Consider the following 57,671-nt stretch of genomic DNA (forward strand, 5'->3'; position numbering starts at 1 on the left):
AAGCACTCACCAACACCCGCATAGGGAACCACTGGCTAAAACCCGACGCAGACGCATTCCGGGTCGCAACGCCACTCCCAGACAACCAGGTCACACCGGCCCGGTTCTATCTGCCGCTCTCATGGCGGCTCAACACCAACTAGGAGGCCAACCCTTGGCAACCCCCAAACAGGTCACTGAGCCAGCCACTGCGCCGGCCAACACCGTGACCGAACCAGAACTACCTAAATACCGGATCCCCAACCCGGCAGACCGAGGAGAACTGGTCCGCGTCCGCGACGCAAAAACCGGGGACATCCTCCCGAACCGGGTTCCGCGGACTTGGCTTGACGGCCGATTCCCGCAACTCAAAGAAATTCCATCCAACAAGAAAGGTAAGTGATCATGGCCGGTCCAAAGCTACTCACTGATGCCAGCCGAAAGCTGGTCTTTGTCCCTACCATCGCGAACATCGCCGCACCAACCGTTACGGAATTGACTGGCGTTGGCGTCTTGGATGTTTCCTGCCTTGTTACGGCAGCGAACTTCACTCTCGGCGCTACTGGCGATGACGCAATCTCCGACCCAGCGTTGTGCGCAACCTCGAACGCTTCCGTTCCTGGCCGTACCAACTTCGAGGGTGCCATGGACTTCTTCCGTTGGCGTGAAACCGCTGACGACACTGCATGGGAAACCTTCACTTCGAAGGGTCTCCACGGCTACCTCGTTCAGCGTATCGGTCAGGTTCCTGAGGGTACCAAGGCCCACACTGTTGCGTTCACTGCAGCGGATGAGGTGCAGGTTTACGAGGTGTTGACTAACACTCCGCAGATCCTGTCGCCAGCTGATGCGGGTTACGAGAAGTTCCGTCAGGTGTTCTCGATCCAAGAAGGCGTGGACGAACGCGCCGTTGTCGCTACCGCGTAACTAAGACCAGTCCGGGTAGGGGTGCTTGACTCCCGCTCTTACCCGGACTCTAAACCTTTTTAGGGAGTCTCCCAAACCTTTAGGAGTCAATCGTGTCTGAAAACATTGCACCAAACGCTGAACTAGACCTCGACCAGTGGCTAGCCACCGGCGAACGAAACACCCACAACGTCAACCTCTACGCACGCATGGACCTCATCGCCGAGGTCGAAGCACTCGAAGCCCAGAAACAGCCTGTAGAACAAGTAGCTGAAGGCGATGAAGCACTAGGCGGTACCAACAACCCCAACGCCGAACTCGAAGCGCAGATCGACGACCTGTGGAACCGTATCGATCAGTCCAAGCGTGTCTTCCGCGTCACCGCACTCACCAAGCAAGAAACAGACGCGATCCGCGAAAAAGTCTTGGACGAATGCTCCGACAAGATCGACAAAGCAGCCGCCATGGGCCGGACCGAAGCGAAGAAAACCTGCAAGCGCATGGAAATCTCCGTGCCCGCAGACATCAACGCCTACCTCCGCATCGGTGTAAAGGAATTCACCGACAAGGTCATCAACCACGAAACCACGTTGCGGATGATCGCTGAAGCAACCAAAATGCAGGTCGGTGAAGGGTGGAAGCAACTCACCCTCGACCAGACCCGCACCTTGTACGAGAAGCTCGGCGAATCCCAAATCGGGTTACTCGCAGATGCTGCATACAAGGCGAACAACGAGACCCCAGAGGTTACCGTCCCAAAATCGTAGCGGCCATGGCGACACGGCGATGGGGGCACTTCGTGACCTGGGCTAAGACTGCCCGGTCGTGGAGGATCCCCGTCACCGTGTTGCTCGGCTTCCGTGCAGACACCGGGCGATGGTTAGAACAAGACCGTGTTATGGCGTTGGCGTTGCAACAGTACGAGGACAGCATCCACTCCTGTGGTGTGCCATCCTCGGTCGGTTTCGGCGACGAGAACGTTGGCCGTGTCGAATGGCAAGAAACGATATGCCACGCATGCGAAGCCAAAGAAGCCGCACACAACGACCACAAAAACAACCAATACCCAGGACAACTTTTCTACCCCGTATGGGATACCGAATAGTCATAATGTGACTTTCAACTAAAAGGTCTGAACGTGCTGTTATGGTTCTGTCATGGCAAATTTCATCACTCACCCTTCAAGTCAGTACGTACAAAATGAGGGCTCCGCACTCCAAACAATTGGGGTCATAGTTGCGGTCATCGGACTGCTCATCGGCGGTATCGTCATCATCAATGATGGGTCTCCGGTATTTATTGGTCTTCTCCCTATCGGCTTGTTAGTAGCTATTACCGGGTATTTGAAGCAGATCGCGGCAGCAACGACAGCGTCATACATTCTGGCGTTGGATAAGCATGAAGCGGAGGGTAAAACCTCCACGCAGTAACACTGACGGCAAAGATCTAGCCCGTTAGATTCTCACATTTTTTGTGGGGGTCTGGCGGGTTTTCTTATGCCCAAAAACTCTAATTGAATAGGCGGTGCCAGTGTGGCTGAGCGCGATGTCGTAATCAGAATCAAAGCCGAAATTGGCGCTTTCAAACGCGATATGGCAGCCGCCGCAGACGCCGCCAAGAAGACCGCCAAAGAAACAGAAGCGGCTGGCAAGCAGTCAGAGTCAGCAATCGGTCGCCTATCCCAGACCGCGCAGACACACGATCAAGCGTGGAACAAAGTTTCGAACGGCATGGTTGCCAGTGGCGCCGCAATCGTCGGAGCACTAGCACTATCGACGAAGGCCGCGATTGATTGGGAATCAGCTTGGGCTGGTGTAACCAAAACTGTTGACGGTTCTCCACAGCAGATGGCGCAATTGGAGGGGAGCTTCGCAACCTCGCGAAGACCTTGCCGTCGACTCACACGGAGATTGCCGCGGTCGCTGAAGCAGCCGGCCAGTTGGGTGTCGCACGCAAGGACGTTTCAGGTTTCACCAAGACCATGATCGACTTGGGCGAGTCCACGAACCTGACCGCCGAAGAAGCGGCAACGAACATCGCCCAGATTTCTAACGTCATGGGAACGATGGAGCGCGAGGGCTCCAAGGGTGTCGAACGTTTCGGTTCGGCACTTGTTGCTCTTGGTAACGATGGCGCGTCGACTGAGTCCGACATCCTGTCTATGGCTCAGCGTATCGCCGGTGCTGGTGCAACCGTTGGAGCGTCTGAAGCTGATGTGCTGGCCCTGTCGAACACGCTCGCGTCTATGGGTGTGAAGGCTGAGCTCGGTGGCGGTGTAACGACTCGTGTCCTGTTGAAGATGCGTTCCGCTGTTGATGAAGGTGGAGACAGCCTAGAGTCATTCGCCAAGGTTGCAGGTGTCTCCGCTGACGAGTTCGCTGCCAAATTCAAGTCCTCGCCTGTCGAAGCCTTGGATCTGGTATCCAAGGGCATCAACGGTGTCAACGAATCCGGTGGCAACGTCACCGCGACACTGAAGGAAATGGGTATCAAGGGCACTGAGGAAACTCAGGTCATGCTCGCCCTCGCCAACTCCGGGGACCTACTCACCGACTCCCTAAACCTCGGTGCTCAGGCGTGGAGCGAGAACTCTGCCCTCGTTGACGAAGCAAACAAGCGGTACGAAACCGCTGAATCCAAGATCAAGATTGCTTGGAACAACATCAAGGACGCAGCCATCGAAGCTGGCGCAGTGATCCTCCCAGCAGTTTCTGGCATTGCTGAAGTAATTGCTGACCTTGCTGGCGGGTTCTCTGATCTGCCTGGTCCAGTGAAGACCGCACTAACTGTCCTTGGTGGTGTGGGTGGTGTCGGGTTACTGGCTACCGGCGGAATGATGAAGCTCGTCAGCGCTTTGGGGGACACGATCCCTAAGATGCAGGCCCTTGGTATTGACACACCACGCGCTACCAAAGCCGTTGGTTTGCTCGGCAAGACGCTCGGCGGTATCACCGCAGTCGGTGCTGGCATCCTTATCGGCAAGACAGTCATTGAAGGCATCAACGATGCTGTCCGCTCCGGAAAGCCTGACGTTGAGGCGTACTTCAACCTGATCGCTACCGGCGGTAACGTCAAGGACGCGCTGAACCTTGACGAACTAGATGGGCTGTCAGGGCAAATCTTTGGTGACGCTGCCAAGGATGCTAAGGACTACTACGGCACCGTCAGCATTGAGGCCGCCAACGCTAAGCGTGCCCTTGAAGCACTAGACATGACCGACGGAATGACCGGTATCACCGGATGGTTCTCAAAGAACCTTTCCTTCGGTGACGTTCGCGCCGCTACTGAAGATGCGCTACAGCTCCAAGAAGCCGCGAAGGGTATCGCCCGCGCATTCGACATGGGCGAATCCGATCTAGGCATCGAAGCGTTGAAAGGGTTGCAGTCTGAGCTAGAGCTCACCGATGAAAACGTTGCAACGCTGATCAATAGCTCACCTGAGCTGAAGTCCGCTTTGACTAACCTGGCAACCGAGAACGGTATTCAGATTGACCCTAACAACGAACTTGGTTTGGTTGACTTGGCTCTCGGTCGAATCCAAACATCCGCGCCCGGTGCTTCCGAAGGAATGGCAGGTGTTGAAGGCGCGCTCGGAGACATTGTTCCGGATGCTGAAGCTGCGGCGCAAGCTGTCGACAAATTCTACGATGCGCTGGTCAACGCTGGCATGGTCGTACTCAACGAGCGTGAAGCACTCCGCGGGATGCAAGAGTCATTCGATGCCGCCACAGCTTCTATAGCCGAGAACGGCAAGACCCTCGACATCACCACTGAGAAGGGCCGTGCCAACCAGTCAGCCCTCGACGGTATCGCGTCGTCAACACTGTCAGCTATGGAAGCGCAACGAGAAGCAGGTGCAAGCGCCGGCGAACTCGGGGCAACCATCGCTGCAGGTCGCGAAGCTTTCATAGCTAATGCTGAAGCAATGGGTATGAGTAGCGAAAAGGCCGCCGCGTTGGCTGACTCGCTGAACTTGATCCCCGGCTCCGTTTACATCAGCTTCGATTCGAACACTGACGACATCGGCGCCAAGCTGATCAGTATTCACGAGCTCGTCAAGGCAACACCGGACGGCAAGATCCAGATCGACGAGAACAGCCCGCAAGTTATTGCTGCTCTTGAAGCTATGGGTTACAAGGTCACCACGTTGCCTGACGGTCGCATCGAAGTGACTGACAACGGTACAGCTGAGGTGACAGGTAAGAAAGCTGACGCTGTCGCTAATAAGTACCGTGAAGCTCAGATCAAGGCGCAAGCTACGAACACTGGTACGGCAGACGGGCAACTTGACGCAGCCGCCGCGGCTCGAACTGCAACGATCACCGCTAACCCTATTGTTGGTGGAGCTATTGCGGCGTTGAACGCTGCCGCCGCTGACCGTTGGTCAACCATTCACACCCGCGTAGTCATCAGTGGCGGTCAGACTTCCACTGGTCGCGGTGGTCGTGGCGGGTTGACTGAGAACGCTAACGGCGGTCGGGCAAGTTTGCCTGGCTACACCGAGGGCGGGCAACTTCCCTCCACCGGGCTGGGTACTGACCAAATCCTAGCGATGACCTCCAAGGGAAACCCAATCGCTTGGGTGGATGACCGCGAATGGATCATCAACAACAAGAGCTCCGACAAATACAACGGCATCCTGTCAGCGATCAACCGCGACGACCCTGCAGTACAGCACCTTGCTGGCCTCGCATCAGGTGGTCGTGTTGGTTCGGCTCAGTCGAAGGTTGACCGTTTGCAACGTCAGTTCTCGTTGATGCCTGGCGACAAAAAGAACAAGGCGCGCAAGGCTGAGCTGAAAGCTGACTTGTATGACGCTAAGTACGAGCTCAAACAACTCAAGGCTGAGCAGGCTAAGGCCAATAAGGCTAGTGCGTCCGCCAAGAAAGCTGCTGATAAGGAAGCTCGCGAAGCTAAGAAGCGTGCTGATGATGCTAAGAAAAAGGCTGACGCAGCCAAGAAGAAAGCTGAAGAAGAAGCTAAGGCCGAGCGTGAGAAGCAAGCACGTTTGTCCGAGTCTCGTTTTGATCTACGTCGCGACCTAAAGCGTGGAGACATTACGGACAGCTTTACGTCGGGCTCAGGCATGGGTGTTGTTGACAAGCTATTTGATCAATCGTTCAACAAGGACTTGTCCAAGGGTGTTCGTAAGCGTCTACGTTCGACGGCATACGCTATGGAGGCTCAGCTACTCAATCTCGAGAAGCGGTCAGACTCGTTAGCTAGCTCGCTGGATAAGGCGACTCAAAAGCGTGACGATCTGCTGGCAGTCAAGAACGATGTTGCTAACTCGGTGCGCGGTGGCTTCTCGTTGCAAAGCTCTTTGGATGCCGTGCAGAGTAGTCAGTTCAAGAAGCCAAATGCTAAGGCGCTTTTGGGTGACGTGCGCGGTCGGGCGAGCAAGATGAAAGCGTTTGGTGGCAAGCTTGATAAGTTGCGCAACCGCGGCTATTCGTCAGCGATCATCGAAGAAGTTGCAGGCTACGGCATAGATGACGGAACCGTCATGGCTGACATTCTGCTGTCTGCAACGAACTCGGAGATGAAAGCGTTCAACAGCGCCTACAAGTCCATGGATAAGTATGCAGGCGACGCAGGTGAGAGCGTCACTAAGGCCATGCATAAGGGTGGAATTGACGCGGCCGAGGGTCTAGTTGACGGTCTGGAATCCAAGACTAAGACGGTTGAAGATGCTTTCTACAAGCTCGGCAAGAGCTCGGAGAATGCATTCAAACGTTCACTGGGTATCAAGTCGCCGTCAAAGGTTATGAAAGCTGCTGGCATCAACGTTGGCGAGGGTGCAGAACTTGGCATTCTGTCCAAGGTTGACGATGTTCAATCAGCTGCTGAACAGCTGATGTCGCCGCCAGCGTTCATGATTCCACCGTCAATGGAAGTGGCCCGTTATGCGCAGGCTCAACCGTCTCGCACCACGGAAAACCACTACCACATCGACGCTAAGCCTGGGCTTGCTTATGAGTACGCAAAGGACGTAGCTAATCAGACTTCGACTCGCGTCGGGGACAAGATGGCCGCGTACGGAATCAACTAAATAGAGAGGGGTGGTTGTGTGCTAGGTCTTGCGTATGCCACACCGCCACTACCAGTACCCGCCCCGCCTAATCCGTGGGAGTCAATGATAATCACATGGACCGACTACAAGGGGCGGATCTGGCAGATGTGCGGGCAGTCGGGCGTGAAACTGCGACCGGGCGTTCGTGGCTTTACGTTGCCACCGATCACACACCACTCTCTATCTTCGCCAGCCCTACATGGGGCAACCTATCGTGGCTGGCGTGCGTCTGAGCGTGAAGTGTTCTGGCCGATCACGATATTCAATGACACGTCAGCCGAGGAATGGGTGAAGCACGACCGGGATTTCTGGGATGGGTTGCACCCCGACCGAGAAGGCGTTTGGACGGTAGAAACACCGGACAGTGTACGCACTATGCGTTTGCGTGTTAGTAGTGACGGCGATCATTCGATGGAGTACATGCCAACCCTGTTCGGTTGGCAACAGTACGAAGCGTACTTCACTGCTTACGATCCGTTCTGGTACGGCGAAGCGGTAACTCAATCATGGGGCACAGCGGAGCCGGTCCAGTTCTTCAACGGGCCTAGTAAAGCGCCAGTATTCAATATTATGTCAGCGGCAGCCCTGGACTCGGCAACGCTGACTAACGAGGGTGGTGTGGATGCATGGCCCATCTGGGAGATTGAGGGGCAAGTGTCCTCGTTCGCTGTTGGTGTGGACGGCCGTCAGGTTATCGGAAACTTCATCATCCCTGAGGGGCAACGCCTGTATATCGACAGTGATCCTACAAAGCGTGAAGTTCTCTTAGGTGACCCGTTACCCGAGGGCGGTGTTGCTGATGATGCCGCAGACGTTTATAGGGATCTTGCCTCGTGGGATTTCGCGCCGATTCCACCAGGGGAATCCCGCCCCTTGTCATTGTCTTTGTCTGGCACCGGCACTGTGAAAGTGACTATCAACCCACGATATTTGAGGGCATGGTGAGCATGGACATTCCACGGATATTCGTTTTCGATAAGGACTTCGTTCGCCTTGGTGAAATCGGAGCACCGACCGAACTCACTGCAACACCACGGCATATGCTAGCTGGCACGGGAACTATCACCTTGCCAGCTAGTCACCGACTTGCATCAGCGTTAGTGGACGCTAATAACACGGTAGGGCCAAGGATTCTTGTTGAGCATCGCGGAGAGGAGATCCTATCCGGTTGGGTAGGTTCCGTGAAAGGTTTCGGTCCAGCCCATTCGGCGCAACTCACAGTGCAGGTTGATGGGTACTTCGGGTTACTGTATGACATTCTGGCGTGGCCCAACCCAACAGGAAATATCACCGCGCAGGGTGGCGATGAAGGGTTCTATAGGGCTACTGGGCCAGCAGAGACGGTAGCAAAGAACCTGATCGTCGCCAATTGTGCACGGTTAGGTTTACCGGTTGATGTGGAGCCTACATTAGGACGCGGTGCGACGATCACAATTGAAGCCAGATTCACTTCACTAGCTGACGTGCTACTTGAAAAACTGGAATCAGCAGGCATCGGATTGCGTGTAGTTCAAGCTAGCGCAGGGTACCGGGTCGAGGCTTACGTCTCGACCGTGTGGGGGCGCACGCTCACCGAGACATCCGGCAGCGTCATTGATTGGGCTTGGTCAAAGAACGCAGCTCAAGCATCTCGCGTCATCGTTGGCGGCTCGGGGGCTAGGGAGTTGCGAACATTCCGACAAGTCGTGAGCACCGCAACCGAAGCAGGAACAAGGAGAATCCGCGAACACTACACGGACGGACTTGAGACCACCGACAGCACCGAGCTAGACAAAGCCGGCCAGGAATACTTATCCACCCATGGGCCAGCACTCGGTCTATCAGTCACACTTCAGGAGTCCAAGCACCTCAAATACGGTGGCACAAATGGCCTGCACGTGGGCGACAAAGTGTCTCTCGAAGTCGGGCCCGGGCTAATCATTGCGGACACCCTCAAAGAAGCGCCGCTAACGTGGACCGCCGATCAAGGTGTGGTCATTAGCCAGCAGGTAGGCGAAGAAAATCCTGATCCAACACTAAAAATGGTGAAGCGCATAGCAACCCTAGGCCGCCAACTACGCATTCTGAAAGCAGGCAAGTAAATGGCAATCACATCTGTTGGTTACGACGGAACAGTAGATGAAGTTCAGTGGGCTTCTATGGTTTCCAAGGTAGGCGGTTATGAGTACGGGGTGGATGGCGCAAACCATTTCGCCGTATCACAATCTGCTGGCACTCGAATGGTGAGTGTAGCTTCAGGGCTAGCGTGGGGTCGTGGCGTGATGGATATTTCCGACGCTGCGGCCGTTATCCAGTTGGATTCAGTATCCACCGGCTCTCGTTATGATCTAATCGCCCTACGACGCACATGGGGACCAGCCAACGGTGGTCCTACTGAGATCGTTGTCATCAAAGGCACGTCAAGTAAGGGAATCCCTTCAGGGCGGCAGAAGAACCCGGGGGTGATTGACGATCAGCCATTAGCACTTGTTCGAGTCGCAGCAGGATCGTCGGCTATCCCCGAGGTTATCGACCTCCGCGTTTGGGGGCGTAACGGTGGTCAGTTGTTCGCAAAAGATGACCTTGTGCGCTCATACATAGACGCTATCGGAACTGAAATCAACATCAACGGCACGCTATGGCAACGCACCGTAGGATCTAACAACGTTGCAGTGTGGACCAAGCATGGGCTACGCCGAGATACCGGTTGGATTCGCACAACCAGCGGATTCCTATCCGGCTGGGGTGGCGCGGATTCATACATGCGCTACCGGATCGTTGACAAGGTTTGCTACTTCAGGATTCGCTTCAACCGCACTGGCGGCACGATCACTTACCCAAGCGACGGCAACCTTGCTAACGTCCAAGTCGCAACAGCTCCAACACCACCACGCCCTTCCGATGATTGGATGGCCCTACATGCAGGTGCTCAAGGTGGGCTTGCAGCCGGAACGATCACCCCGGCAGGCAGTGTGAACCTAACCGCCGTTGCACCAAACCTTTCAATCAAAAACGGGACAGAGTTTTCACTCAACGGTATGTACTTCGTTGATTAGAAGCACCGCATCTTATGGAGATCCGCATTCTTGTGGATCTCCTAATTATTTAAGGAGACAGTGTGTCTTACGCATTTCCTGGCTTGTTCGCTATTGACCCGTTGAATCCCGCGAATGTCGCAACTAACGCTGAGATCACTATCTTTAGCGCTGCTGATCCCGCCCTCACTCCAATTGCACTGAGCGATTCGGGCGGCTTGCCCATCCCTAACCCAATGACTACCAACGACAAAGGATTCATCGGCGCTTTTTGGGCTGACGTGGATTACATCGGATGGGAAGCGTCCGGCCTCGTTGGATACGAGCAATCATTCTCAGGCATCAAAGAGCAGGTCGCTAGCGCCGCACAATCCGCTGCCGATTCTATGACTGAGGCCGAGCTGAGCCGACAGGCAGCGGAACTAGCAGCAGCCCTAGTTGGTGCTCCGGCAGATGAAGCGGTCAGTAACCTAGTTTCCAGTGACAGCTTGACTCGCGAAGCGCTCGGTAGTGTTGCATTAGTCAAGGACACCTCTACGCTGATCGCTGGCACTGGTGCTGGCGCGGCCATGCCTGACGGATTCAACATTGGTACAACTGGAACTGTTGTCGCGCTAGGGCATAACGCGATGGCGAACATGGTTGATCCGAAGAAATCAATCGCCATCGGCACTGGCGCACAGTCGGAGGGCCAACATACACGGGATAACGTAGCCATCGGCGAGGACGCACTCAAGTATGTCAACGCTATTACGTCGGACTACTCTACTGACCCTAGCGGGACTCGAAGCGTTGCTATTGGCGGTAACGCCGGACGCTTCACCAAGCAAGGTGTCGCCCATGTAATGATCGGGCGTAACGCCGGCCAAAACATGGTGGGCGGTAGCGGCCTGGTAGCTATTGGCAACGGAGCGCACGCTTCACGTTGCCCAGTTGGTATTAGCGGCGAGATTGAAATGTGGGCTCCGGCCCAGGCTGCCGGAACCGCAGCGTATAACGTGGTTGTTATTGGCGCATGGGCTGGAAGTCGCAACCTCGCTGCCGACACTGTTGCCCTTGGCGCATACGCTCTGGCGGGCAATACGCTATCTAACGCCAATGTTGGTATCGGCACAAACGCATTGCGACGCGTTGATGAAAAGACGTGGCTAGATGGCACGCAATATGTCGCTAAGAATATTGAGGGCACGTACTCGCAAGATGGCACGAGCCTACTGATTACCGCAACCGGTCACGGAATGTCTGTCGATTACGTTGCAATCTTTAGGCTCAACACGGGAGGTAGTACCTCGTTTGGTGGTGACGATGTATTCGCCAAAGTTACAGCCGTTGTTGACGCGAATACGTTCGAAGTGTTCGCGCCCAAACCAACTGTTTCCAGTGGCACAGCTTCACTCCGCGGGTACTCCATCCCCGGCTCGACCCCGGTACGGTCAAACGAAAACACTGCTGTCGGTTCAGGCTCACTAGCATTCCTTGACGGGGGAGGCGCTAACACTTTCGCAGGCGCTAACTCTGGCCGAAACATCAAGGGTGGCAGTAACAACGTTGGCATCGGGCATAACTCGATGGTTGGCATCAGTGAAGCCGCCGCGATCAACGCTTCCGACAACACTGCTCTAGGTCAAGGCACGTTATTCAAGCTCTCGGATGGGATGACTGGCAATACCACTGTCGGCTATCGCGCAGGATTGAACCTGACCACTGGAACAAATAACACCTTTGTAGGCAGGTTGGCGGGATACGCAAAGCTCGATTCGTCGCCACTAGATACGGCAACGAACTCAACCGCAATCGGAGCAAGCGCCACGATCAGCGGAGACAACCAAGTCCAACTCGGAAACAGTGCAACAACAACTTATGTTTACGGCACTGTACAAAACCGTTCCGACGCACGCGACAAAGCAGACGTTCGCGACACCGTACTTGGCCTGGATTTCATCAACCAACTACGTCCCGTCGATTACCGATGGGACATGCGCGATGACTACGAAGGCGCAACGCCTGACGGCTCCAAGAAACGCGCACGCTACCACCACGGCCTAATCGCCCAAGAGTTACAGCAAGTCATAGAGTCCACCGGCAATGATTTTGGCGGCCTCCAAGACCACAGCATCAACGGCGGCTCAGACATACTCACTGTTGGGTACGACGAACTAATAGCTCCAATGATCAAAGCTATCCAGCAAGTAGCTGACCGGGTTTCAACCCTAGAGGATTCAAAATGAGCGATTACAACGCGCTAATCATCACCATACTCGCCGAGAAACAGCAGGAAATTCTAGAGCTAAGGGCGCAAGTTCAAGAACTCACTGACAACCTCAAGCCGTTACAGACGGATAACTCATAGGCATAACCTCACTACCAAGGAGAGACCAGAGATGGTCTCTCCTTTTATTTAAGGAGCGACCATATGGCCTACCCGTACCCCGGCTTTTTCGCCATTGACCCAAACAATCCTAGCGGTGTCGCAATCGAGTCAACCCTCACCATCTTCGACCCGGCAGACACCGCACAGACCCCTATCCTACTAACCGACTCAGAGGGGCTTCAGCTGGCCAACCCACTCACGACAAACCAATGGGGATTCGTTGGCGCTTTCTACGCAGACCTAGATCAAGTCTCATGGGTGGCGGGTGAACTCGTAGGGCTAGAGCAATCATTCGACGGCGTGCGAAACATGGCAATTACCGCCGAAGAAAACTCGGGCATATCTGCCGACCTCGCAAGAGATGCAGCAAACGACGCGGCAATAGCCAAGCAAGCAGCTATCGACGCTGCAACTCTCGTCACCGCACCCTCGTCTGCCGCTGTTGAAACCATGATCAACACCGAGGGCTCAGCGCCACGCATAGCACTAGAGCAGCACTTCACACGCCGAGGGGAACTCTACGCAAACGTATGGGACTTCGGTGCTGTGGGCGACGGCATCACCGATGACTCCGAGGCGTTCAGGCAAGCAGCGCTATACCTACGCGGAACATTCGGTCAAGATGACGGCGGCACTATTGTTGCTCGCCCTAGTGGAGACTTCAACCTAGGCTCCCAAGTCCGCCTGTTCTCGAATCAGACAGTCGACCTAGAGTATTCGCACGTTCGTCGCACCGCCGACGCCGGATATGTCGCTTTCTGTGCGTACAGTGGCGGGGCTGCCGGGTACGGTTCAGGTGGTCGAAACATAGCGCTGAAGCGCATCAGGTTCCACGGAGATTTCACCAACGGACGGGCGCTCAATAACATCTTCCACCACGTAGACGGACTGATCCTCGAAGATCTACATTTCGACCAGGCAGTAGTCAACGGGCACGGCCTAGATATCATGGGCTGCCGAAAAGTACGAGCAAAGAGAGTCACGGGCGCAGGCCGATACGAGGTAGCAGGACGCGCTTACGTTGAACTAATGCAAATCGACCACTCGACCAAGGGTGGCGCTGGCGGCGAGCTAGCCGAAGCCGATACCGCATGGGATGGACTGCCTTGCGTAGATGTAATCATGGAGGACTCAAAAACGTACCCGCTGGAACTCAACGGGACCACATACCTTGCGCCACGACTGATCGGCTCACATTCACGCGTTGAACGGTTGCGACACAAAACCATCAAGATCCTAGGGTGCGAAATCACCGACTCGGGCATCACGACAAATGACGGCAACTACCAAGGCTGGATTCACTTGATTCACGCCGAAGATGTGCTGATTGACGGCCTTACGATCAACAGTAGTATCGATGGCGACACAATATTTATTGGCATCGGTGCAGTAGATCAGACGTACCCACTGAGCAGCGTTGCACAATCAAGCCCAGCAGCAGATATGACCGTCGGGCCAGTCTCCTGCAAAGACGTGAGAATCCGAAACGTAAAAATCAATGGCGCAGGAGGGACAGCCCAATACTCGGCTATCCGCGCACGCGGCTGGGCAGGCTACCCACTCGAAGGGCTATCCATCGAAGCCAACGCTGAGAACCTATCGCCCGCAACGGACACAACTTTCCTCGCAGGTGGAACGCTCGCCTACATTAGCTACGCGGACACGGTGAAACTCAACCTACGAGCCTCCAAAGCAATGCGCGTAGTTAACGCCAACAACTGCAACGGTCTAACGATCCAATCCCTAGAAGCACGTACGATCCACAGGAACGTGCTTCAGATCCAAAACTCGCTCGGCGTTGTCGTGAACAACTCCAACATGAACGAGGTCATATCCGCTGGATACTTGAGCGGAATCATCGGCCTGGATCTACACAACAACGCGTCAGATTCTACGTTCGTAGGAGTAGGACCATTTGAGCATTTCTGGGGGATCACCGGATGCACCGACGTTGCCACATCCGGCAACCGTGGCAAAGTTCCAACCGGCTCACCTTTGAAATACCTCATGAACTGGTACGGCAACACTTCCAGCTCAAGCTCACTGGTAAACCAAGGGCGTGGGTTCACCAAGGTAAACAACATTCAATCAGGCTCAACAGTGACCGAAGCGAACAGTGTCCTACTTTCAGCCTAAAAAACCAAACGAGGTAAACAGTGCCAGCACCATACCTGATTTCGCAGGTGCGTCATGATTGAGTCGATCCCATGGGCGACGATAGGGGCGTTCACACCGAACGGGCTACTGATGGTGACGATCTGGTTGATCCTTTCAGGCAAGCTTGTTCCTAAGGCAACCTTGGACCGGGAGACGACGCGTGGTGACCATTGGCGGGATACCGCAACGAAGAACCAAGAGATCATCCGCGAGCAAGCCGAAGCGATCAACGAGCAGTCGGTAGTGTCCGAGACCGTCATCAAGGTCATGTCAGCTGTTCAGGAAGCGAACAAATCTGGTGATGATGCATGAGCCTCTGGAAACGCCACAAGAAAGCCGGACGGGATGCTGAAGAAGCTTTGGCCGCAAAGATTCAAGCCGACATTGAACTGAAAGCCGTCAAGCAGACACGGGCACAAGTCGCCGAACAGTCCGAGAAGCTTCGCGAAATCAACAAACAAAACCATTTCAGCGAAGGCCTCTCGCGATCATTTAGGAGCAAGCCCGTATGACCATCCAACCACTCACCGGCATTCTCATGGCGGTGGCTCTACTTGAAACCGTGATCGTCATGATCGGCTGGCATGGGCTGACCGGTGGCACGTGGACTAAGTTTCCTGCTGGTCGCGTCCTCATGGGATTACTCGCAGTCATGGCAGCGATCCTCACTCTCGCATCCTTCTCAAGCTTCGCCCCAACATTCCCCGGCAGACCATGGGTCTATATCACCCTGTACACCCTACTAATAGGTGTGCTTGGCTGGCTCGGCTGGACAATTTTCCGAGAACAGCAACGACACAACAAGGACTAGCAAACGCTAGTCCTTTTCTTATGCCCAGGCGCAAACGGTGTCTGGGCTTTTCTATGCCCGAAAGGACTTGGCAATGAGCTTTCATCTTGCCCCTTCGCTCGTGGATCTCCGCAGCGAAACCAATACCCGCTGGCCTAACCGTGACAAAGCCTCAGACGGATGGGTAGGCGACACATCCCACCAGGCACGAGTCTCCGATCACAACCCCGACTATGCCGACGGTGGCATCGTCCGTGCCATCGACGTGGACAAAGACGGCATCAACGTTACCGACTTCCTGAACGCCGTCATCTACGACAACCGCACCAGTTACTGCATCTACAATTACCGCATCTGGGGTGGAACTCGCTGGCGCAAGTACGAGGGCGCGAACGCCCACACCAAGCATGTTCACGTCTCCATCAAGCACACGACGGCCGGCGCGAAGTCCGGCTCGTGGGGTCTTTCTAAGGGTGCTGTGAAGCCTGTTGCAAACCCGGAGACGGTGAAGGTAAAGAACGTCAAGGACCAGTCACCGGACAACGTTCCGAACGGCTCCACCACGTTCCCGACTGACTATGCCGAGTTGAAGATCAACGGCAACTTCAAGTCATGGGAGCAGGGCGCGATCCAGATCCTCATGTACCAGCTCGGCTACAAGTCGAACAAGCAGTGGGATGGCAAGATCGGCAAGCTCGGCTACACCGACTTGCAGAACTGGCTACAGGACGTGCGCGACCCGAAAGGTATCCCGTACTACACGAAGACTCCTGTCGCTAAGTGGGGCGTACCGAAGGGAACCCTGCTCAAGGTTGATGGCGGCGCTGGTAAATGGTTCTGGTACGAATTCCAGCGTTACCTCAAGGACCGCAAGTTCTACAAGGGCGTCCTCGACGGTGACCCCAAGAAGATGACCTACGAAGGCATCCAGCGTTGGCTCAACGACAACAACGACGAATAGGAGACACCATGTCTGATACCTTCTCCGCCCTTTGGGCTTCCATCGTTCGCACCGTCGTGCCGATCATCGTCGGCTCAGTGCTTGGCTGGTTCACCGCCGTGAACATTCCAGTGGATCCGGAGTTTGAGGGCGCGCTCACCGTACTGCTCACACTCCTGCTGACCACGGCATACTACGTGGCCGTGCGACTCTTCGAAACCTATATCAGCCCTAAAATCGGCTGGCTGTTAGGTTATGCGAAGACCCCGGATTCCTATTCGAAGGACCAGCAGGGAAAGCACGAAGCCTAATAAGCCCCTGCGCGGTGGCAGGGTAACGACCGCCGCAATGCTGGACTCCCGGAGACGGCCGCTCCCCGGGAGCCTGGCACAAACGTAAACGCCCGATCATTTTCCCTCGTGAGGAAAGTGATCGGGCGGTTTTCTTGTTAACCTCTAGTCCGCATTTTCCCATGAAGCGGGGAAAGCTTCTTCAGCTTCATTCATTCCACCGCTTGGGTGAACGGCGACTCTTGTGAATTCCGAAGGGAGATCAACGTCTTCGGAGAGCATGACGATAGTTCCACGCTCCGCAGGATCTACACCGTCCAAGAACTTATTGTGAAGATCCACGCCGCGATTGTTCAGAGCCTGCCCCTCGGTTTCACTCAGCTCGGAACCATCAGGCATTACATACTCGTAGTCGGCAGTATACGTTGGACCCCATTCGCTGATGTGCTCACTTACTGTAGAGAACTCATACTTGTTACCTTCTTCGTCGTAGGCGCTAACTTCGTACATATTGACGAACTCGGTTCCCTTGCGATTATCAACTTCGGCGATGAGGTAGGTGACGGGATCGGCCCCAGTGTCCTTCCGGTACGCTTCAATCTCAGAGAGACGTTTGTCAGTCGTAGGTGTTGGCAGGTCGAATGAGATGTCGGCGCCAGACATTGCTAGCAATTTGAACGCGCCAGCTTCCATGAGCTCTGGTGTGTCAAGGTCCTCGGCAGGTAGAACTTCTTGATTCTCTCCTGAAGGCATCTGTGCATCAGCGGAAGGTTCTGTGGATGATGGCGCATCAGACGCCGTGGATCCGCATCCGCTCAGTGCCAGGCTAGCGAGTACCGCCAACGGAAAAAGTTTTTTCATGATTCCCCAATCAAGTTGCGAGTTGGTCTCAGTGTAAGTTGAAGGTGCAACTAAAGCTAGCTGGTTACTTGGCTACTACACATGCTTGTGTTCGCCTCTGAGCCACTGGCAAATAGTCGAGTATGCAGAAAACCGACCCACTCGATCCCACTGGATGGAGCGGGGCCAAACTGTGTTTAACTGACAATCCGCGCAGATGTAGGCCATCGTGTCGGTGGGTGCTTATAGTCTTTTGAAAACCAGATAACATAGAATGCAAGTATCAACAGACTTATCCACAAATAGTGTGGGTTCATTTGTAGAGATCAGACAACCGCCGGGAGGTGGCAAAAATGCTTGTCATGCACGCCGCAAAGAACGAAGCCGAAAAAGTTCTTGATAGCTTCGGCTCATGCGAAGGAGCCTTGGATGTTGTTAATCTTGCTGAGTCTCAAGGTGCGAAGGTCGTGTTTGGGGCGCTAAAAGACGGCATCTCAGGTGCAATTATCGCAGAGCATGGTAAGAAACCAGTGATCTACGTTGAAGAGTCCGACTCTCCTGGGCGTCAACGCTTCACCATAATGCATGAGCTCGGTCACCTGATTGAGCGACGAGCAAACGGGGATGACGAATATTCGTTCGTGGAGAAGCGCGGGGCCAAATATGATCTACATGAGTTCTATGCTGACGAGTTTGCCGGAAATGTGCTGATGCCAGAAAGTTCTTTTCGCAGGATCTACAGAGGTAAAGGTGACGAGCTAGCGGCTGCTGCACATTTTTCAGTGACTCCTTCCGCGGTGCTGAAGCGTGCTGAGCGACTGGGGCTTGTGTAATTGGGACTCCCGTTCATAAAGCTTCAAAGAAAAAGTGTAGAACGGCTAACCGAGGATGTAGCGCGAAGCGTGTCAGAGGCTGACATACTCCAAGAGATTGGACCTGCCACACATGGTGCTGCGAGCGAACGCGCTAAAACCGAGGCCTATAATCAGGGTTTACGGGAAGCCTCTGTATTCAAAGCAGAGCAAGAAAACGACCTTAGGGACAAGTTTTTCAAGGTCGCAGTTTGGCTTACGTTTGTTATTGTAGGAACAAGCATCGTAGGAATCGGTGCATACATTTTTCTCAAGGGTTCCCAAATGTCCGAGAGCGTCATTATTACTTGGATAACTGCGGTTGTTGTTGAGATCATCGCAATCTTGAAGATTATGGCAAAGTACCTATTCCCGGAGTCCAGCAATCGCGCTGATGATTCGTGAAAATTTGCCCCGCCCCATCCTCAATCGAGGGTGGGGCGGTTCTCTGCGTTAAGAGACAATCGAGTCATGCCCAACTTCTCCGACCCGCGTTTCGAACACATGCGTACGTATATGACTGGCGAGTACCCGTACGTGCAGGTGTTCGATCTTGAGCTGGGGAAGATCCACGCTAGGGTACGCGGCTGGGTGCAGGGTGAGCTCTTTATTGAATACCCTCCGAACGGCGCACGGCTGGTCTACAACGGGCGTTTAGACGTGAAGTGGGTACCAACACTGGCAGCAACACGCATCAGGCGAGCAGATAGCATCTGGCGTGGCACTGAAGATGATCCGACCTGGCACCAACGCGAAGACGCGAAGATCAGCTACTGGGCAGACCCATGGACCGCAAGCCTCCCCGAATCCGACTAGAATTCGGCTTGTGAAAGTAAAAGTGAACTACCTGCAAAACGGCGAACTCGGATCGTCTTCAGTCAACGGAGATGTCTACGAAACAGCACGTGAGCAGGCCCGCGAACTAGTACCCGAAGGCGCCGAAGTCATCAGCATCATGGTTGATCGGGGTTAGTAGGGGAGTTGTGGCTGTTTTGTGGCTGTTGACTGCTTGTAGACAGTACTTTTAGGCTTTTCTACGCTGTACTAACGACCACTCACAAAACTCGGTGAGACCAGTACCTTCCCCGGAATTCTGCGTAAACACAGGCCACAGCATCTATACCTCTTAATACACGTCAGACTACGCACGCTAAATCCGTGCGCTAGTTCCAAGCCCGCAACCGATTTCGGTTGCGGGCTTGTCGTTTAACTACCTGTTGGAGCTCAGACTTCGATAAGGTGGACTGGCACCAAAAACCAAAGCAGAAGAGGAAGCACATGTCGGGTTCGGATATTGCAGGGCTTATCGCCGCCGGCGCGTTTGTAGTACTGGTCGTACTGCTGGCAGTGCCGATCATTAAATTGGGCAAGGTGTTTGATGAGCTTCGCACCACGATCAAAGACGTGGCAGACGGAACCACCCCATTGCTAGGGGAGGTCGCCAACACGGTCGCCACCACCAATGACCAGCTCAAAAAGGTCGACACGATCACCAGTAACGTTTCTGATACCAGTGCCAATGTTTCCGCGCTGTCCTCGCTAGTTGCTGCCACCGTAGGCAAGCCGCTGATCAAGGTCGCCGCGTTCACCGAAGGCGTGAAGGTTGCAATGAACACCAAGCCAAGTGGCAAGGCACGTCGCAGCCGCTAAGTCAGAGCCTGTTCGATCGAACACGTATCGATGCTTGATCAGACCGTCGGCCAGCTGATGGCCGCCAAGGAGACTAGAATGAAAAAGCTCTTGTGGGTTTCTATTGGTGTGGGCGTAGGAATGCTCGCCACCAAGAAATACGCTGAAGTAAAGTCCGGGGCAGCGCTTAATCGCCAGGTCAGCAAATACACTGACCGCGTCGCGGAATATTTGGAAGCCTTCCATCAAGGAATGAGCTCCCGCGAAGAAGAATTACGTTCCGCCTTGGGCGTGGACGCCGCTAAGTGAAGGGATCATCCGTAACACGATGAAAACGCAGGAAATTGCCCGTCGGTGGGTCGACTTTTTCGTCTCGAAGGGCCACACCGCGGTGCCCAGCGCCTCGCTGGTATCAGCCGACCCTTCACTCTTGTTCACTGTGGCCGGTATGGTTCCTTTCATTCCGTACCTCACCGCCCGTGAAGAGGCTCCGTACAACCGTGCGACTTCGGTGCAGAAGTGCATCCGTACCGGCGACATCGAAGAAGTAGGTAAGACCGTACGTCACGGCACCTTCTTCCAGATGTGCGGTAACTTCTCCTTCGGTGACTACTTCAAGAATGAAGCCATTCACTACGCCTGGGAACTGCTGACCAACTCGCTCGAGGATGGTGGCTACGGTCTGGACAAGGAACGCCTTTGGGTCACCGTCTATGAAGACGGCGATGAGAAGGACGTTGAAGCACGACGGATCTGGGAAGAAGAGATCGGCATCCCGACCGAGCGCGTTGTAGGCACCGGTAAGGAAGATAACTACTGGAACACCGGCCAGCCCGGTCCCGGCGGTCCTTGCTCGGAGATCTACTACGATCGCGGTGCACAGTACGGTCAAGAAGGCGGCCCAGCTGTCGACGAGACCCGCTACATCGAAATCTGGAACCTCGTGTTCATGCAGTACCGCCTTTCGGCCGTACGCTCCAAGACCGATTTTGATGTTGCCGGCGAACTGCCAAAGCGCAATATCGACACCGGTCTAGGCCTTGAGCGCCTTGCGATGATCTTGCAGGGTGTGGAGAACATGTACGAGACCGATCAGGTCCGTCCGGTGCTCGACAAGGCTGCAGAACTCGCTGGCGTCACCTACACCTCCACCGAGGATCCAACTGACCCTAACCACGCCACCGACGTGCGCCTGCGCATGATCGCCGATCACATCCGCTCCTCGCTGATGCTGATCTCCGACCAGGTCACTCCGGGCAATGAAGGCCGCGGCTACGTGCTGCGCCGCCTGATTCGTCGTGCCGTGCGTGCCATGCGCCTGATGGGCGTGGATACCGAAGTACTCCCAGAGCTACTTCCAGTCTCGCGCGATGCCATGAAGGGTGTTTACCCAGAGGTAGCCAACGACTTCGAGCGTATTGCGCGCATTGCTTACGCTGAAGAGCGCGCATTCCGTCGCACCATCGCTTCGGGCACCACCCGTCTTGATGAAGCGCTGGGTCACGCTAAGGACGAGGGCAAGAACCTTTCAGGTGACGACGCTTTCACCCTGCACGACACCTTCGGTTTCCCGATCGACCTCACCCTAGAGATCGCAGCAGAAGCTGGTCTGTCCGTTGACGAGCCGCGCTTCCGCGAACTGATGAAAGAACAGCGCACCCGCGCGCAGAAGGATGCTAAGGCCAAGAAGGCCGGCCACGCTGACCTTTCTGTCTACAGCCAGCTGGCTGAGGCCGGCAATGTGCACTTCACCGGTTATGACACCCTTCAGGGCGAGTCGTCGATCCGTGGCATTATCCGCGACGGCCAGGTTGTTCCTTACGCTGAGCAGGGTCAGGAAATTGACCTGGTGCTCAACGAGACCCCGTTCTACGCTGAGTCCGGCGGACAGGCTGGCGACAGCGGTCTGATCACCGGTGATGGCTTTGTTCTCGAGGTCACCGATGTGCAGGCTCCGGTTAAGGGTCTGAACGTACACAAGGTGATCGTGCGTGAGGGCGAGCTTCCAGCCGAGGCTTTGGTCCGCACCGAAGTTGACGCGGTACGCCGTCGCTCCGGCGAGCAGGCACACTCCGCCACTCACTTGGTGCACGCTGCACTGCGCGAGCTGCTTGGCCCAACGGCCACCCAGGCTGGTTCCTTCAACAAGGCAGGCTACCTGCGCTTCGACTTCTCGTGGGCAGAGGCGCTTTCGCCAGCAGCTCGCAGCGAAGTTGAAGAGGTTGTGAACCTCGCAATTGCTTCGAACTACCAGGTTGTCACCAACGAAATGGCTCTGGCAGAGGCGAAGAAGCTGGGCGCTATGAGCCTGTTCGGCGAAAAGTACTCCAACGACGTTCGCGTGGTTGAAATGAACGGTGCTTGGTCGCGCGAACTGTGTGGTGGTACCCACGTGGATAACACCGCCCGCATTGGTCAGCTGACCTTGCTCTCCGAAGCTTCGGTGGGCTCGGGCAACCGCCGTGTTGAGGCGCTGGTCGGTATGGAAGCATTCCGTCACGGCGCAGCTGAGCGTGCTTTGGTTTCTGAGCTTTCGGGCTTGTTCCGTGTGCCTTCTAACCAGGTCTCCGAGCGTGTTAACGACACCGTTGCCAAGCTCAAGGCGGCTGAAAAGCAGATCGCTGAACTCAAGAGCCAGGCAATGCTTGCACAGTCCGCATCGCTGTTGGAGAAGGTCGTCACCATCGGTTCGACCCGTCTGCTGGCACACAACGCCGGCCAGATCGATTCGGCTGATGCGCTACGCACCATGGCTTTGGATCTGCGCGGCAAGCTAGGCAGTGAAGCGGCGGTGATCGTCTTGATCGGCGAATCCAACGGCCGTCCACTGGTGCTAGCAGTGACCAACGATGACGCACGTGCCAATGGATTTAAGGCTGGGGCCTTGGTCCGTACCGCGACCGGTGTACTCGGCGGCGGTGGCGGCGGCAAGGACGATATGGCTCAGGGCGGCGGCCAGGATGCTTCGAAGATTGACGAAGCACTGGATGCTATCCGGGCGGCCCTAGCTAATGGCTAATGTTGCACTCGGCGTCGACGTGGGCCTAGCCCGCGTCGGCGTTGCCGCGTCTGACCCATCGGGCATTCTGGCGACCCCTGTGATGACCCTTCGACGCGATGTGAAGAAAAATTCGGACCGTCGAATGCTTTTGCGCATCATCACCGATCGAAATGCCACCGAGGTGTTCATCGGGGAGCCAAAATCGCTGGCCGGAAACACCACAGAATCCACCAAAATGGCTCGTGACTACGCTATTGCTTTGGCAGAAGAAGCTTCAGAGGCTAATATCGAGCTGTCGGTTTTTCTGATTGACGAACGCTTGAGCACGGTTAATGCGCACCGCGCGTTGCATGCTTCGGGACGTAAGATGGAGGATCATCGCAAGGTTGTCGACCAAGTCGCAGCCACAGAAATCCTGCAGCAGGTGCTGGAAATGCGCCGGAACAACGTCCGCGTGCAGGCCAGCCGGATCGTACTGAAGTAAACCTAGCGATCCTAGGTTTAGTACGAACCGCCCCGAGAAACGAGAGTCAATGCGAGAAGAAGCCCGTCATGAGCGCCAACGCGATACACATCGCGCGCTATACGAAAGCTTCTCGGCGGGCCAACGTCCGCCGATCGCAGAACCTTCGGCTCCGGAACTAACCGGCCTGAATCACTACAGCGGTGGCGCTGCACAGCAAACCGCCGCTGCCTCGGCAAGCACGAGCGCACCAGAAAGCCAGGACGGGGAGAATACCAACACCCGGTTCCTCCCCGCCTTGGCACCTGCGCAGGGCACCCAAACCACGGGAGAGCAAGCATCAGAAACGATGTTTGCCAGCTCTTTGACCGGCGAAATCCCTTCCGTGTCTAAGCGCGAACGACGCAAAAAACCCGGCGCAAGCGCAACGTCGTCATGCTGGCCACCGTCATTATTTTTGCCCTGATCGTCGCAGGGTCGCTGTTCTTCGTTAAGGCTCTGGTTAAGCAATTTAATCCCGACGACTATCCGGGCCCAGGCGGATCCGCCGTGGAATTCACCGTCGAAGATGGCTGGGGCGTGGGAGTGATCTCGCGCAAGCTTGAAGAGATGGACGTGATTTCCAACGACAAGCTGCTCATTAAAGCAGTTGAGGATTCCGAATCCACAAACAAGTTCATTCACCCCGGCACCTACCTGCTTAAGTCGCAGATGCCGGCAGCGGACGCGGCCAAGGTTTTGGTTAATAACAAGCCGGGCAAGGTCTTCTACATTGGGCTGAAAGCTAACCTCCGCCTTGACGCAGCACTGAGCGAGATCGCTAAGAGCTCTGGGTTGAAACTAGCGGACCTGAAAAAGCTGGCCAATCAGCCAGAAAAGTTCGGGCTTCCCTCATCTGTGCCCAACCTTGAAGGTTGGCTGCACCCAGGGGAGTACCGCTTTGAGCTGGGCACCAACGCCAAAACCGTTCTCGCCAAGATGGTTAAGGGCACCAAAACAACGTTGAAAAACGCTGGAATCACCGATCTGAAACAGGGTTACCGGACCTTAACCGTTGCCTCCATCCTCCAAGCCGAGGCGCGCGAGAAGGACTACGCCACCGTAGCCGGAGCGATCGAAAATCGTTTGGACCCAGGCAATAAGGAAACCCACGGCTTATTGCAGGTGGACTCGGCGGTCATCTACGGTCTCAAGCGCTACAGCCTGCAGTTCAGTCCGTCGGAGAAAAAGGACAAGGCCAACAAGTACAACACCTATGTACATACCGGCCTAACTCCGACGCCGATCGGCTCTCCCGCAGATGCTGCGATCAAGGCGGCAGCTAATCCGGAAGATAACGGTTACTACTACTGGGTGACGGTCAATATCAGTACCGGCGAAACCAAATTTGCCTCCACCTATGCAGAACACCAGCAGAACCAGGCACAGTTCCGAACCTGGTGCTCAGAAAATCCCGGCGTCTGCTAGACACCACCCGCAGTAACTCCACAGCAGAAAGTGCAGGAAAAGATGAAGCAGGCTGCGGTTCTGGGCCACCCGGTGAGCCACTCGAAGTCACCAGTATTGCATCAGCGTGCCTACCAGCTTCTCGGGGCCGATCTGAGCTACGAGGCGATCGATCTGGAGCCTGGCCAAAGCGCTGCGCACATAGCTCGACTGCGTACTGAAGATTGGGCCGGCTGCTCGGTGACCATGCCGCTCAAAGACGTATTCCTGCCCTACATGAACGAAGTTTCCACCCGAGTCCAACGCCTCGGTGCACTGAACACCATTGTGGTGCGTGACGACGGAACACTGTTTGGGGAAAATACCGACGTTGACGGGCTTATCCGCGCGGTTCGGGATTTTTCTCAAGCGCCATTTGGTCAAGCGCTGATCCTCGGATCGGGCAATACCGCGTTGGCAGCCTTGCAGGCCTGCGCTGAGCTGAGCGTACAGCAAGTCTTTTTGGTGGTTCGCTCTCTTCGCAGCGCCTCCCGGGCCCTGAACTTAGCTAATGAGCTGTCGCTCAACCCGGTCATCCACGAAATCTCAGGCATCACCGAAGAAGTTGGAGCTCAGCTCCGAGAACTGCCGCTGGTCTTTAGTACCCTGCCGCCACGCGCGGCCGATACTTGGGTCTCAACCCTTGGTCCGGGAACCGGCATCCTGCTAGACGTCGCCTACGATCCGTGGCCCTCGCAGTTAGCACAAAACTGGGCTGGACCGGTGATTTCCGGGTTGCACATGTTGGTGCATCAAGCAGTGGAACAAGTCAGCCTCTTTGCGCACGAGGCATGGGATGAGCAGCGTCGTGTTGACGTCACAAATGCGATGTTTGACTCTCTGGGCCTGACTCGACACCAGTAAATACGTCATGTCATGGCAAAATAGAGGACATGTTGCGTTGGTTGACCGCGGGCGAATCGCATGGCCCGGCACTTGTTGGAATTCTCGAAGGACTACCTGCCGGAGTATCGGTAGATAGCGAAGTAGTACGCGAAGCGTTGGCGCGTCGCCGTCTAGGCTATGGCCGCGGTGCGCGTATGAAGTTTGAAAAGGACCAGGTTACTTTCCTTGGCGGAGTCCGCCACGGTAAGAGCCAGGGTGGCCCGGTGGCCATCGAAATCGGGAACACCGAATGGCCTAAGTGGGAACGCGTGATGAACGCTGACCCCGTTGATCTGGACGAGCTGGCATCCATGGCGCGCAACGCGCCACTGACTCGCCCCCGTCCAGGCCACGCCGACTTCACTGGCATGCAGAAGTACGGTTTTGAGGACGCTCGTCCGATTCTAGAACGTGCTAGCGCCCGTGAAACCGCGGCCCGTGTGGCCCTGGGTGCGGTCGCCTCACGATTCTTGAACGATCTTGGCATCGAACTGGTCTCGCACACCACCGCTGTTGGTGCTGTGTCGTCCCCAGAAGGTGCTCCGTTGCCTACCGCCGCCGATGTTGCCGCACTGGACGCCGATCCATTGCGTTGCTTTGACGCCGCGACCAGCGAAGCTATGGTTGCCGAAGTTGACGACGCGCACAAGGCAGGGGAGACCCTGGGTGGTGTGGTTGAGGTTTTGGCCTACAACCTGCCTCCGGGTATCGGCTCCTACGTACATTGGGATCGCCGACTAGATTCCCGTTTGGCCGCAGCCCTGATGGGCATCCAGGCCATCAAGGGTGTTGAAGTGGGCGACGGCTTTGCTACCGCAGCCCGACGTGGCAGCGCTGCCCATGACGAAATTGTTTACGCCGAAGATGGCAGCATCAAGCGCAACTCCAACCGCGCAGGCGGCATCGAAGGTGGCATGAGCATCGGTGAAGTACTGCGTGTACGCGCTGGTATGAAACCAATTGCGACCGTTCCACGTGCGTTGCGCACCATCGATACGGCCACCGGCGAAGAGACCACCGCCCACCACCAGCGTTCGGATGTCTGCGCGGTTCCAGCCGCCGGTGTTGTTGCCGAAGCTATGGTCGCGCTGGTTCTTGCACAGAGCCTGCTGGAGAAATTTGGCGGCGACTCGGTGACCGAAACCAAGCGCAATATCGACTCCTACCTAGCTAACATCCCGGATAATCTGGGATCGACCGGCGTCTAGGAAGCATTCGGTAATGATTTACCTCATTGGTCCGATGGCCAGTGGCAAGTCCACCGTGGGCAGGTCGCTGGCCACGGCCTTATCCACTAGTTTTGCCGACTCCGATGCTGCGGTGGTGTCCCATCACGGGACCATTCCGCAAATTTTTGCCGAACACGGTGAGCAGCACTTCCGCGACTTAGAGGTTCAGGCCCTGGCCCGATTACTCACCGGAGTGGTCGCTACCGGCGGCGGCGCGGTGTTGCGTGAAGAAAACCAGCAGCTACTTTCCCGAGGCACCGTGGTTTATCTCGAGCTTGGCCAAGAGGCCGCTTCGGAACGGATTCGCCAAGACTCCAACCGGCCATTGCTGGCAGGTGACGAAGCACTCACCGTCTGGGCACAGGTCTACGAAAAGCGTCGCCCCATTTACGAAATGCTAGCTGACGTGCAGGTTGTGGTGGACGGCAAGTCCGTTCTACAAATTGTCGAAGAGATTTTGCCGCAACTTGAGCAACTGTGATTAGGACCACGAGATGCAAGTTCTGCTCATTTGCACGCGTACGCTAGAAAAATCATCACCATCAGGAGGAATAGACTGATGCCATTGGCACCGACCACTCTTAAGGTCTCGGGAAACACCCCCGCCGAATCGTATCCAGTACTTGTTGGCAACGGACTTTTGTCTCACTTGCCAGAGCTACTTGGATCTTCGGTTAAAAGGTTTTGGTTATTCACCCCCGCGCCTTGCGCACCACCGGCGACGTAGTTCGTGACGAATTGGCCAATGCTGGCCTTGAGGCACTAACCGCTGAAATCCCGGATGCCGAAGAGGGCAAGCACATCCAGGTTGCATCATTCTGCTGGGAGGTGCTGGGCAAGAACGATTTCACCCGCACCGACGCAGTGATCTCCGTAGGCGGTGGCGCGGTGACCGACCTCGCTGGCTTTGTTGCCGCCACCTGGCTTCGCGGCGTGAAGGTCATCCACATTCCTACCTCGCTGTTGGCGATGGTTGACGCAGCCGTGGGCGGCAAGACCGGAATCAATACAGCAGAAGGCAAAAACCTGGTTGGCGCCTTCCACCCACCTGCCGCCGTATTGGCTGACCTTGATGCTTTGGCGACGTTGCCTAAGAACGAACTGGTTACGGGCATGGCCGAAATCGTCAAAACCGGCTTCATCGCAGATGAACGCATTCTGGAATTGATCGAAGAAGACCCAGCCGAGGCTATCGAGCCAGGCAGCGCACGCCTTCGTGAACTGATCGAGCGCACCATCGCGGTCAAGGTTGACGTGGTCAGCCGGGATCTGAAGGAAGCTGGCGATCGTGAGTTCTTGAACTACGGTCACACCTTGGCCCACGCTATCGAACTTGCCGAGCGCTACCAGATGCGTCACGGCGCAGCCGTATCCATCGGTCTGTGCTTCGCTGCTGAACTGGGACGTTCGGTGGGGCACACCTCCGATGAGGTTGCCGATCGCCACGTGAACATCTTGAAGTCACTGGGGTTGCCAACGACCTACCGCAACGACCGTTGGGCAGCACTGCTTGATGGAATGAAGCGCGATAAGAAGGCCCGTGGCGACCAGCTGCGCTTTGTTGTTCTTGAAGCCATTGGCAAGCCACGGATTTACGAAGTACCGGATAATTCGCTGCTCTTTGCGGCCTACCAGGAAATCGGGGAATGAAAATGGGTGACTACACCGCATACGCCATTGACGTCGCATCGGTAAACCGTCAGGGCGTCGGAACTTCGGTCGAAGGCGTTTTGGTCGATCCTGAAACCCTCAAGCCCTATGTCGCCGACGAGCAGGCCGCCGAGCACCAGATGCAGGTTGGTTCGCCGACCGATCAGGTCATGATCCTGCTGGCCCGAGGCCACCTGGCTGAAGCCGGCGAGCTGATCGCCGAATCCCGCTTGATTGACCCAACCAACGCACACCTTCGTGTATTGGACACCGAGCTAACCCGCATGCAGGGTGATTTTGATCGTGCGATCAACCGCCTGCGCAAGCTGGCCGAAGAATTTGCTGGCACCGATTACGAGCCACTGATGCATCACCACTTGGGACTTTCGTTCTACGCCAAGGGCGACTACAAGGCTGCGGCGACTCGTTTCCGTAAGGCTATGGACCTTCGCCTCGAGCTCGGCGACGACGCCTACTTGGTGAATGCATCGAGCATTTGTTTGAACATTGCCGAAGAGCGCGTCGAGCAGTAAGCCAGGCAGTAACGAGCGCCACCGGGTCAAACCCTAACGCAGAAGCGGTCGGTAGGGTAAAGTTATAGATGGTTTTTTGATAATGCCAGTGCATGCTGGTGTAAATAGAGGATTGAGGAAACGTGGCGGATACAACTGACATCAAAAATGGTGTGGTGCTGAAGATTGAGGGCCAGCTTTGGACCATCATTGACTTCCAGCACGTCAAGCCAGGTAAGGGTGGCGCTTTCGTCCGTACCAAGATGCGTAACGTGATGACCGGCAAGGTAGTCGACAAGACTTACAACGCTGGTACCAAGATCGAGACCGCAACTGTTGACCGTCGCGACTACCAGTACCTCTACCAAGATGGCGATGACTACGTCTTCATGAACTTGGAAGACTACGACCAGATCACCGTTCCAGGCGAGACCGTAGGCGAGACCGCCGGTTTCATGCTGGAAAACCAGGAACTGACCATCGCCATGCACGACGGCAGCCCACTGTACCTGGAACTGCCGGCTTCGGTTGTTTTGGAAATCACCTACACCGAGCCAGGCCTGCAGGGCGACCGCTCCTCGGCTGGCACTAAGCCAGCTACCTTGGAAACCGGTAAGGAAATTCAGGTTCCACTGTTCGTAGAGCAGAACACCAAGGTCAAGGTTGATACCCGCACCGGCGATTACCTGGGTCGTGTCAACTAGTGAGAGCCCGCGCCAAAGCCCGTCGCCGAGCCCTGGAATTCCTGTTTGAAGCTGAAGCCCGTGACGTTGATCCAATGAGTGTCGCTATCTCTCGCCGGGAAAACTCGGACATCGTACTCAACGAGTACTCGCTGACGATCCTCGAAGGCGTCATGGCCCATCTGGACCGTATTGACGAAGTTCTAGAGAGCTACGTCAAGGACTGGACCATTGAGCGTATGCCTGCCGTTGACCGTTGCGCCCTGCGCATCGGTGTGTGGAATTGCTCTACAACGACGATGTTCCCGACGCCGTAGCCGTGGCAGAAGCCTTGGTTAACGTTCGCGAGCTATCCACCGACGAGTCACCTGAATTCGTCAACGGCGTTTTGGGTCGAATCCAAAGCGTCAAGGACACCTTGGTTGACTAATACTTTGGTCAACTAACCGCGTTCCTCAGTTTTCTAGCCTGGGCCCGATCTCCATTGTGAGATCGGGCCCAGGCTTTTTGCGCCCATTTCACGCTGCGATGGAGGAGCATCACACCGCTGCTTTATTACCCGCATGGAGCTTCTATTAATCTCTCGATCACGGTGTGCCAAGGCCAATACTGGCAGCCTCACTTAGCTGCTGCGGGGGCTAAGGTGCCTAATTCTCAGGGTGCGTGGGCGCAGAGCTATACATCGAGTGATGCATTTCACTGGCCATTCAGTGTCATGCATAGCTTTCCGCTAGGGAATCGGCCCCGGATCGTGATAATTTGAATTAGCAATATTCCTTTAAATGCCGTCCCGTGAGGCGGAGAAGGGAGAGGTGCACAGCATGAATGAAAATTCAGTGCCAGATGTGTCGCGCACGGTTCTGACCGGCGACGATATTGATCGTGTACTCACTCGTGTGGCTTTCGAAATTATCGAAGCCAACAAGGGCACAGATGACCTTGTGCTCCTGGGCATTCCCAGCCGTGGTTTCCCGCTGGCGCAGCGCTTAGCGCAACGCATCGCAGCTTCCGCGCCTGAACATTTGGACCCAGCAACTCTTGTAGGTCAGCTCGACATCACCATGTACCGTGACGATCTGCGCCACTCCACCACACGCACCCCGGCCCCAACCCGCCTTCCGACCGGTGGGATCGACGGAAAAGTTGTGGTCCTGGTCGACGACGTACTCTATTCAGGGCGCACCATTCGTGCAGCGCTGGATGCCCTCTCCGACTGGGGACGGCCGCGCATCGTGCGCCTTGCAGTCCTCGTTGATCGAGGCCACCGTGAACTACCCATCCGCGCTGACCATGTAGGCAAGAATCTGCCCACGGCCAAGAGCGAAAAGGTGCGTGTGCACCTTGCAGAAATTGATGGCAAGAACGAAGTGATTATCGAGGGCGCCGCATGAAACACCTGCTATCCACCGCGGATCTAACCCGCGAAGAAGCCATCTCAATCTTGGATATCGCCGAAGAAATGCGCGAATCCGGCACCCGAGCCATCAAAAAACTTCCCGCGCTACGCGGACGCACCGTGGTCAACCTCTTCTTTGAGGACTCCACCCGAACCCGCATCTCCTTTGAAGCTGCCGCCAAGCGATTGAGCGCTGACGTCATCAACTTCTCTGCGAAGGGTTCGAGCGTTTCCAAGGGCGAATCACTGAAGGATACCGCCCAAACCCTGCTGGCTATCGGTGCCGACGCAGTAGTCATCCGCCACCCAGATTCCGGTGCCCCGGCCAGACTTGCTGCCACCGACTGGATCGGCCTGCCGATCGTCAACGCTGGCGACGGAACCCACGAACACCCCACCCAGGCGCTGCTGGACGCATTCACCCTGCGCCGCCAGGTGGCACTACGCGAAGGTGTTAACCCGCTGGGCAAAGGCCTTGATGGTCTGAAGGTCGCGATCGTCGGGGATATTCTGCATTCCCGCGTGGCTCGATCCAACCTGTGGCTGCTGAACACCCTCGGCGCTGAGGTCACCATGGTGGCCCCGCCAACCCTGCTTCCAGTGGGCGCCCACGCTTGGCCGTGCACCATCAGCTACGGCCTCGACGCAGTGATCGCGTCCGGGATCGATGCACTGATGATGCTGCGCGTCCAAGGTGAGCGCATGAACGCTGCCTACTTCCCGAACCCACGCGAATATTCACGCTACTGGGGACTGGACGATGCCCGCCTGGCCACCCTTGACGCTTCGGGCGCCGAAACGTTGATCATGCACCCGGGCCCGATGAACCGTGGCCTGGAAATCTCCTCGGCTGCCGCCGATTCACCGCGCTCCACGGTGCTCGACCAAGTCACCAATGGTGTGGCCGTGCGCATGGCCAGCCTCTATATGCTCCTCTCCGGCGACCTGATCTGAAAGAAGACCCCATGAACTATTTGATCCAACAGGCCGCCGTACTCGGTGACACCGTGCAAGATGTGCTCATCGTTGACGGGAAGATCGCGCAGATCGGCAGCATCGAAGCCACCGAGAACGTACAGGTCATCAACGCGAAGAACCTGGTGCTCCTGCCAGGTCTGGTTGACACCCACACCCACCTGCGCGAACCAGGCCGCGAAGACGCTGAAACCGTGGAAACCGGTTCTCAAGCTGCTGCCCTTGGTGGTTACACCGCCGTGCACGCAATGGCCAACTCCACCCCGGTGGCGGACAACGCCGGCGTGGTTGAGCAAGTGTACGAACTGGGCCGTCAGGCCGGCTGGGTGGATGTCCGTCCGGTAGGTGCGGTCACCGTAGGCCTTGCCGGCAAGCAGCTGAGCGAAATCGGCGCCATGGCCGATTCGCGCGCTGCCGTGAAGATGTTCTCCGACGACGGGATCTGCGTCTGGGACCCACTGTTGATGCGCCGTGCACTGGAATATGTGAAGGCCTTCGACGGAGTGATCGCCCAGCACGCCCAGGAACCACGTCTGACCGAGGGTGCCCAGATGAACGAGGGCGAAGTTTCCTCCATCTTGGGCATGCCAGGCTGGCCAGCGGTCGCCGAAGAGTCGATCATCGCACGCGACGTACTACTTGCCGAGCATGTGGGTGCGCGCCTGCACATCTGCCACGTCTCCACCGCCGGCTCGGTAGAAATTATCCGCTGGGCCAAGGCTCGCGGAATTAACGTCACCGCCGAAGCCACCCCGCACCACCTGTTGCTGACCGACGAAAAGGTTCGCACCTACGATCCGGTGTACAAGGTCAACCCGCCATTGCGCCGCGAAGCCGACGTGCAGGCACTCCGTGCGGGCCTCGCCGATGGCACCATCGACGTGATCGGCACCGACCACGCCCCGCACCCTTCCGAATCCAAGGATTGTGAATGGGGAGCTGCGGCCATGGGCATGACCGGTCTGGAGACCGCGCTGTCCATCGTCCAGCACACGCTGGTGGATACCGGGTTGCTCTCCTGGGCCGATGTGGCCCGGATTACCTCCACCGTGCCTGCGCAGATCGGCCGTGTTGCCGATCAGGGCCGACCAATCGCGGTAGGGGAGCCAGCCAACCTGACTCTGGTTGATCCGGCTGCTACCTGGACGGTTGACCCGAGCGTTATGGCCACCAAGGGCCGGAACTCACCGTTTGCCGGAATGCAGCTACCGGGTTCGGTACGCGCCACCTTCCTGCACGGTCACGCCACGGTGCTCGACTCCAAGCTCGCTAGCCCGAGGCCGGTCCATGCCTGAGGGAGCACTAGGCCCGATCATCATTACGGTGCTGATCATCGCAGCCGGCATCACCATGATTTTGCTGGGCTGGCGGAACCTCAAAGCCCGCCAATCGGACATCCCGGAGCCCTACGCTGAGTTTGCCGATACGCTCGAACACAGCTTCACCGGAATGTATGTGGCCACCACCAAGTTTGATGACTGGCTGGACCGCATTGCCGTGCATGATCTGGGCGTGCGAACCAATGCCACCTTGGAATTGGGAAGCCACGGCATTCACCTGATCCGATCCGGCAGCCGCGATCTGCACATCGGGTGGGAGCACTTCGAAAACGTTAAGCGGTCCAGCGGGATGATCGGCAAATTTGTCGAGAAGAACGGGCTGATCGTGATCACCTGGAATCGCGAAGGATTCACCTTCGACACCGGATTCCGTCCCCGCTATGCCGAGGACACCCCAAAGATTTATCAGTTGCTGGCGTCGCACACCGACGTAAGCCGAGCAGGAGACAAATAAGTGAATTCTCTGAGCAACCTACCAGCCGTGTTGGTACTCGAAGATGGCCGCATCTTCCGCGGGCGCAGCTATGGCGCCGTGGGCACAACCCTGGGTGAAGCAGTGTTCACCACCGGCATGACCGGCTACCAGGAAACCCTGACTGACCCTTCCTACGCACACCAGATCATCGTGCAGACCTTCCCACACGTGGGTAACACCGGCGTGAACTCGCAGGATCCGGAGTCCACCCGCATGTGGGCTGCCGGTTATGTAGTGCGCGATGCTGCTCGTCGACCAAGCAACTGGCGAAGCGAGCGCACCTTGGACGATGACCTAAAAGAATATGGCATCGTGGGCATCCGCGGTGTGGATACCCGTGCACTGACTCGCCACTTGCGTGAAGTTGGCGCGCTGAAGTCCGGCGTGTTCTCCGGCGATGCTGCGGCCAAGTCCGACGCCGAGCTTATCGAGATCGTCAAGGCACAGCCACCGATGGCCGGCCGAAACATCTCCGCTGAGGTCTCCGTCGCGCAGGCCTACATCGTTGAGCCAGCCGATCACGGCTACACCGGTGCCATCAAGCACACCGTGGCCGCGATCGACCTGGGCATGAAGTCGATGACCCCGCACCGCCTGGCCGAGCGTGGTTTGCGTGTGCACGTCTTGCCGCACGATGCCACCCTGGAAGATATCAAGGCCACCGGCGCCAACGGCGTGTTCTTCTCCAACGGACCTGGTGACCCAGCCACCGCCACCAAGCAGGTGGAGCTAGTTCGTTCGGTGCTCGACGCCGGACTGCCATACTTCGGAATCTGCTTCGGCAACCAGATGCTGGGCCGCGCGCTCGGCTTTGATACCTACAAGTTGCGCTTCGGCCACCGAGGCATCAACCAGCCGGTCATGGACAAGTCCACCGGTCGGGTAGAAATCACCAGCCAGAACCACGGCTTCGCCGTTGACGCGCCGATCGAGGGCTCACAGCTGGCCCCGGTTGAGCGTTTTGGCAAGGTCGAAGTTTCGCACTACTCCCTGAACGACCACGTGGTGGAAGGCCTGAACTGCTTGGACATTCCAGCCTTCTCAGTGCAGTACCACCCAGAAGCCGCATCTGGCCCCCACGATGCCGCCTACCTCTTTGACCGCTTCATCACCGCGTTGGATTCCGCCGCAGAAAAGGACAGCAAGTAATGCCTAAGCGCACCGATCTGAAATCAGTTCTCGTCATCGGTTCGGGCCCGATCGTTATCGGACAGGCCGCTGAATTCGACTACTCCGGCACCCAGGCACTTCGTGTGCTCAAGGAAGAGGGGCTGCGAGTTGTTCTGGTGAACTCCAACCCGGCCACCATCATGACCGACCCGGAATTCGCCGACGCCACCTACGTTGAGCCGATCACCCCAGAGGTCGTCGAAAAGATCATCGCCAAGGAACGCCCGGATGCGATCCTGCCAACCCTGGGCGGCCAGACCGCACTGAACACCGCCATCGCACTGGATAAGTCCGGCGCCCTGGAAAAGTACAACGTGGAGCTGATCGGCGCGAACATCGAAGCCATCGAGCTCGGTGAAGACCGCGAGAAGTTTAAGGGCGTGGTGGAGCGTTGCGGCGCCGAATCGGCCAAGTCGGTCATCGTACACACCCTGGACGAGGCTTTTGCTGCCGTCGAGGAACTGAACTACCCAGTTGTTGTCCGCCCATCGTTCACCATGGGTGGCTTGGGTTCGGGCATGGCCTACAACCCAGAAGACCTGCGCCGCATCTGCGGTGCCGGCCTGCAGTATTCGCCAACCACCGAGGTGCTCCTGGAGGAGTCCATCCTGGGTTGGAAGGAATACGAACTGGAGATGATGCGCGACAAGAACGACAACGTTGTAGTCGTCTGCTCCATCGAAAACTTCGATCCGGTCGGTGTACACACCGGCGACTCGATCACCGTCGCCCCAGCGATGACCCTGACCGACCGCGAATACCAGAACCTGCGCGACATTTCGATCGCCGTCATCCGCGAAGTTGGCGTGGACACCGGTGGCTGTAACATCCAGTTTGCTATTGAACCGGACACCGGCCGCGTAGTGGTTATCGAGATGAACCCCCGCGTTTCACGCTCCAGCGCACTAGCTTCCAAGGCCACCGGCTTTGCGATCGCCAAGATCGCCACCAAGCTGGCCGTGGGTTACACCTTGGATGAGATCCCGAACGACATCACCCAGAAGACCCCGGCCTCCTTCGAACCGGCTCTGGACTACGTTGTGGTCAAGGTCCCACGCTTTGCCTTCGAGAAGTTCCCGGCAGCGGATAAGACCCTGACGACCACCATGAAGTCGGTCGGCGAAGCGATGGCCCTGGGCCGTAACTTCACCGAGGCACTGCAAAAGGCCCTGCGCTCACTAGAGCAGAAGGGCTCGGAGCTGAGCTTCGAGACCATTGACGAATCCGAGCACGAAGCCGTACTGGCCTCCATCGTCAAGGGCTCCACCGAGCGCCTGTCGCTGGTCCAGCGCCTGCTCTACTCGGGTCTTTCGATCGAGCGCCTGTACGAAGTGACGTCGATCGACCCTTGGTACCTGGATCAGCTGGCGCTGATCAACGAGACCGCACAGCTGGTTGCCGCCAATAAGCACCTGCCTGAAGACATTTTGCGCGAAGCCAAGCACCACGGCTTCTCCGATGCTCAGCTGGCACAGCTGACCGGCAAGTCCGAGGCCGTGGTTCGCGGTATTCGCCACGCACTAGGTGTCCGCCCGGTGTTCAAGACCGTTGATACCTGCGCGGCCGAGTTTGAAGCCTTCACCCCGTACATGTACTCCACCTACGATCAAGAGACCGAGGTGGTGGCGCACGAGAAGAAGTCGGTCATCATCCTCGGCTCGGGTCCAAACCGCATCGGCCAGGGCATCGAGTTTGACTACTCCTGCGTGCACGCGGTGATGGCCTTGCGCGCCGAAGGCTACGAGACCGTGATGGTCAACTGCAACCCGGAAACCGTGTCCACCGACTACGACATTTCCGATCGCCTCTACTTCGAGCCATTGACCCTAGAGGACGTGCTGGAAGTAATTCACGCCGAAGAGCAGACCGGCGGTGTATTGGGCGTGTTTGTACAGCTGGGCGGCCAGACCCCACTGAAGCTTGCTGCTGAGCTGAAGGCTGCCGGAATTCCGATTCTTGGCACCTCGCCTGAGGCTATTGACTTGGCCGAACACCGTGGCGCTTTCCAGCGTGTACTGGATAACGCCGGGCTGATCGCACCAAAGAACGGCACCGCAGTATCCTTCTCCGATGCCAAGGCCATCGCCGACTCCATCGGTTACCCGGTCTTGGTTCGCCCTTCCTACGTGTTGGGCGGGCGCGGCATGGAGATTGTGTACGACGAGGCCAACCTCTCGCGCTACATCACCAACGCCACCGAAATCACCGTCGACCACCCGGTATTGGTTGACCGCTTCCTCGAAGACGCCATCGAGATCGACGTTGACGCACTTTACGACGGAACCGATCTGTACGTCGGCGGCATTATGGAGCACATCGAGGAAGCCGGTATTCACTCCGGCGACTCGGCCTGCACCTTGCCTCCGATCACCCTCGGCCCAGATGTGCGCGACCGCGTGAAGGCCGCCACCTTGGCTATCGCCCAGGGTGTTGGTGTGCGCGGACTGATCAACATCCAGTTTGCGCTCGCATCGGACATCTTGTACGTGATCGAAGCGAACCCACGTGCCTCGCGCACCGTGCCGTTCACCTCGAAGGCTACCGGCGTGCAGCTGGCCAAGATTGCAGCGTTGATCGGCGTGGGTAAGACCCTGGCCGAACTGCGTGGCAACTACTTGCCAGCGGTGGGCGACGGCGCACACCTGCCAGATTCGGCGCCGATCGCGGTCAAGGAAGCGGTTATGCCATTCGCTCGCTTCCGCACCCCAGAGGGCAAGGTAGTTGACTCCTTGCTCGGCCCAGAGATGCGCTCCACCGGTGAAGTGATGGGCATCGATAAGTACTTCGACACGGCCTTCGCCAAGAGCCAGGCCGCCGCGAACAACCCACTGCCAACCTCCGGCAAGGTCTTCGTTTCGGTGACCAACCGCGACAAGCGTTCGATCGTCCTTCCGGTCAAGCACCTGTCGGACAACGGATTTGAGATCATCTCCACCGGTGGCACCGCCGAGGTTCTGCGTCGCAACGGCATCCCAACCAAGGTTGTGGGCAAGTTGCATGAAGGTGGCGACTCGATCGTCGATCTGATCAACGCTGGCGAAATCGGACTCATCCTGAACACCCCTTCGGGTTCCGACGCCCGTGGCGACGGTTACGAGATCCGCGCTGCAGCTACCTCAGTGGGCACCCCGGTGATCACCACGGTGGCCGAATTTGGCGCCTCGGTTCAGGCGATTGACGCCCTGCGCGAATACGCGTGGGATGTCACCAGCTTGCAGGAGCACGAGGCTCACCTGAATGCGGCGCGCAATGCCTAGCCCGATCCTATTTGGTGACCGCCTGCGTTCTGCCATGCAGGCTTACGGCCCGCTGTGTGTGGGAATCGACCCGCATCCGGCGTTGCTGGAAGCCTGGGGGCTGGAAAATACGGCCGAAGGTGTGCGATCTTTCTCACTGACCGTGGTGGAAGCCATGGCCGGTGCCGCCGCGATCCTCAAGCCGCAGGTTGCCCTTTACGAGCGTTTCGGTTCGGCCGGTTTTGCTGCCCTCGAGGAAACTTTGGCTGCGGCCAAGGCTGCCGGGCTGCTCACCTTGGCCGATGCGAAACGTGGGGATATTGGTTCGACCATGGCCGCCTATGCGACCGCTTGGCTCGATGATGAATCTCCGCTGGCTTCCGATGCGGTAACTCTGAGCCCATACTTGGGTTACGAGTCCCTGCGTCCGGCGCTCGATCTGGCTGCCGCCACCGGCGGGGAGTGTTTGTCCTCGGGCTGACCTCCAACCCAGAAGGCCCCTCGGTGCAGCACGTTGGTGGTGAAAACTCGGTTGCTAAATCAATTATCGACCAAGTCACCCGGGAAAATGCTGCTGCAGTAGATTTGGGTCACGTCGGTTTGGTAGTTGGCGCCACCATCGGGGACGCACCACAAAAACTGGGCATCGACCTGAGCGCCAGCAAAGCTCCGCTGCTCACTCCGGGCCTCGGGGCTCAGGGTGCGACCGCGAAAGATATCGCCAAGTCATTCGCCTCGAGCTACTCGCAGGTGCTGGGCACCAGCAGTCGAGACATTCTCAAAGTCGGGCCGAATGTAGCGGCCCTTCGCGAGAAAGCACGCAGCGTACGCGATGAATTGATCGCCGCGGGGTAGTTGAAAAATAGGTTCGTGACACAAACGCGTCGTGGCTACTAGAGTTTCTGGTAGCCACGACGCGTTTAGTCTTGCAAAAGCAGCGTTTGAAAGCTATGTTTCTCAACATAGCCTTAGTCAACTACACATTAAGGATGGCTGAACGATGGTACTGCGAGAACTCTCTGACGAAGATCGTATCCGGGCCCGCGCCAAAGCCCTTGCTGCCCGCACACGTCGTGCGGAAATCAAGGCTGAGTTCAGCGCCGGCAAAATTTCCATCACCGACGTACTAGACTTGGTATACGAAGATGAAGCCGTGGGACGCATGCGTGTCATGGACCTTCTGGAATCGGTGCCGGGCGTCGGCGAAGTACGCGCGGCAAACTTGTTGGAACGCCTTGGCATTTCCCCATCCCGCCGACTGCGTGGACTGGGGCGCAAGCAGCGCACCGCAATCACCGAGCACTTCAAGCAAAGCCCGCCAAAAACGAAAGTGTAGTCAATGACCGCTGCGTCGGTAACTGTTCTAGCCGGCCCCACGGCCGTAGGTAAGGGAACTGTCTCCACCTACATCCGTGACAACTACCCAGATGTCTGGCTCTCGGTGTCCGCAACGACACGAAACGCTCGACCAGGGGAACAGGACGGAGTTCACTACTTCTTTGTGGGCCCTGATCGTTTCCATGAGCTCGTCGAAGATGGGCAGATGCTGGAGTGGGCTGTAGTCCACGGCCAGAATAGCTACGGCACCATCCGATCGACGGTTGAAGATGCAGTGGCTGACGGCAAAAAGGTCCTGTTAGAGATTGATCTGCAGGGTGCACGTCAGGTGAAGGAGTCGATGCCGGAGGCAAAATTTGTCTTCCTGGCCCCGCCTTCGTGGGATGAATTGGTACGTCGCCTTGTGGGGCGTGGCACTGAATCGCCCGAAGAACAGCAACGTCGCCTAGAAACCGCTAAACTAGAACTTGCGGCGGAATCTGAATTCGACGTGACCATCGTTAATGACGATGTGGCACGTGCCGCCGAAGAGCTTGTAGCCCTCATGGGGCTTAAGAACGACTAATAGGGAGTCCTGTGTCCAACCTAGAGGGAATCATTAACCCATCGATCGACTCGTTGCTTGAGACCAACGACTCGAAGTACGCCATCGTGCTCAACTCGGCTAAGCGAGCACGCCAGATCAACGCTTACTACGCACAGCTGAATGAAGGCCTGTTCGAGTATGTTGGTCCATTGGTCGAGACCAAGCTGAACGAGAAGCCGCTGACCATCGCCTTGCGCGAACTGGATGAAACCTTACTCAAGGTCACTCCGGCAGAGGTCGTCGAGGACTAATTCAAAAGTTGGCGCCCTGATTAGGGCGCCTTCTTTTGGTTAAGCACCTTTAAGCACAAGCCGTTGAGTCCCGTGGCAGTTTCTGCCAGCCGGCGGCTCGTCAATTAGCACCGACACTTCAAGGAAGTCCCTAGTGAAGCGAATCGTTCTAGGCGTCTCGGCAGGAATCGCTGCCTATAAGTCGGTCCTGCTCCTGCGTCTACTGCGCGAAGCCGGACACCACGTTGACGTGATCCCCACCAGCAACGTCGAAAACTTCGTCGGCGACGCCACCTGGGAAGCACTGTCGGGCAACCGCGTGACCTCCAACGTTTTTGACGGGGTTCAGGACGTGAACCATGTGCGACTAGGTCAGCTGGCCGATCTGGTCCTTGTTGTCCCAGCCACCGCAGACCTTATGGCTAAGGCCGCCGCCGGTTTGGCCAACGATCTGCTCACCGGCACTTTGCTGGCTACCCGCGCTCCGGTAGTGATGGCTCCGGCCATGCACACCGAGATGTGGCAGCACCCAGCCACGGTCGCCAACGTACAAACCCTGCGCGACAGGGGAGTGCGGATTATTAATCCGGCCACCGGGCGCCTCACGGGCAAGGATTCTGGCCCCGGACGCCTGCCTGAGCCCGAAGAAATTTTCGCTTCCGTTCAGGACCTACTCGGCGATGCGAGACTCGCCGGGACCAAGGTGCTGATTACCGCCGGCGGTACTCGTGAACCACTTGACCCGGTGCGGTTCTTGGGCAACCGTTCTTCGGGACGCCAAGGTGTGGCTCTGGCAGAAGCTGCAAGGGCAGCTGGCGCCGAAGTCACACTGATCGCCTGCCATTTGGAGGTGCCCGCCCCGCACGGGGTGACGCTGATCGAAGCCTCCAGCGCACAGGACTTGCATGAGGCGGTCTTCACCCATGCACCTGGTCAGGACGTGCTGATCATGAACGCCGCGGTCGCTGACTTCCGACCGGCAACGATCGAAAATTCGAAAATCAAGAAGCGCGATGAGTATTCCGCCCCCGTCGTCGAACTGGTGCGGAACCCAGATATTTTGGCCGAAGTGGTGGCGCAACGTGCCACCAACGCCCAGCTTCCGCCCTTCATCGTGGGATTCGCCGCTGAAACGGGCGATGAGCAGGGCACGGTTCTTGACTATGGACGCGCCAAACTCGCCCGTAAGGGATGCGAGATGCTGGTCGTGAATGAAGTTGGTGCCACGCTGACCTTTGGCCAGGACACCAACAGCATTCACGTGCTTTTTGCCGGCTCGAGCGACTCGGTCCATGCTGCCGGAAGCAAATTAGAGGTGGCCCGGGTCGTCATCGAACAGATTTCCCACGCAACAAAAGGACATGCTGCGCAAGAATAGTGAGCTGAGCCATGTGCGGCTTGGTCACGTATTGTCGCAACAACTGCTTAACGGTCCACCAGACCAGATAGAGTAACAAGGTGACTTCAACAACCCCTGAACTTCGTCTTTTCACCTCGGAATCCGTGACCGAGGGACACCCGGACAAGATTTGCGATCAGATTTCGGATGCGATCCTCGACGCCATGCTGGCGCAGGACCCCGATTCCAAGGTCGCCGTCGAGACCCTGACCACCACCGGACTGGTGCACGTGGCCGGTGAGGTGACCACCAACGGTTATGTCGAGATCCCTGAGATCGTCCGCAAAACCATTCTGGACATCGGCTACGACTCGTCGGCCAACGGTTTTGACGGCGCGCGTTGCGGTGTCTCCGTGTCGATCGGCCAGCAATCCCAAGAGATTCACGACGGCGTCTTCAACTCGCTGGAGTCGCGCGAAGGTACCGCTAAGGACCCGCGCGACCTGCAGGGCGCCGGGGACCAAGGCCTGATGTTTGGCTACGCTTCGGATGAAACCGACTCGCTGATGCCGACCCCGATCTTCCTCGCGCACCGTCTGTCCGAGCGTCTTACCCAGGTGCGTAAAAACGGTCGCATGCCGTTGCTGCGCCCGGACGGCAAGACCCAGGTGACCATCGGCTACGACGGTGATAAGCCGGTTTCGGTAGACACCGTGGTTGTCTCCAGCCAGCATGCCTCTGAGTACGAGCTGGCCACCCTCAAGGCTGACCTGTACGAAGAGGTGGTCACCCCGATCCTGGAACGCTCAGGCCTGGACGTGTCCAAGACCAATGTCATCTTGAACCCATCGGGTCCATTCATTATTGGTGGTCCGGTAGGAGACGCCGGTTTGACCGGGCGCAAGATCATCGTTGACACCTATGGCGGCTTCGCTCGCCACGGTGGTGGCGCCTTCTCCGGCAAGGACCCATCGAAGGTTGACCGCTCGGCCGCTTACGCCATGCGCTGGGTAGCTAAGAACGTGGTCGCTGCCGGCCTGGCACGGCGTGCCGAGGTCCAAGTTGCCTACGCTATCGGTGTGGCTCGCCCTGTCGGACTCTACGTCGAGACCTTCGGCACCGAAACCGTTGACCCGGCGAAGATCACCAAGGCCATCAACGAGGTTTTCGACCTGCGCCCACTGGGCATCATCGAAGATCTTGATCTGAAGCGCCCGATCTACCGCAAAACCGCTGCCCACGGCCACTTTGGCCGCGACGACAACGATTTTACCTGGGAGAAGCTGGACCGAGTGGACGCGTTGCGCAACTGGTTCAACGCCTAGGATCTACGCAGTGCAGCAAGACGCTCTGATCGCAGCACCCGAGCTGACCCGCCGTACGCGGGTTGCTCGGGTGCTGATTGATTCTTCGGTTCCACATTTGGACCGGCTCTTCGACTACGAAATTCCCGACTCCATGGCCACCCAGGCCGTTGCGGGTATCCGGGTCAAGGTCCCTTTGGGCACCAACAGCCCGCCGGGTTCATCGTCGAAATTCTCGAGGACCATGCAACGGCGATGAACCTTAAGCCGCTGAGCAAAATCGTCAGCGAACAAGTCACGCTGTTCCCTGAAGTACTCCACGCAGCCGGCGAGGTGGCCACCCGCTATGCCGGAACTTTGTGGGATGTGGTGCGCTCGGCGGTTCCCGCGCGCGCCGCAAAGGTAGAAAAAGAGGAACTGGCCACCGTTAACCCGGAACTGCAGGAGACGCAGAACCAGATCGAGCGCTACGAAAATGGGCCTAGGGCGATCGAGGCGTGGTCAAGTGGGCAGCTGCTGCGAGCTGTGGCAACTTGGGTACCCAACATGCACGGTTTTTGGCCCGGGTTCTTGATGGACGCGGCCCGGCCTGTGCTTCAACGCGGCAAGCGGGTGTTGCTCATTGTGCCCGATGCGCGCGATGTAAAAATCCTCAGCCAGTACCTCGACGATCATTTTGGCCCGGAGTCCTATGCCCGGTTGCAAGCCGACGACGGGCCAACCCCGCGTTACCGGAACTTCCTGCGTGCCGTCGGCGGACACGTGCAGATCGTCATCGGCACCCGTTCGGCGGCGCTCTGCCACGTGCCAGAGCTCGAATTGATGATTCTGTGGCAGGATGCGGACCAGTCGCACCGCGAACAGCGCGCCCCGTATCAGCACAGCCGCGAGGTGTTGCTACTGCGCAGCACCCAAGCCGGCATTTCTCTGCTGATCGCTAGTGCCTCCCGATCGGTTGAGGCACAGCGATTGGTCAGCACGGGCTGGGCGACCGAGCTGAAAATGCCGCGAGCAGCGCTGCGGGAACTCACCGCACGGGTCACGGCAACAACCAACGATTTTGAACTCGAGCGCGATCCGACCCTAGCCCGCGCCAGAATTCCGTCACTGGCCTGGCGGGAAGCAAGCAAGGCGCTAGAAACCGGTCCGGTTTTGGTGCAGGTAGCACGCACCGGCTTTGTCCCGGCCGTGGCCTGCCAGGACTGCCGCACACTAGCGCGCTGCACTCGGTGTCAGGGTCCGCTACACATCGCCGGCAAGGATTCTCATGTGGCCTGCCGCTGGTGTGGCGAGCAGTTCCACGACTACCGGTGCCAGAATTGTTCATCACCACGCATCCGAGCAGCCAGCATCGGGGCCGAGCGCACCGCCGACGAACTCGGGTTGGCCTTCCCGAAGGTCAGCGTTATTTCCTCCACCGGAGCAAAACCGGTCGAAAAAATACCTGATAAACCGGCGCTGGTGGTGGCCACACCAGGAGTAGAACCGTTGGTTGAAGGCGGCTACGCAGCGGTGTTATTGCTCGACGCCGACAAGATGCTCGCCCATGACTCCTTGCGAAACTCCGAAGAAGTTCTCGCCCGCTGGTTTACCGCCGCCTCCATGGCCCGAAGCGACGGCGTTGTAGTCCTCACCGGGCACCCCAGCCCTGCCGGGGCCTCGCTGGTACGTTATGACCCGGCCGGATTTGCCGATCGCGAATTGGCTGAACGCCGGGAGGTTGGTTTACCGCCAGCGGTGCGCAGTGCGATCATTTCCGGTCCTGGCGCGCAACGCCTGATCGCGGCCCTCGACGTTGAAACCCGTGCCCGGGTGCAAATTCATGGCCCGACGGTGATCGACGGTCCGCCAATTCAGCACCGCTACGTACTGTTCTTCTCCTACGCCGATGGACACGAGGTCACTGGCGCCCTGCGCCATCTGCGCTCGAGCATGTCTGCAGCGAAGGACCCGATCGTGACTATAACGATCGACCCCTACGACGTGCTCTAGGCGAGCGGTTCGCCGCTGGGCACGGAATCCGCTGTGGCCAACGCCGCTAGGAAACGCGCGATTTCGCTGGCGGTTTCTGGCGCCTTCTCGTAGTGGATCAGGTGCCCGACATTTTCCAGCATCACCAACGACGCGTTGGCAAAACTACGCCGCAGCTGTTCTTGAGTTGCCGGGGTACCCAGTTCGTCCTGCATCCCGCCCACCATAAGGGTCGGCAGTTTAAGCTCGGGGGAGTAGTCCCCAACAGTGGCGGTGATCGACGCACGATAGGACTGCGCCAGGATGCTGCGCGTTTGGAATCCACCAAAGTAGGCGCGGTGTTGATCGCGAACATAGGCGCGGATCGCCGGATCCTTGCTTTTGGTCATCACCAGGCTCATGGCGTCGCTGAAAAGCTTCGATCGTAGCGCAGGTTCTGCCACGGCGGCGGGCAGTTTGGCGCACACCTCGTAGTAAGCGCTGGTGAGCTTGGCCAGCAGCGCCTGCGAAGAATCCAGTGCGAGTTCGGAGATGGGATTAAGCAAAACCAGCGATGCAAATTCTCGCTGCGTAGCCAATTTTGCGGCGACGATCGAGCCAAAGGAATGCCCAAGTAAGTGCACCCGGCCATCAAGGTGCAATTGCGAAGCCAGCTCATTGAGTATCTGCGCATAGCCAGAAACATCGTGCTCAATGTCGCGCATTGAGGTGGACGCACCAAAACCGGGCAGATCGGGCACAATCACCGTGTAGTGCTCAAGGTGGGAGACGATGCGGGCCAGACCGTGGTGGTCCCCGCGGAAGCCATGTACCGCAAAAATTACGCCCTGTGCCGGTTTGCGCGCCGTGGTGATGAAGACCTTGAGCGTCGAACCATTAATCTGGTGCGTGGATATTAGCTGTTGTCGTTGGTGCATAAGTGAAATCCTACCCGTCGAGCAACGCCAACGCGGTGCCCTCATCGATGACCAAGTCAGTCATCAGCCCACCCTTTAGCGCTCCGCGCACCGCCTCGAGCTTGCCGCGACCGGCGACAACGCAGAAGCGTGTAGGGACTTTGCGTAGCGAGTCCAGGGTCGGGCCGGTGGAGCGGGAATTAAGCGAAATGTTCGAGCTGTTGCCGTCCTTGTCAAAAAACACCGTGGCCACGTCCCCCACGACACCCATGACGCGTAGCTCCTGAGTCTCATTTTTGGTCAGGTATCCGCCGCGATAAACCTGCGAGATCACCGCGGAGCCAGCCGAACCGAGTGAAAACACGGCCACGTTCATTTCCTGCTGCACTTTCAGCACGCGCTTGATGGAGGTTTCCTGCCACATCGCCTCGCGTGTCGAAGCGCGATCAAAAAAGGCCGGAACTGGGAACTGTTCGGTTCGGGCGGTAAACGCATGGCCGAAGCGGGTGAGAATATCGCTGGCGTAGCTCACGCCACTGGTCACCGGGTTTGCCGCCCCATTAAGTTGGACGATCTTGGTGTCATGTGTCGGGTGGGGAGCGAGCGCTGTGGACACTGCCTGCATTGTTGAACCCCAGGCCACCCCGACGGTCATCGACGAGGAAATGATGTCAGCCAAAAGGTATGCGGCATGAGCAGACACACGAGAGAGCAGCTCGGAGTCATCCATTGAGCCATCAGTTGGCACCACGTTGAAGTTGATGCCGTAATGCTCGCTGAGCTGATTGCCCAAAAGTGCGGACATATTTGCGCTGGGGGTGATGCTGATCGAAACCATGCCGGTTCGCTTGGCGTGGGTCAGCAATCTGGACACCGTCGAACGTGAGGTGCCCAGCTCCTTGGCGATGACCTCCATTTTCATATCCTGCAGGTAATACAGCTGGGCTGCTCGCAGCGCGTCCTTGGCTCGGGGAGTCGTGTGCACGGATGTGCCAGGCGCACCCCGTTTATAGGTTCCTCCGGACGGTGTTTTCATCATCAATCTGACCGTTTCTGCACATTTGTGCAATTTGTTTGACCGAATGGCCGTTCTGTTACAAGACTAGCCTCAGACTTATTCAATTGTTACTAAGGGGCACAAATCGTGATTCGTGAACAGCTATCCAAACTGCGCGAACGCCCGCAGGCGCGGGTATTGGTTGTTGGCGGTGGCATCAACGGCGTAGCGACCTTCCGCTACCTCGCGATGCAGGGCATCGATGTGGCGCTGATCGAGCGTGGTGACTACAGCCAAGGTGCTTCTGGGGCCAGCTCGCACATGATTCACGGCGGCATTCGCTACCTTGAAAACGGCGAATTCCGCCTGGTCCACGAATCCGTTCAGGAACGCAACTCGCTGCTGGAAATCGCACCACACTACGTGAAGCCGCTACAGACGACGATCCCGATCTTCTCCACCTTCTCCGGAATCCTCAGCGCGCCGACGCGCTTCCTCACCCACAAGTCCGGCAAGCCAACCGAGCGCGGCGCCGCACTCATCAAAGCCGGCTTGATCATGTACGACGTGTTCGCCGGCATTGGTGGACGCAACACCCCATGGCACACATTCAAGTCGGGCAAGGCCGCCCGCGCGGACCTGCCAAAGCTTCGCAACGACGTGAAGTACACCGCCACCTACTTCGACGCTTCGGTACACAACCCTGAGCGCCTGACCTTGGACGTCCTGCGTGAAGGTCTGGATGCTCACCAGAGCGCCCGTGCCAGCAACTACATCGAACTTACTGGTGTGGATGGTGGTACCGCGAAGTTGCGCGACGTACTCACGGGCGAAGAATTCGACTTCGACGCCGAGGTCATCATCAACGCCACCGGCGCCTGGGTCGACTTGACCAACAAGGAGCTGGGCCGAGAGACCAAGTGGACTGGTGGCACCAAGGGTTCGCACATCGTGCTCGATCACCCTGAGCTGCTTGAGGCTACCGGCGGGCGTGAGATCTTCTTCGAACACGAAGATGGCCGCGTTGTCTTGATCTACCCAATGCTCGGCCGTGTATTGGTTGGTACCACCGACCTCGAGCACGACATGAACGAGCCAGCGGTGTGCACCGACGAAGAAGTCCAGTACTTCTTCGACTTGATTCGCCACGTCTTCCCGACCATCAAGGTCAACGAGCAGGACATCGTCTACAAGTTCTCCGGAGTCCGCCCGCTGCCGAACCACGATGACACGGCGCCAGGATTTGTCTCCCGCGACTACCAGGTCAAGGAAACTCGCCTGACAGACCAGACCACGATGCTCTCGTTGATCGGCGGCAAGTGGACTACCTTCCGCGCGCTGAGCGAGAACCTTGGTAGCAAGGCGCTAGAGTTCTTGGGTGAACGCCAGGTGCAGTCCACCGCTGGAGTTGCCATCGGCGGCGGTAAGAACTTCCCGATGAACGATGGGGCTCTGTCGGCATGGTACGCAGCTCGCGAGTCAAAGGCTTCGCATGACCGCCTGCGCATTTTGTTTGAACGCTACGGTACCCGTGCTGATCAGGTGATGGCACAATTGGGTGACAATGAGCAACTGCTGGAAAACACCAACGAGCTCTCAGTTCAAGAAATCGCATACTTGGCTGAAAACGAGCAGGTCGGACGCCTGATTGACGTATTTATTCGCCGCACCAACCTGGCCTTCCGTGGCCTGGTGACAAAGGATTTGGTCAACGAGGTAGCACATTACCTAGCTGACCCAATGGGTTGGGATCAATCTCAACTACAAGCCGAAATCGACCATTCGCTCTCGGTTCTCGCAGAACGCCATGGAGTCATCCTGAGCTAATCTGCCACGTGGTCGGCGGCAAGGAGCCGCCGGCAGTCGAAATCACTAAGAGGTCAAAGATGTCCACTCACGTGTTTCTTGCCGAGCTTGTCGGCACATTTATTCTCCTGTTGATGGGTGGCGGCGTCTGCGCGAACGTTGCCCTCAAAGGAACCCTCGGTAGTGCCGCAGGCTGGGTCGCTATCAGCTTCGGCTGGGGCCTTGGCGTTTACTGTGGTGTCTGGATCGCGGGGATCTCCGGAGCCCACCTGAACCCGGCTGTTACCTTGGGTCTGTTGGTCAACCCCGATGTTGCAGAATACGCACCCGGCGTTGCCAAAACCTTGGCCAACACCTTGCTGTACTTCTTGGCGCAGTTCATCGGTGCCTTCCTTGGCGCCGTAGGCACTTGGCTTACCTACAAGAAGCACCTGGATGATCCACAGAACGCGGGCACCCAGCTGGGTGTCTTCGCTACCGGTCCAGCAATTCGTTCCTATGGCTGGAACATGGTCACCGAGATCTTTGGTACCTTCGTCTTGGTCTTTGTGATCGCCGGTCTGGGACACACTCCGCATGAGCTTGGCCCACTGGCAGTTGCGTTGTTGGTTGTAGCCATCGGCCTGTCTTTGGGTGGTGCCACCGGTTACGCCATCAACCCGTTCCGCGACCTTGGTCCACGCGTTGCCCACGCCATCTTGCCAATTCAGGGCAAGGGCTCCTCGGACTGGGCCTACTCGTGGGTTCCATTGGCCGGGCCAGCTGTCGGCGGTATTCTTGGCGGTCTTGTTGCCGCTCTAATGTTCTAGAAAGTGAGCAGTAAATCATGAGCGAAAAATTTGTGATCGCCATTGACCAGGGCACAACCAGCTCCCGCGCGATTGTCTTCAATCATGCAGGTGATGTGCACTCGGTTGGCCAGCTAGAGCACGAACAGATCTTCCCGGCAGCAGGTTGGGTTGAGCACGATCCCGCTGAAATCTGGAACAACGTGCGCGAAGTGATCGGCCAGGCACTGTCCAAGGCCAATCTGACCCGTCACGACATCGAGGTCGTCGGTATCACCAACCAGCGTGAGACCACCGTTGTGTGGGACAAGAACACCGGCGAAGCGGTTTACAACGCGATCGTTTGGCAGGATACGCGCACCCAGGACATCGTCGACGAGCTAGCTGCTGACGGTGGGCTGGACCGCTACAAGCAGACCGTGGGCCTGCCGCTGGCAACCTACTTCGCTGGCACCAAGATCAAGTGGATTCTTGATAATGTCGACGGTGCTCGTCAGCGGGCTGAAGCCGGCGACCTATTGTTCGGCACCACTGATAGCTGGGTTTTGTGGAACCTGACCGGTGGCACCGATGGCGGTGTGCACGTCACGGACGTGACCAACGCTTCGCGCACCCTGTTCATGGACCTGAAGACCCTGCAATGGGACGAGAAGATCCTCGCTGATTTTGGTGTTCCGGCCTCCATGATGCCCGAGATTCGTTCCTCCTCCGAGGTGTACGGCACCGTGCACACCAAGCAGTTGCTTCGTGAAGTGCCCGTTGCCGGCATTCTCGGTGACCAGCAGGCAGCAACCTTTGGGCAGGCAGCCTTTACCGCCGGTACCGCGAAGAACACCTACGGCACCGGTTGCTTCCTGATCTTCAACACCGGCACCGAAATCGTGAACTCAACCAATGGTCTACTGACCACCATGGCCTACAAGCTGGGTGATGAAGCTCCGGTGTACGCACTGGAAGGCTCGATTGCGGTGGCCGGCTCGTTGGTTCAGTGGTTGCGCGACAACATCGGCATGATCTCTTCGGCACCAGAAATTGAAGAGCTCGCAGCCAAGGTTGATGACAACGGTGGCGTGTACGTTGTCCCTGCCTTCTCGGGTTTGTTCGCCCCTTACTGGCGTTCGGACGCACGCGGTGCGATTGTGGGCCTAACTCGTTACGCCAACAAAAACCACATCGCTCGTGCAGCTTTGGAGTCCACCGCGTTCCAGACTCGCGAAGTACTCGATGCGGTGAACGCCGATGCCGAGGTGCCATTGACCGAACTCAAGGTTGATGGTGGGATGGTTGCCAACGAAGCGCTAATGCAGTTCCAGGCAGACATCTTGGGCGTGCCAGTGGTTCGCCCGAAGGTCACTGAAACCACGGCGCTGGGTGCAGCTTACGCAGCAGGTCTCGCAGTTGGGTTCTGGAAGGACCTCGGCGAGCTGGAGTCCAACTGGGCTGAGGACAAGCGCTGGGAGCCTGAAATGGATGAAAAAACCCGTGAACGTAATCTGCGCCTCTGGAAGAAAGCGGTAACCCGCACCTTCGATTGGGTAGACGAAGACACGAAGGCGTAATTCGCCAACGGTTGACCTTTACCGGAGCAGAACGACGACGCTCGAACCACATTTGCTGGTTCGAGCGTCGTACTTTTATGCGCATTGCGCGCCCGAGCCAGGGTTCTGTGTCTGGCTTCAGGCATGGTGGTCGGGATGGTCTAGCTGGTCGGCAGGATCCGCTTGACGGCGCGGGGAGACTCACCTGCTTGGCGGGCGCCCCAATAGGTGTTGCGACGTGGCTTCTGCTCGGGATCCTCATGCTCGGGCAGGATCACATGGGGAAGCCCCTCCACGTTGATGACTTTGATCTGCCCAGCGTGGCGCTTGTGGTGATCCCCGGTGCACATTCCGGCTCCGGACCAGACACTGGTTTCGCCGCCCTCGGACCATGGAATCTCGTAATGATCGGTCTCCACTTGATCAGGGGCGCGGTGCAGTCGGGCACAATGCAGCCGCGATCGCGAGCCATGATCGCTTCACGAATCGGGCCCTTGTGGTAACGCATCTTGCGCCCCATATCTAAAGGTTGGCTATTGCCGCCGAGCACCAGCGGGATGATGTCCGCTTTGGCCAGCAACTGCCGCAGCTCGCCGGGCGGAATGTCCACCCCGTTGGCGGTCATGCCATGAGCATCGGCCAAATTCTGCAAATCTGCCAGCCAGAGGTAAACGACAAACTTAGGAACCACGACTTTTCGTTTTCCGCCCACGTAGGGTGCAGCGAGTAGGGACATGAGCGCGTTGAGTCGTCGCACATGAACGTCGGGACCGGTGGTTGCTGATTCCTGAGTCTCGGTGGAACCGGTTGAATCGGTATCAGCGGTATCAGCGGTGTCGGCCTCGGGGTCGGAACCGGCCCACGGTGGCATGGGTTCCTCGCTGCGCAGCCAATCTGGTGTGCCAAGGTCGTCGGCTGCGGGGTCTGGAACGTCGTGATTGGCATCAGACCCGTTTGCGCCGTCCTGGTTTTTCCCCGTCCGGTCCTGATCGGACTGGCGATCGGCTCGTCCAGACTGGGTCCGCGGGTTGCCAGCGCGGGCTGCAATGGAACGGATCAGCTGTGCGTCACTCGCGTTGGTGCGTAGCGAAAAACAATGCACCCCATTGACGACCGAGCCAATAAACAGCCCAAGCTTTGGTGGTAGCTTCTTGCCATTGAGGTCTTTGTAGATCTTGATTTCGGCGTTGATCTGCTTGCGAGCTTCCAGCGGCGAAAGCCCGCTCAAGTGCTTGGCAGCGCACGCATCAAGCGTGTTGCCATCGGTACCTCGCGCCACGATTTCGCATTCGGTCCCTTCGAAGGTGGTGTCCGATGGCTCCAAGCTGTTAAGTTGGCGAGCCACAGACACCACTGCTCGTCGGTTCGTTCTCCCTTGGCTGTAAAGCTGTGCTAGTTCAGGCAGGCGAGGAGCGCAAATAGTGCCCTCGGCGGTTCGTCGACCGATCAGCAGGTGGGCGTCGTCGATCCGTTGCTGCGCTTCAAAGTAACTAATACCCGTCCACGCCGCCAGAAGTTCGCCCGCGTTTTTGTAACAGGGACGGCCGGCAATAAAGTGCGGCTCGCCAGCAAAAATCTCGTCGTCGAAACATCCCTCGAAGTCACCCTCAAACACCCCATCCGGCGCGGTAGCCATCGGTGAAGTCGCCGGTGAATTAGGCGGCGCGGCGCGTCTTAGCGCAGCATAAGTTTCCAGGCTCAACGCATGGGCGCCGCTGACCTCGGCGTCCAGGGCGAACGTGAGCTGAGACAGGTGAATTTGCTGGGCGAAGCGCTCCACCAATTCGCCGTGGGCCAGGATCAAGCGCGGATCGCCGGTGCGATGCACCAGCGACCCTAACGCCGTGAACAACGCAAGCAGTAGGTAACCCACACGTAGCAACATCCCCGCGGTGAGCCCCGGCCCGAAAATGAGGCAGGAGCGACACGCGGTGCGTAGTGCGGCGATGAGTGCTGAGCTGTTCATGGGTCCATGATCGAACTCAAAAAACAGCGCGGCTGCGATCGGGCACCGGTTGTGGACAAGCAGTGCGGCCCAGAAAATTCAGCTGTGTTCAATCTTGCCCTTCACCGATGCACCCGGGACAGGGCCCAATGCGATAGAATCGCGGTATGAATTGCCAGCACAACCTAGCCTAAGCACGGCCAACAGGCCGTACCCCCGAGTGGAAATTTGGGGGCTTTTGTTATGTCTGGAACCAAAAACAAGTTTTTTCCTATCGGAAATTTTCTGCAAGGCGTGTGAGAAGAGCAGCGTGACATCATCGACGAACGAACCTAGGACCTACGACTTCAAGGACATCGAGTCCAAGTGGCTGCCGGTATGGGACGAGCTAGAAGTGTTCAAGCCCGCCGATGATGGCAGCCGGGAACGTCGCTACGTTTTGGACATGTTCCCTTACCCATCGGGGGACCTGCACATGGGCCACGCGGAAGCGTTCGCCATGGGCGATGTGGTCTCGCGCTACTGGCGCCTGCGCGGTTACGATGTGATGCACCCGATCGGCTGGGACTCCTTCGGCCTGCCAGCAGAAAATGCTGCGATCAAGCGCAACACCCACCCGGCAGAGTGGACCTACAAAAACATCGACACCCAGGCCGCTAGCTTTAAGCGCTATGCCATCTCGGCCGACTGGGATCGTCGAGTACATACTTCCGATCCTGAGTACTACCGCTGGACCCAGTGGCTGTTTAACAAGTTCTACGAAAAGGGCCTAGCCTACCGCAAGGATCACCCGGTGAACTGGTGCCCTAAGGACCAGACGGTGCTCGCCAACGAGCAGGTTGTTAATGGCGCCTGTGAGCGTTGTGGCACCGCGGTGACCAAAAAGAGCCTGAACCAGTGGTACTTCAAGATCACCGACTACGCCGATCGGCTGCTCAACGACATGGAACAGCTCAAAGGCCACTGGCCTGAGCGTGTGCTGTTGATGCAGAAGAACTGGATCGGCCGCTCTGAAGGCGCAGAAGTGACCTTCGAGATCGAAGCCACCGAAGCCAAGGCCGCGGTGAAGATTCCGGTATTCACCACCCGCCCGGACACCCTCTACGGTGCAACCTTCATGGTGGTCGCTGCGGATGCCGATCTGGCCAGTGAGCTGGTCACCGATGAGCACCGTGGCGCCCTGGAGGAATACCAGGAGCAGGTTAAGGCGCTGAGCGAAATTGAGCGCCAGTCCACCGAGCGTGAGAAGACCGGTGTGTTCACCGGCCGTTACGGCATCAACCCGCTCTCGGGCGAAAAGCTGCCAATCTGGGCTGCCGACTACGTGCTGGCCGACTACGGCACCGGAGCCATCATGGCGGTTCCTGCGCACGATCAGCGCGACCTGGACTTCGCTCGCACCTTCAACTTGCCAGTGCGTGTAGTTGTTGAAACCGGTTTGGACGATCCGAATGAAACCGGCATCGCCGCCACTGGCGAAGGCCAACTGATCAACTCGGGTGAACTCTCCGGACTGGGCAAGACCGAAGCCATCAGCAAGGCGATCGACATCGTGGAAGCTGCCGGTACCGGTAAGCACACGATCAACTTCCGCCTGCGTGACTGGCTGTTGAGCCGCCAGCGTTTCTGGGGTACGCCGATCCCGATCATCCACTGTGCTGATTGTGGCGAGGTTCCGGTTCCCGATGACCAGCTGCCGGTTCGCCTGCCAGATAATCTGCGCGGCGAGCAGTTGGCTCCTAAGGGCACCAGCCCGCTGGCTGCCGTTGAAGAGTGGGTCAACGTGGCCTGCCCTAAGTGTGGCGGCGCAGCCAAGCGCGACACCGACACCATGGATACCTTCGTGGACTCCTCGTGGTACTTCCTGCGCTTTGTCTCCCCGAACTACACCGAGGGACCCTTTGATCCGCAGGCCGTGCGTGACTGGATGCCAGTGGGACAGTACGTCGGTGGTGTTGAGCACGCAATTTTGCACCTGCTCTACTCGCGCTTCTTCACCAAGGTCGTCCATGATTTGGGTCTGATCGACGTCGACGAGCCTTTCAGCGCGCTGCTGAACCAGGGCCAGGTGCTCAACGGTGGCAAGGCGATGAGCAAGTCGCTGGGCAACGGCGTTGACTTGGGCGAACAGCTGGACAAGTTTGGCGTGGACGCAGTGCGTCTGACCATGGTCTTCGCTTCGCCGCCAGAGGACGACGTGGACTGGGCCGACGTATCCCCATCGGGTTCGCAGAAGTTCCTGGCTCGCGCTTGGCGCATCGCCCAGGACAGCACCAGCGAAGCCGGCGTGGACTACGCTTCGGGCGACAAGGCCCTGCGTCAGATCACCCACCGCACCGTGCACGAATCGGCGCAATTACTTGATTCGGGCAAGTTCAACGTGGTGATCGCCAAGACCATGGAACTGGTCAACGCAACGCGCAAAACCATCGACTCCGGTGCCGGGGCAGCGGATCCTGCAGTACGTGAAGCAGCCACCGTAGTTGCTCAGCTGCTGAGCATGTTCGCACCGTACACCGCCGAGGACATGTGGGAAGCCTTGGGTTACGCCCCAAGCGTTGTCACTAGCGCCTGGCCAACCGTTGATCAAAACCTGCTGGTAGATGACACCGTCACCGCCGTCGTGCAGATCAAGGGCAAGGTTCGTGCACGTCTTGAGGTATCGGTAGACATTAGCGAAGATGAACTGCGCGAGCAGGCGCTAGCCCATGAAGCAGTGGTGAAGATGCTTGATGGCAAGGCACCGCTGAAGGTCATTGTGCGTGCGCCGAAACTGGTGAACGTGGTTCCTGCACCGTAGGCTCGGTACATGAACGAACGACAGAAAAGCTCGCGCGCGGGTTGGCTGCCTAAATGGCTGGCCCCGCGCGGGCTTTCGCGTCCGCTGATCGGCATCGTCAGCGATTCTGCCTCCTGCCTTCCGCAGTCTTACCGCGATCGTGCCGGCCTAATTGAAGTCACCGTCCCGATCATCGTGGACAACCACCTGCAGGGTGATGACCCGCAGGCGCTGATGATGGGTCTGGCCATGGGCAAGAGTGTCAAAACCTCGCGCCCGGCACCTGGCGAATTTGCTCGCGCTTACCGCGCCCTGCTTGATGCCGGATGTCATCAAGTGCTCTCCATTCACTTTTCTGGCGCGTTATCCGGAACCGCCGACGCTGCCCGATTGGCCGCAGCAAGTTTTGGCTCTGCGGTGTGCGTGGTGGACTCACAAACCGTGGCCCTGCCGTTGGGATTTGCGTTGGCCGACGTACTCGACGCCAGGGATGCCGGCGCCCCGCTCGAGGTGCTAAAAACCATTGCCGAACAGTCAACCCTAAACACTGTGTACTTTGCCGTGCCCAGCTTGGAGCAATTGCGCCGCGGTGGCCGGATTAGCGCGCTGTCCTCGGTGCTTGGCAACCTGCTGAACGTCAAACCGATCCTGACCATTGATCAGGGCAGCATCACCGCGCTGGAAAAACCTCGGTCCTTTGCTCGTGCGCAGGCCCGCCTGGTTTCCTTGGCCTTACGCGATGCTCGCGAAGTGGGTAGCAACGCGCGGCTTGGGGTAATGCATTTTGGCGCCGAAGAACTAGCCACCGAAATCGCCACCGAGCTGGCCCCCTTTAGCTGCCAGCCAGTGGTGATCGAGTCCTTGCCCGCGGTCCTCGCCGCGCATACCGGCATGGGTGTGTTGGCTGTGGCCGTCGCAGCTCTTGATCCACAACCGGATAGTGAAGCTGCGGGGGACCGGACGCCCTAACCCATACTGTGGGGCATGGGCCGTCACGATTTTTTCAGCAAGTACGCGCCGCGTCCGGGCCGCCTGCGGTTTGCTGTGTCGCGCGTGGCGGTGCTTGCCCTGGTCATCGTGGTGCTTGGCTGGATCGCGATCTCGATCCTTCTGGCCCCGCCACCGGCTACGCATGAACTAGAGACCGTTCCACTTGAGGCCAACCCCACCGCCAGTGGCTCCACCACCTCGACCGCATCCTCAAGTCCTGCTGGTCCTAAAGTCACCGTGCATGTGGTCGGTGCGGTCAATAAGCCGGGGGTTTACGAGCTGCCTGGAGGCTCGAGGATCACCGATGCGGTGAAAAAAGCTGGCGGCCTGAGCCACAATGCTCAACCGCAACTGGTGAATCTTGCTGCCAAGCTCGTCGACGGCCAGCAAATTATCATGCCCGGCACCGGTGGGGATTCCTCCGCTCAACAACTTCCTGCGCCATCCCAAGACGCCAAAGTTTCGATCAATAGTGCGGACTCCGAGGCGCTGCAAGAACTACCTGGCATCGGACCGGCCTTGGCGGAGCGAATTATTGAGTTCCGCACCAAAAACGGACCGTTTAATACCGTAGAAGAGCTGGATGCGGTGTCTGGGATTGGGCCGGCGATGCTCGAAAAGCTCACGGAATTGGTGGTGCCGTGAATACCGACTTTCGTGGGCTGTGGTTGTTGGCAGGCGCTTGGATGGCCGCCTCTTTCACGATGCCGCCAGCGTTGCTGGTCGCGTTGATCGTTGTCCTCGGTTTGCTGCTGGCTCTGTTGCTGCGCCGGCGACATGACGGTGCGCATTCCACTCCGTGGTTCACCGGACCAATCGTGCTG

General features: G+C 57.6%; 55 protein-coding genes and 4 pseudogenes (2 of these 59 cut by a window edge). 55 read left to right on the top strand and 4 right to left on the bottom strand.

The genetic code is table 11. The features are described 5' to 3' along the window. The 18 genes from N6V40_RS11315 to N6V40_RS11400 all read left to right on the top strand — a co-directional run. Nucleotides 1–143, top strand: the end of a protein-coding gene (locus N6V40_RS11315) for a hypothetical protein (RefSeq protein WP_262197718.1). It extends 283 nt beyond the left edge of the window; only the last 143 of its 426 coding nucleotides appear in the window; its start codon lies beyond the left edge, outside the window; it ends in the stop codon at nt 141–143. An 11-nt stretch (nt 144–154) separates the two neighbouring features. Beyond that, complete coding sequence (locus tag N6V40_RS11320) at nt 155–382, top strand: hypothetical protein (RefSeq protein WP_262197719.1); 228 nt, start codon at nt 155–157, stop codon at nt 380–382. A gap of 2 nt (nt 383–384) precedes the next feature. Continuing rightward, nucleotides 385–906 carry a phage tail tube protein gene (locus N6V40_RS11325; protein ID WP_262197721.1) on the top strand — a complete coding sequence of 174 codons (522 nt, stop codon included), beginning with the start codon at nt 385–387 and terminating at the stop codon, nt 904–906. A 92-nt stretch (nt 907–998) separates the two neighbouring features. Next, nucleotides 999–1,652, top strand: coding sequence for a hypothetical protein (locus N6V40_RS11330; protein WP_262197723.1), 654 nt, complete (start codon nt 999–1,001; stop codon nt 1,650–1,652). A 32-nt stretch (nt 1,653–1,684) separates the two neighbouring features. Continuing rightward, nucleotides 1,685–1,990 carry a hypothetical protein gene (locus N6V40_RS11335; RefSeq protein ID WP_262197724.1) on the top strand — a complete coding sequence of 102 codons (306 nt, stop codon included), beginning with the start codon at nt 1,685–1,687 and terminating at the stop codon, nt 1,988–1,990. 52 nt (nt 1,991–2,042) lie between these two features. After that, entirely contained in the window at nt 2,043–2,315 is a 273-nt protein-coding gene (locus N6V40_RS11340) for a hypothetical protein (protein ID WP_262197725.1), read from the top strand. Between the two features lie 425 nt (nt 2,316–2,740). Next, complete coding sequence (locus tag N6V40_RS11345; protein WP_262199727.1) at nt 2,741–6,937, top strand: phage tail tape measure protein; 4,197 nt, start codon at nt 2,741–2,743, stop codon at nt 6,935–6,937. 441 nt (nt 6,938–7,378) lie between these two features. Continuing rightward, entirely contained in the window at nt 7,379–7,903 is a 525-nt protein-coding gene (locus N6V40_RS17710; RefSeq protein WP_396267759.1) for a phage tail family protein, read from the top strand. Nucleotides 7,904–7,905: 2 nt separating this feature from the next. Continuing rightward, nucleotides 7,906–9,039, top strand: coding sequence for a Gp37-like protein (locus N6V40_RS11355; RefSeq protein WP_262197726.1), 1,134 nt, complete (start codon nt 7,906–7,908; stop codon nt 9,037–9,039). Beyond that, entirely contained in the window at nt 9,040–9,993 is a 954-nt protein-coding gene (locus tag N6V40_RS11360) for a hypothetical protein (RefSeq protein WP_262197727.1), read from the top strand. It begins immediately after the preceding gene. Nucleotides 9,994–10,055: 62 nt separating this feature from the next. Continuing rightward, a complete protein-coding gene (locus N6V40_RS11365) occupies nt 10,056–12,200 on the top strand; it encodes a tail fiber domain-containing protein (RefSeq protein WP_262197728.1) in 2,145 nt (714 codons plus the stop codon). Continuing rightward, a complete protein-coding gene (locus N6V40_RS11370) occupies nt 12,197–12,322 on the top strand; it encodes a hypothetical protein (RefSeq protein WP_262197729.1) in 126 nt (41 codons plus the stop codon). The genes N6V40_RS11365 and N6V40_RS11370 overlap by 4 nt, the downstream gene beginning before the upstream one ends. Nucleotides 12,323–12,385: 63 nt before the next feature. Beyond that, the gene (locus N6V40_RS11375) at nt 12,386–14,479 is read left to right on the top strand and encodes a glycoside hydrolase family protein (RefSeq protein WP_262197730.1); all 2,094 of its coding nucleotides are present in this window, start codon (nt 12,386–12,388) and stop codon (nt 14,477–14,479) included. A 54-nt stretch (nt 14,480–14,533) separates the two neighbouring features. Further along, nucleotides 14,534–14,812 carry a hypothetical protein gene (locus tag N6V40_RS11380; protein ID WP_262197732.1) on the top strand — a complete coding sequence of 93 codons (279 nt, stop codon included), beginning with the start codon at nt 14,534–14,536 and terminating at the stop codon, nt 14,810–14,812. Continuing rightward, nucleotides 14,809–15,012, top strand: a complete 204-nt coding sequence (locus tag N6V40_RS11385) for a DUF7620 family protein (RefSeq protein ID WP_262197733.1) — start codon at nt 14,809–14,811, stop codon at nt 15,010–15,012. Before N6V40_RS11380 ends, N6V40_RS11385 begins: the two co-directional genes overlap by 4 nt. Continuing rightward, nucleotides 15,009–15,311: a putative phage holin gene (locus N6V40_RS11390; protein ID WP_262197735.1), complete on the top strand. Its 303-nt coding sequence runs from the start codon at nt 15,009–15,011 to the stop codon at nt 15,309–15,311. The genes N6V40_RS11385 and N6V40_RS11390 overlap by 4 nt, the downstream gene beginning before the upstream one ends. Before the next feature lie 73 nt (nt 15,312–15,384). Further along, nucleotides 15,385–16,251: a hypothetical protein gene (locus tag N6V40_RS11395; protein WP_262197736.1), complete on the top strand. Its 867-nt coding sequence runs from the start codon at nt 15,385–15,387 to the stop codon at nt 16,249–16,251. Between the two features lie 8 nt (nt 16,252–16,259). Beyond that, nucleotides 16,260–16,541: a hypothetical protein gene (locus N6V40_RS11400; RefSeq protein ID WP_262197738.1), complete on the top strand. Its 282-nt coding sequence runs from the start codon at nt 16,260–16,262 to the stop codon at nt 16,539–16,541. Between the two features lie 144 nt (nt 16,542–16,685). On the opposite strand, the gene N6V40_RS11405 is transcribed toward N6V40_RS11400, so the two are convergent. Next, on the bottom strand, nt 16,686–17,381 hold the full coding sequence (locus N6V40_RS11405; RefSeq protein WP_262197739.1) for a hypothetical protein: 696 nt from the start codon (nt 17,379–17,381) through the stop codon (nt 16,686–16,688). A 341-nt stretch (nt 17,382–17,722) separates the two neighbouring features. Here N6V40_RS11405 and N6V40_RS11410 point away from each other — a divergent pair, with 341 nt between their 5' ends. From N6V40_RS11410 to N6V40_RS11555, 30 genes and pseudogenes are all read left to right on the top strand, one after another. Beyond that, nucleotides 17,723–18,193, top strand: coding sequence for an ImmA/IrrE family metallo-endopeptidase (locus N6V40_RS11410; protein ID WP_262197740.1), 471 nt, complete (start codon nt 17,723–17,725; stop codon nt 18,191–18,193). A gap of 69 nt (nt 18,194–18,262) precedes the next feature. After that, nucleotides 18,263–18,616, top strand: coding sequence for a hypothetical protein (locus tag N6V40_RS11415; RefSeq protein ID WP_262197741.1), 354 nt, complete (start codon nt 18,263–18,265; stop codon nt 18,614–18,616). Nucleotides 18,617–18,682: 66 nt separating this feature from the next. After that, complete coding sequence (locus N6V40_RS11420; RefSeq protein WP_262197742.1) at nt 18,683–19,027, top strand: hypothetical protein; 345 nt, start codon at nt 18,683–18,685, stop codon at nt 19,025–19,027. Between the two features lie 10 nt (nt 19,028–19,037). Beyond that, nucleotides 19,038–19,184 carry a hypothetical protein gene (locus N6V40_RS11425; protein ID WP_262197744.1) on the top strand — a complete coding sequence of 49 codons (147 nt, stop codon included), beginning with the start codon at nt 19,038–19,040 and terminating at the stop codon, nt 19,182–19,184. Between the two features lie 305 nt (nt 19,185–19,489). Next, a complete protein-coding gene (locus N6V40_RS11430) occupies nt 19,490–19,861 on the top strand; it encodes a DUF948 domain-containing protein (protein ID WP_131088270.1) in 372 nt (123 codons plus the stop codon). Between the two features lie 78 nt (nt 19,862–19,939). Beyond that, on the top strand, nt 19,940–20,149 hold the full coding sequence (locus N6V40_RS11435; protein ID WP_131088269.1) for a hypothetical protein: 210 nt from the start codon (nt 19,940–19,942) through the stop codon (nt 20,147–20,149). A gap of 19 nt (nt 20,150–20,168) precedes the next feature. Continuing rightward, nucleotides 20,169–22,859, top strand: coding sequence for an alanine--tRNA ligase (gene alaS, locus N6V40_RS11440; RefSeq protein WP_262197747.1), 2,691 nt, complete (start codon nt 20,169–20,171; stop codon nt 22,857–22,859). Next, nucleotides 22,852–23,325, top strand: a complete 474-nt coding sequence (ruvX, locus tag N6V40_RS11445; protein ID WP_262197748.1) for a Holliday junction resolvase RuvX — start codon at nt 22,852–22,854, stop codon at nt 23,323–23,325. Before alaS ends, ruvX begins: the two co-directional genes overlap by 8 nt. A gap of 49 nt (nt 23,326–23,374) precedes the next feature. Further along, nucleotides 23,375–23,770, top strand: coding sequence for a hypothetical protein (locus N6V40_RS11450; protein ID WP_262197749.1), 396 nt, complete (start codon nt 23,375–23,377; stop codon nt 23,768–23,770). Next, the gene (gene mltG / locus N6V40_RS11455; RefSeq protein ID WP_262197750.1) at nt 23,740–24,771 is read left to right on the top strand and encodes an endolytic transglycosylase MltG; all 1,032 of its coding nucleotides are present in this window, start codon (nt 23,740–23,742) and stop codon (nt 24,769–24,771) included. Before N6V40_RS11450 ends, mltG begins: the two co-directional genes overlap by 31 nt. Before the next feature lie 42 nt (nt 24,772–24,813). Beyond that, nucleotides 24,814–25,653 carry a shikimate dehydrogenase family protein gene (locus N6V40_RS11460; protein WP_262197752.1) on the top strand — a complete coding sequence of 280 codons (840 nt, stop codon included), beginning with the start codon at nt 24,814–24,816 and terminating at the stop codon, nt 25,651–25,653. A 29-nt stretch (nt 25,654–25,682) separates the two neighbouring features. Continuing rightward, nucleotides 25,683–26,882 (top strand): chorismate synthase, encoded by a 1,200-nt coding sequence (aroC, locus tag N6V40_RS11465; protein WP_131088264.1) that lies wholly within the window; start codon nt 25,683–25,685, stop codon nt 26,880–26,882. Nucleotides 26,883–26,895: 13 nt separating this feature from the next. Next, nucleotides 26,896–27,384: a shikimate kinase gene (locus tag N6V40_RS11470; protein WP_262197754.1), complete on the top strand. Its 489-nt coding sequence runs from the start codon at nt 26,896–26,898 to the stop codon at nt 27,382–27,384. 78 nt (nt 27,385–27,462) lie between these two features. Continuing rightward, nucleotides 27,463–28,553, top strand: a pseudogene (gene aroB / locus N6V40_RS11475) (3-dehydroquinate synthase). A 2-nt stretch (nt 28,554–28,555) separates the two neighbouring features. Beyond that, the gene (locus N6V40_RS11480) at nt 28,556–29,086 is read left to right on the top strand and encodes a tetratricopeptide repeat protein (RefSeq protein WP_131088261.1); all 531 of its coding nucleotides are present in this window, start codon (nt 28,556–28,558) and stop codon (nt 29,084–29,086) included. 122 nt (nt 29,087–29,208) lie between these two features. After that, on the top strand, nt 29,209–29,769 hold the full coding sequence (efp, locus tag N6V40_RS11485; protein WP_131088260.1) for an elongation factor P: 561 nt from the start codon (nt 29,209–29,211) through the stop codon (nt 29,767–29,769). Beyond that, nucleotides 29,769–30,178 (top strand): annotated as a pseudogene (gene nusB, locus N6V40_RS11490) (transcription antitermination factor NusB). The gene efp and the pseudogene nusB overlap by 1 nt, the downstream one beginning before the upstream one ends. A 391-nt stretch (nt 30,179–30,569) precedes the next feature. Further along, a complete protein-coding gene (pyrR, locus tag N6V40_RS11495; RefSeq protein ID WP_131088258.1) occupies nt 30,570–31,139 on the top strand; it encodes a bifunctional pyr operon transcriptional regulator/uracil phosphoribosyltransferase PyrR in 570 nt (189 codons plus the stop codon). Further along, nucleotides 31,136–32,098: an aspartate carbamoyltransferase catalytic subunit gene (locus N6V40_RS11500; RefSeq protein WP_131088257.1), complete on the top strand. Its 963-nt coding sequence runs from the start codon at nt 31,136–31,138 to the stop codon at nt 32,096–32,098. Before pyrR ends, N6V40_RS11500 begins: the two co-directional genes overlap by 4 nt. Before the next feature lie 11 nt (nt 32,099–32,109). Beyond that, entirely contained in the window at nt 32,110–33,414 is a 1,305-nt protein-coding gene (locus tag N6V40_RS11505) for a dihydroorotase (protein ID WP_262197756.1), read from the top strand. Further along, nucleotides 33,407–33,913 (top strand): PH-like domain-containing protein, encoded by a 507-nt coding sequence (locus N6V40_RS11510; protein WP_242632439.1) that lies wholly within the window; start codon nt 33,407–33,409, stop codon nt 33,911–33,913. The genes N6V40_RS11505 and N6V40_RS11510 overlap by 8 nt, the downstream gene beginning before the upstream one ends. Then, nucleotides 33,914–35,083 carry a glutamine-hydrolyzing carbamoyl-phosphate synthase small subunit gene (gene carA, locus N6V40_RS11515; protein WP_131088255.1) on the top strand — a complete coding sequence of 390 codons (1,170 nt, stop codon included), beginning with the start codon at nt 33,914–33,916 and terminating at the stop codon, nt 35,081–35,083. Continuing rightward, nucleotides 35,083–38,361 carry a carbamoyl-phosphate synthase large subunit gene (gene carB / locus N6V40_RS11520; RefSeq protein WP_131088254.1) on the top strand — a complete coding sequence of 1,093 codons (3,279 nt, stop codon included), beginning with the start codon at nt 35,083–35,085 and terminating at the stop codon, nt 38,359–38,361. The genes carA and carB overlap by 1 nt, the downstream gene beginning before the upstream one ends. After that, a pseudogene (gene pyrF / locus N6V40_RS11525) lies at nt 38,354–39,195 on the top strand (orotidine-5'-phosphate decarboxylase). The gene carB and the pseudogene pyrF overlap by 8 nt, the downstream one beginning before the upstream one ends. Nucleotides 39,196–39,340: 145 nt before the next feature. Then, a complete protein-coding gene (gene mihF / locus N6V40_RS11530; RefSeq protein ID WP_131088252.1) occupies nt 39,341–39,676 on the top strand; it encodes an integration host factor, actinobacterial type in 336 nt (111 codons plus the stop codon). 3 nt (nt 39,677–39,679) lie between these two features. Further along, nucleotides 39,680–40,243, top strand: coding sequence for a guanylate kinase (gmk, locus tag N6V40_RS11535; protein ID WP_131088251.1), 564 nt, complete (start codon nt 39,680–39,682; stop codon nt 40,241–40,243). An 11-nt stretch (nt 40,244–40,254) separates the two neighbouring features. After that, complete coding sequence (gene rpoZ / locus N6V40_RS11540) at nt 40,255–40,515, top strand: DNA-directed RNA polymerase subunit omega (protein WP_131088250.1); 261 nt, start codon at nt 40,255–40,257, stop codon at nt 40,513–40,515. A 133-nt stretch (nt 40,516–40,648) separates the two neighbouring features. Then, on the top strand, nt 40,649–41,872 hold the full coding sequence (coaBC, locus tag N6V40_RS11545; protein ID WP_131088249.1) for a bifunctional phosphopantothenoylcysteine decarboxylase/phosphopantothenate--cysteine ligase CoaBC: 1,224 nt from the start codon (nt 40,649–40,651) through the stop codon (nt 41,870–41,872). Nucleotides 41,873–41,952: 80 nt separating this feature from the next. Continuing rightward, nucleotides 41,953–43,158, top strand: a complete 1,206-nt coding sequence (gene metK / locus N6V40_RS11550; RefSeq protein ID WP_262197758.1) for a methionine adenosyltransferase — start codon at nt 41,953–41,955, stop codon at nt 43,156–43,158. A gap of 133 nt (nt 43,159–43,291) precedes the next feature. After that, nucleotides 43,292–45,129: pseudogene (locus N6V40_RS11555) on the top strand (primosomal protein PriA). Here the strand turns inward: N6V40_RS11555 and N6V40_RS11560 are convergent. Together N6V40_RS11560 and N6V40_RS11565 are read right to left on the bottom strand one after the other, a co-directional pair. Beyond that, the gene (locus N6V40_RS11560) at nt 45,126–46,025 is read right to left on the bottom strand and encodes an alpha/beta fold hydrolase (protein ID WP_165477265.1); all 900 of its coding nucleotides are present in this window, start codon (nt 46,023–46,025) and stop codon (nt 45,126–45,128) included. The pseudogene N6V40_RS11555 and the gene N6V40_RS11560 sit on opposite strands and share 4 nt — an antisense overlap. Before the next feature lie 10 nt (nt 46,026–46,035). After that, a complete protein-coding gene (locus tag N6V40_RS11565) occupies nt 46,036–46,989 on the bottom strand; it encodes a sugar-binding transcriptional regulator (protein WP_315973677.1) in 954 nt (317 codons plus the stop codon). 159 nt (nt 46,990–47,148) lie between these two features. Between N6V40_RS11565 and N6V40_RS11570 the strand changes: the two genes are divergently transcribed. From N6V40_RS11570 to glpK, 3 genes are read left to right on the top strand one after another with little or no spacing between them, the layout of a single operon-like run. Beyond that, the gene (locus tag N6V40_RS11570) at nt 47,149–48,828 is read left to right on the top strand and encodes a glycerol-3-phosphate dehydrogenase/oxidase (protein WP_131088244.1); all 1,680 of its coding nucleotides are present in this window, start codon (nt 47,149–47,151) and stop codon (nt 48,826–48,828) included. Nucleotides 48,829–48,887: 59 nt separating this feature from the next. Beyond that, nucleotides 48,888–49,616, top strand: a complete 729-nt coding sequence (locus N6V40_RS11575; RefSeq protein ID WP_131088243.1) for an MIP/aquaporin family protein — start codon at nt 48,888–48,890, stop codon at nt 49,614–49,616. A gap of 17 nt (nt 49,617–49,633) precedes the next feature. After that, nucleotides 49,634–51,154 (top strand): glycerol kinase GlpK, encoded by a 1,521-nt coding sequence (gene glpK, locus N6V40_RS11580; protein ID WP_131088242.1) that lies wholly within the window; start codon nt 49,634–49,636, stop codon nt 51,152–51,154. Nucleotides 51,155–51,407: 253 nt separating this feature from the next. Here the strand turns inward: glpK and N6V40_RS11585 are convergent, their stop codons facing one another. Next, a complete protein-coding gene (locus tag N6V40_RS11585; RefSeq protein WP_262197761.1) occupies nt 51,408–53,099 on the bottom strand; it encodes a hypothetical protein in 1,692 nt (563 codons plus the stop codon). Between the two features lie 289 nt (nt 53,100–53,388). On the opposite strand from N6V40_RS11585, the gene leuS reads away from it, so the two are divergent. The 4 genes in view from leuS to N6V40_RS11605 are tightly spaced (at most 15 nt apart) and all read left to right on the top strand, a layout consistent with a single transcriptional unit that may run on beyond the window. Next, the gene (leuS, locus tag N6V40_RS11590; RefSeq protein ID WP_207306457.1) at nt 53,389–55,878 is read left to right on the top strand and encodes a leucine--tRNA ligase; all 2,490 of its coding nucleotides are present in this window, start codon (nt 53,389–53,391) and stop codon (nt 55,876–55,878) included. Nucleotides 55,879–55,887: 9 nt separating this feature from the next. Then, nucleotides 55,888–56,826 carry a DegV family protein gene (locus N6V40_RS11595; RefSeq protein ID WP_131088240.1) on the top strand — a complete coding sequence of 313 codons (939 nt, stop codon included), beginning with the start codon at nt 55,888–55,890 and terminating at the stop codon, nt 56,824–56,826. Nucleotides 56,827–56,841: 15 nt separating this feature from the next. Beyond that, nucleotides 56,842–57,492: a ComEA family DNA-binding protein gene (locus N6V40_RS11600; protein WP_262197763.1), complete on the top strand. Its 651-nt coding sequence runs from the start codon at nt 56,842–56,844 to the stop codon at nt 57,490–57,492. Further along, nucleotides 57,489–57,671, top strand: the 5' end (the start) of a protein-coding gene (locus N6V40_RS11605) for a ComEC/Rec2 family competence protein (protein ID WP_131088238.1). 2,085 nt of this gene lie beyond the right edge of the window; only the first 183 of its 2,268 coding nucleotides appear in the window; its start codon is at nt 57,489–57,491; its stop codon lies off the right edge, out of view. Before N6V40_RS11600 ends, N6V40_RS11605 begins: the two co-directional genes overlap by 4 nt.

The sequence above is a fragment of the Glutamicibacter sp. M10 genome (assembly GCF_025452055.1).
In the GTDB taxonomy this organism is placed as follows: Bacteria; Actinomycetota; Actinomycetes; order Actinomycetales; family Micrococcaceae; genus Glutamicibacter.

Bases quoted from the DNA above. Each gene is read 5' to 3' on its own strand.
- N6V40_RS11325 (WP_262197721.1), top strand. From the start codon at position 385: ATGGCCGGTCCAAAGCTACTCACTGATGCCAGCCGAAAGCTGGTCTTT.
- N6V40_RS11340 (WP_262197725.1), top strand. From the start codon at position 2,043: ATGGCAAATTTCATCACTCACCCTTCAAGTCAGTACGTACAAAATGAG.
- N6V40_RS17710 (WP_396267759.1), top strand. From the start codon at position 7,379: ATGCCAACCCTGTTCGGTTGGCAACAGTACGAAGCGTACTTCACTGCT.
- N6V40_RS11355 (WP_262197726.1), top strand. From the start codon at position 7,906: ATGGACATTCCACGGATATTCGTTTTCGATAAGGACTTCGTTCGCCTT.
- N6V40_RS11360 (WP_262197727.1), top strand. From the start codon at position 9,040: ATGGCAATCACATCTGTTGGTTACGACGGAACAGTAGATGAAGTTCAG.
- N6V40_RS11370 (WP_262197729.1), top strand. From the start codon at position 12,197: ATGAGCGATTACAACGCGCTAATCATCACCATACTCGCCGAGAAACAG.
- N6V40_RS11375 (WP_262197730.1), top strand. From the start codon at position 12,386: ATGGCCTACCCGTACCCCGGCTTTTTCGCCATTGACCCAAACAATCCT.
- N6V40_RS11380 (WP_262197732.1), top strand. From the start codon at position 14,534: ATGATTGAGTCGATCCCATGGGCGACGATAGGGGCGTTCACACCGAAC.
- N6V40_RS11385 (WP_262197733.1), top strand. From the start codon at position 14,809: ATGAGCCTCTGGAAACGCCACAAGAAAGCCGGACGGGATGCTGAAGAA.
- N6V40_RS11390 (WP_262197735.1), top strand. From the start codon at position 15,009: ATGACCATCCAACCACTCACCGGCATTCTCATGGCGGTGGCTCTACTT.
- N6V40_RS11395 (WP_262197736.1), top strand. From the start codon at position 15,385: ATGAGCTTTCATCTTGCCCCTTCGCTCGTGGATCTCCGCAGCGAAACC.
- N6V40_RS11400 (WP_262197738.1), top strand. From the start codon at position 16,260: ATGTCTGATACCTTCTCCGCCCTTTGGGCTTCCATCGTTCGCACCGTC.
- N6V40_RS11405 (WP_262197739.1), bottom strand. From the start codon at position 17,381: ATGAAAAAACTTTTTCCGTTGGCGGTACTCGCTAGCCTGGCACTGAGC.
- N6V40_RS11410 (WP_262197740.1), top strand. From the start codon at position 17,723: ATGCACGCCGCAAAGAACGAAGCCGAAAAAGTTCTTGATAGCTTCGGC.
- N6V40_RS11420 (WP_262197742.1), top strand. From the start codon at position 18,683: ATGCCCAACTTCTCCGACCCGCGTTTCGAACACATGCGTACGTATATG.
- N6V40_RS11430 (WP_131088270.1), top strand. From the start codon at position 19,490: ATGTCGGGTTCGGATATTGCAGGGCTTATCGCCGCCGGCGCGTTTGTA.
- N6V40_RS11435 (WP_131088269.1), top strand. From the start codon at position 19,940: ATGAAAAAGCTCTTGTGGGTTTCTATTGGTGTGGGCGTAGGAATGCTC.
- alaS (WP_262197747.1), top strand. From the start codon at position 20,169: ATGAAAACGCAGGAAATTGCCCGTCGGTGGGTCGACTTTTTCGTCTCG.
- ruvX (WP_262197748.1), top strand. From the start codon at position 22,852: ATGGCTAATGTTGCACTCGGCGTCGACGTGGGCCTAGCCCGCGTCGGC.
- N6V40_RS11450 (WP_262197749.1), top strand. From the start codon at position 23,375: ATGCGAGAAGAAGCCCGTCATGAGCGCCAACGCGATACACATCGCGCG.
- mltG (WP_262197750.1), top strand. From the start codon at position 23,740: ATGCTGGCCACCGTCATTATTTTTGCCCTGATCGTCGCAGGGTCGCTG.
- N6V40_RS11460 (WP_262197752.1), top strand. From the start codon at position 24,814: ATGAAGCAGGCTGCGGTTCTGGGCCACCCGGTGAGCCACTCGAAGTCA.
- aroC (WP_131088264.1), top strand. From the start codon at position 25,683: ATGTTGCGTTGGTTGACCGCGGGCGAATCGCATGGCCCGGCACTTGTT.
- N6V40_RS11470 (WP_262197754.1), top strand. From the start codon at position 26,896: ATGATTTACCTCATTGGTCCGATGGCCAGTGGCAAGTCCACCGTGGGC.
- N6V40_RS11480 (WP_131088261.1), top strand. From the start codon at position 28,556: ATGGGTGACTACACCGCATACGCCATTGACGTCGCATCGGTAAACCGT.
- pyrR (WP_131088258.1), top strand. From the start codon at position 30,570: ATGAATGAAAATTCAGTGCCAGATGTGTCGCGCACGGTTCTGACCGGC.
- N6V40_RS11500 (WP_131088257.1), top strand. From the start codon at position 31,136: ATGAAACACCTGCTATCCACCGCGGATCTAACCCGCGAAGAAGCCATC.
- N6V40_RS11505 (WP_262197756.1), top strand. From the start codon at position 32,110: ATGAACTATTTGATCCAACAGGCCGCCGTACTCGGTGACACCGTGCAA.
- N6V40_RS11510 (WP_242632439.1), top strand. From the start codon at position 33,407: ATGCCTGAGGGAGCACTAGGCCCGATCATCATTACGGTGCTGATCATC.
- carB (WP_131088254.1), top strand. From the start codon at position 35,083: ATGCCTAAGCGCACCGATCTGAAATCAGTTCTCGTCATCGGTTCGGGC.
- mihF (WP_131088252.1), top strand. From the start codon at position 39,341: ATGGTACTGCGAGAACTCTCTGACGAAGATCGTATCCGGGCCCGCGCC.
- gmk (WP_131088251.1), top strand. From the start codon at position 39,680: ATGACCGCTGCGTCGGTAACTGTTCTAGCCGGCCCCACGGCCGTAGGT.
- N6V40_RS11560 (WP_165477265.1), bottom strand. From the start codon at position 46,025: ATGCACCAACGACAACAGCTAATATCCACGCACCAGATTAATGGTTCG.
- N6V40_RS11575 (WP_131088243.1), top strand. From the start codon at position 48,888: ATGTCCACTCACGTGTTTCTTGCCGAGCTTGTCGGCACATTTATTCTC.
- glpK (WP_131088242.1), top strand. From the start codon at position 49,634: ATGAGCGAAAAATTTGTGATCGCCATTGACCAGGGCACAACCAGCTCC.
- N6V40_RS11585 (WP_262197761.1), bottom strand. From the start codon at position 53,099: ATGAACAGCTCAGCACTCATCGCCGCACTACGCACCGCGTGTCGCTCC.
- N6V40_RS11595 (WP_131088240.1), top strand. From the start codon at position 55,888: ATGAACGAACGACAGAAAAGCTCGCGCGCGGGTTGGCTGCCTAAATGG.
- N6V40_RS11600 (WP_262197763.1), top strand. From the start codon at position 56,842: ATGGGCCGTCACGATTTTTTCAGCAAGTACGCGCCGCGTCCGGGCCGC.